This window comes from Streptomyces sp. 1-11, from assembly GCF_007176755.1.
Classification (GTDB): domain Bacteria; phylum Actinomycetota; class Actinomycetes; order Streptomycetales; family Streptomycetaceae; genus Streptomyces.
Map to the genome: position 1 here is coordinate 224,818 of NZ_BJTV01000003.1, position 54,518 is coordinate 279,335.

The following is a 54,518-nucleotide window of genomic DNA, read 5'->3' on the forward strand; positions in this document are numbered from 1 at the left end:
CGGCGGTCTTGCCGACGCCGGGCTCGCCGATGAGCACGGGGTTGTTCTTGGTACGGCGGCTCAGCACCTGCACCACCCGCCGGATCTCCTGGTCCCGCCCGATGACCGGGTCGAGCCGGCCCTCGCGGGCGGCGGCGGTGAAGTCGGTGCCGAACTTCTCCAGGGCCTTGTACTGGCCCTCGGGATCGGCGGTGGTCACGCGGCGTCCTCCCCTGGCCTTGGTGAAGGCCTCTTCGAGCTTCTTGGCGTCGGCGCCCTGCTTGCGGAGCACCTCGCCGGCCGCGCCGCCCTTCGCGGCGACGCCGATGAGCAGGTGCTCGGTGGACAGGTACTCGTCGCCGAGCGCCTTGGCCCGCTCCGAGGCGTCGGCGATGACCGCGAGCAGCTCGCGGTTGGGCTGCGGGGGCGCGACGGTGGAGCCGGTCACGCTGGGCAGTCCGGCAAGCACCCGCTCCGCGCCGGAGCGCACGGCGGCCTGGTCGGCCTCGACGGCGGCGAGCAGGTCGGTGATGTTCTCGTTGTCCTGGCCCTGGAGCAGAGCCAGCAGCAGATGAGCGGGGGTGAGGTCCGGGTGCCCCTCGGTCACCGCGCGGTTGCCGGCGGCGTTGATCGCGTCCCGGCTCCTGTTGGTCAGCTCGGCGTCCACGTGTCCGTTCTCCTCCTCGGCGTCGGCTCGACGGCCAGGTCCTTCCCAGTGCTGACTAGACCAGCGTACACAAAGTTGAGTCTATTCCGCTCAAGGCGGGGCAGCGCGCGGGATGGGGAAATCAGCGGCTAGGTTTCGGCCATGGCCAAGCACTCCGTAGACCCGGCTGCCCCGGACGAGCCCTATCTCGCCTTCTGGCGGGAACGGCATCTGTGCACCCTGACGACCCTGCGCCCGGACGGGAGCCCGCACGTGGTCCCGGTCGGGGTGACGTACGACCCCGCGGCCCGGCTGGCCCGGGTGATCACCAACGGGGGCAGCGCGAAGGCGGCCCACGTCCGCGCGGCCGGCGAGGAGGGCGCCCGGGTCGCGGTGTGCCAGGTGGACGGCCGGCGCTGGGCCACGCTGGAGGGCCGGGCCCGGGTGCGCGAGGACCGGGAGCGGGTCGCGGAGGCGGAGCGGCGGTACGCCGAGCGCTACCACCGGGTGCCTGCGGAGAACCCGCGGCGAGTGGTGATCGAGATCGAGGTCGAGCGAGCGCTCGGACACGGCTGACCCGGGCCGCCACGGACGCCGGCCATCGATTTCCGGCCAGTGTGGGAATGCGCCCATGCCCCGAAATGTCACCGCAAACTGCAGCGGCGTCACCGTGTTCAGGTCACGGTGACGCCGCTGCGGGGGGAAGCACCTGAGCGATCTTTTACGACGGGGGAATCGCGTCAGGCACTGCGGGGGGTGGCTGAGATGGTGGTGAGCTCCGGGTCGTCCGGCTCCGCCAGCCGATGGTCCCGTTGGTCCAGGTTCACAAAGATCATGCCGTAGCGGATGGCGCACCGCACCGGCTGCGGCGCCCCGCGCGGCTTGCGCAGGCACCGGTAGGCCCGTACGTCCTCGTCCTCGTCCCGGGTGACGACGACCGGCTCTCCGAAGACGGTCACCATCAACGAGTCACCACTGTGGGGGATGGCGGTGACCAGGTCGATGAAGTGCCAGCCGGAGCGGTAGGCGGTGGCCATCTCCCGCCTGAAGGACCGGTCGTCGGGTGGGGTGGTCATGCCCTCGCACCCGCCTGGACGGTGTCCCAGCCCAGATCCTGCCCGGACGCCATCGGACTGGTGCGCGGCGTGATGTCCCAGCCCAGATCCAGCCCGGACGCCATCGGACTGGTGCGCGGCGTGACGTCCCAGCCGAGGTCCAGCGCGGAGACGGCGTGACCGGCCGGCCGTACGATGTCCCAGCCGAGGTCCAGCGTGCTCACCGTGCCGAAGACCAGTCCTGTGGAGAAGGCCACGGCAAGTACTGAGCGAAGCATTCTCTTGCACATGATGGGCTTCGTCCTCACTTCCCCTGTGTCTCTCCCCCGCCTTGAAGACGATGGCTCATCAAGCCACGTCAAAGCCACAGAAGCGGTGCATCATGTTCCTGCATGTACAGGACCCTGGGGGGTGGAGATTTGCCTAATACTCACACGAACGAGACACATCATCCTCACGGGATGACGGATCTCTGTGAAGACGGCAAGCGCCTGTACGCCGACGCGCTGCGGCTGGGACGCGTCGCCCGCCCGGAGGCGGAAGCCGCCCCCTGCCTGCTGGAACTCGCGCTGCTGCACCCCGATCCGGACGATCCGAAGTGGCTGCGGCCGGTACCGCCCGCCGCCGCGCTCGCCCAGCGTCTGCACCCGATCGAACGGGAGATCCAGGAGCGCAGACACGCCGCGATCGAACTCACCGATTCCTTCGAGCCATTCATGGCCATCAGCGCCCAGAGTACGGGGGACACCAACGCGGTCACCGTGCACGAGGGCATCGAGCGGATCAACGCGGCCATCGAACGGGCCACCGCCGACTGCCGGCACGAGGTGCTCACCGTGCAGCCCGGCGGCGGACGCAGCGAGAACGTCCTCGGCATCGCGCTGAAACGGGGTCAGGCCGTCATCGAGCGCGGGATCTCCATGCGGACGCTGTACCAGCACACCGTGCGGCACAGCCAGGGGACGCTCGCGTACGCCGAGATCATGGCCAAGGGGAAGGTCGAGATACGCACGCTCGAGGAGCTGATCGAGCGTCTGATGATCTTCGACCGCACGGTCGCGTTCATCCCGGCCCGCGACGACCGCCAGGTGGCGCTGGAACTGCGGCACCCGGCCCTGGTGGCGTACCTGGTGAAGGTCTTCGAACAGCTCTGGCGGCGCGCGGTCCCGCTCCTGGAGGAGCCGGCCTACGCGCCCCCGGTCGACGGTGTCACGGGGGTGCAGCGCTCCATCGCCAAGCTGCTGGTCGAGGGACACGTGGACGAGGCGATCGCCCGCCGCCTCGGCATGAACGTACGGACCTGCCGGGCCCACATCGCCAAGCTGGCCGCCGCCCTCGGCAGCGGCAGCCGCGCCCAGCTCGGCTACCTCATCGCCCGCTCCGGGCTGCTGGACCAGGAGCCGTACCCCGAGCCCGGCCTGCCGGCCCCGGCACCGCACGGCTGACCGCCCGCCCCGGTGACGCCGCGCGGGAGCCGTGCCCGGCGCGCACGGCTCAGCGCACGCTCGGGGACTCCTGGCCGGGCGCTCCCAGCGCGGCTCGGGGGGCCGGCGGGCCGCTGTGCGCGGGCCCGTCCAGGCCCACCTGGGCGATCCGCACGCCCAGTTGCGTACGGCTGGCCGCGCCGAGCGTGTCCGAGAGCCGGGCGATGTGCGCCCGGCAGGTGCGCACGCTGATGCCGAGCCGTTCGGCGATCACCGCGTCCTGGTGCCCCTCGGCGAGCAGCGCGGCGATGGACCGCTCGCGGTGCGAGATGCCCTCGATGCCGGTGTCGGGCAGCGGGGCCGTCAGCGGCAGCGCCAGCCGCCAGAGCCGCTCGAAGACGGTCACCAGGTACTCCACCAGGGCCGGGTGCCGCAGCTCCAGGGCCATCGTGCGCTCGGCGTTGGCGGGGATGAACGCGACCGTGCGGTCGAAGAGGATCAGCCGGTCGATGACCTCGTCGAGGGTGCGGGCCTCGACCGTGCCGCCCATCAGCTCCAGGTAGTTGAGCAGCCCCTGCCCGTGCCGGGCCACGTGCGTGTACAGGTCGCGCATGCGCACGCCCCGGCCGCGCAGCGCGAGCGCCCGGTGCAGCCCCTCGGTCAGCTCGTCCTCGCGCCGGATGCCGCCGGGCTGCACGGTGAGCACCTGCGCGGTGCACGCGGCGGTCGCCTCGTCCATCGCGGCCTGGATGCGGGAGAGGCCGTCCAGCACCCGGATGGCCGTGCCCTCACCGGACGCCGTCAGCGCCTGCAGCCGGCTGCCCAGGCCCGCGTACCACTCGAAGGCGGCCACCGCCGAGCCCACCCGGCGCTGGCTCTCCCTGACCTCGTCGTGGACCCCGCGCAGCAGCCTGGTCATGACCTCCTGCGGTGAGGTCGGCACCAGCCAGTCCATGTCGTCGGGGTCGGGGTGCAGCAGGGCCAGTTCCAGCAGGCAGGGCACCGGCCCGGCGTCCGCGCGCGGCACCCGCCCCCGGCGTACGGCCCGGGAGTACACCCGGTCCCCGGCCGCGCACAGCCGGTCGGCACCGTGAGGATGCTCCTCCGTCCCGTGCCCGGCCATCGCCCATTCCACCCCCGGTTGCTGCCACTTCCGCAGCGCAACTATGCGCGGCCGGGACCGGGTCCGCAACACGGCTCCGGCCGCCCCGGGCGGGGAAACCGGCCGGTATGCGCCGTTGCGTACGGTCTTCCGCCCGCCGCGGCAGCAACAAGCTGCAAGGGTGGGACGCGGGCTACTTCAGGCCGATCGACGCGCAGGCCGCCTTGTACTTGGCCGTGCAGATGTCGCCGACCGAGTAGATGCCGTCGGCGATGACGGTGTCCTTGATCTTGGCCCGGGTCAGGGCGCTCACCTGGACGAGCCGGGACGGGATGTCCTTGTCGGTGGGGCTGTCGACGCGGTCCTGGGTCAGGGCGTCGAACTGGATGTCCTTGCCCTGCACCTTGGTGACGGCCATCTGGGCCGCGGCCTCGGCCTCGTCCGGGTAGGACTTGTAGACGCTCATGTACTGCTCGCCGGCCACGATGCGCTGCACCGCGTCCAGTTCGGCGTCCTGGCCGGTGATCGGGGGCAGCTTGGTGACACCGGCCGCCGTCAGGGCCTTGATGACACCGCCCGCCATGCCGTCGTTGGCGGAGTAGACCGCGGCGATGTTGTCCTTGCCGATACTGGCGATCGCCTTGGCCATGTTGGCCTCGGCGTTCTCCGGCTTCCAGTCCGTGGTGTCGAAGGACTGCGCGATGTCCACCTTGCCGTTCAGCTCCGACAGCGCGCCCTGCTTGAACTGCTTGGCGTTGGGGTCGGTGGGCGAGCCGTTCATCATGACGACCTTGTCGGAGGTGTCCACGCCCGAGCCCAGGGCCTCCAGCAGCGAGCGGCCCTGCACCTCGCCTACCAGCTCGTTGTCGAAGGAGATGTAGGCGTCGATCGGGCCCTCGGCGAGCCGGTCGTAGGCGATGACGGGGATGCCCGCCTCCTTGGCCTTCTTCACCTCGCCGACGATGCCGTGCGAGTCGACCGCGTCGAGCAGGATGACGTCGACCTTGTCGTCGATCATCGTCTGCATCTGGCCGGCCTGCCGGGAGGCGTCCGCGTCCGCGTTGGCGTACTGGACCGTGCCCTTCTTGTGGGTCAGTTCGGCCACCTTGGCCTTGATGATCGGGTAGTCGAACTTGTCGTAGCGCGTGTTCGCCTTCTCCGGCAGCAGCAGCCCGACGGTGACGTCGTCGCCCTTCGTCGGGCTCGCGCTCGCACCGTCCCCCGTCGCGTCCAGCACGCCGCACCCGGCGAGCGAAAGGATCATCGTGGACGCGGCCACGGATATGGCGATACGACGCATTCGAGGGCTCACTTCAGGTGCGATCCGGACGTGGGCGCTGCTTTACGACCCAGGTGTCTGAAAAGACAACGCGGCGCGCCCACCCGGCGTCAAGCGGAACTACTTAACGAGTGCGCAACAGCACGCTCCGCTGCATCTGTGAAGGAGGAGCGGAATCCCCTCCAAACACTCTTTACGGACCCTCCACGCAGAGGAAGTTCACGGAAGGGCAAAGATCCGCCCGGCCGACGGCGGCCGCGGCGCACACGAAAGGGGCCGGGGACGGTCACCCGTCCCCGGCCCCTGCCGGTGCTCGCCGCGGCCCGCGCGGGCCGCCCGCGCTCAGTCGGCCTGCTGCTGCCGCTTCGGCCGCCACACCACCAGCGCGCTGGTCTGCTGGACCTCCTGATACGGCACCAGGTCGCGCCGGTAGGAGGCGTGCACGGCCGCCTCGCGCTGCCGCATCGCGGTCGCCGCGCCCTCCAGGGCGTCCTGCAGCTCCGCGACGCGGGACTGCAACGCGGCGACCTGGTTCTCCAGTTCGATGATGCGCTTGATACCGGCCAGGTTGATGCCCTCGTCCTGCGACAACGCCTGCACCTGGCGGAGCAGTTCGATGTCACGGGCCGAATAGCGGCGGCCCCGCCCCGCCGTGCGGTCCGGGGAGACCAGACCCAGACGGTCGTACTGGCGCAACGTCTGCGGATGGAGACCGGAGAGCTGGGCCGCCACCGAGATGACGTAGACCGGGGTCTCCTCGGTCAGTTCGTACGGATTACGCCGACGGCCGGGTGTGTCCATGGGGCGCTCAATCTCCCTTCGCGGCCTCGAACAGCTCCGCCCGCGGGTCCTCGCCCGCGGTCGCCTCGCGATACGCCTCCAGCGCGTCACGAGCCTTCCCCGACAGGTCCTTCGGCACACTCACCTCGACGGTGACCAGCAGGTCGCCGCGGGTGCCGTCCTTGCGGACCGCGCCCTTGCCCCGGGCGCGCATGGTGCGCCCGTTCGGGGTGCCGGGCGGCAGCTTCAGGGTGACCGCCGGGCCGCCGAGGGTCGGGACCCTGACCTCGCCGCCGAGGGCCGCCTCGGCGAACGTGACCGGCACTGTGACGGTGAGGTTGTCGTCCCTGCGCCCGAACACCGGGTGCTCGCCGACGTGCACGACCACGTAGAGGTCGCCCGCCGGCCCGCCCCGCTCGCCGGGCGCGCCCTTGCCGCGCAGCCGGATCCGCTGCCCGTCCGTCACGCCGGCCGGGATGCGGACCTGCATGGTGCGCGAGGACTTGGCACGGCCGCTGCCCTTGCACTCCATGCAGGGGTGCTCGGCGATCAGGCCGCGGCCCTTGCAGTCGGGGCAGGGGTCGGTGAGCGAGAACCCGCCGCCCGAGCCCCGGGCCACCTGCCCGGTGCCGACGCAGGTCGGGCACACGCGCGGTGTGCCGTTCTTGTCGCCGGTGCCCGAACAGGCCTTGCAGGGCGCCTGGGAGGACATCCGCAGCGGCACCGTGGCGCCCTCGATGGCCTCCGTGAAGCTCAGCGTGACCTCGGTGTCGATGTCCTGGCCGCGCCGCGGCTGGGTGCGGGTGGTGCCCGTGCCGCCGCGGTTGAACAGGCCCCCGAAGACGTCGCCGATGCCGCCGCCGAAGCCGCCCGAGCCCTGTGCGTTGCCCCCGAAGAGGTCGCCCAGGTCGAAGTTGAAGTTGCCGCCGCCGGCGCCCGGCCCGGGGCGGAAGCCGCCGTTGCCGAACAGGGCGCGCGCCTCGTCGTACTCCTTGCGCTTCTTCGGGTCGCCGAGGACGTCGTTCGCCTCGGAGATCTCCTTGAAGCGCTCCTCGGCCCTGGCGTTGCCCTTGTTGGCGTCCGGGTGGAACTCGCGGGCGAGCTTCCGGTACGCCTTCTTGATCTCGGCCTCGGTGGCGTCCTTGGGGACGCCGAGGACCTTGTAGTAGTCCTTCTCGATGAAGTCCTTGGTGCTCATCCCCGACGTCCCTCCTTCCTCGCGGTGATTACGTCAGCCCTCCTCCGGGCCACCGTTCTCCTTGTCGTCGGCCGCCTTCGCCTCGGTGCTCTCCTCGGCGCCCTCGGCCTTGACCGTCTGCGCGCCGGGCTGCGGTTCGGCGACGGCCACCCGCGCGGGGCGGATGGTGCGCTCGCCGATGCGATACCCGGGCTGCAGGATGGCCACGCACGTCGTCTCGGTGACGTCCGGCGCGTAGCTGTGCATCAGGGCCTCGTGGATCGTCGGGTCGAAGGGCTCGCCCTCCTTGCCGAACTGCTGCAGGCCCATCTTGGCCGCGACGGTCTCCAGCGACTCGGCCACCGACTTGAAGCCGCCGACCAGTTCGCCGTGTTCCCGTGCCCGGCCGATGTCGTCGAGCACGGGCAGGAGCTCGGTCAGGAGGTTCGCGACGGCGATCTCCCGGACCGCGACCCGGTCGCGTTCGACGCGGCGGCGGTAGTTCTGGTACTCGGCCTGCAGGCGCTGGAGGTCCAGGGTGCGCTCGTTCAGCGCCGTGCGCACCTGGTCCAGCTGTGCCACCAGACCGGCGTCTGCGTTCGCGTCCCCGGCCGGGGCCGCCCCCTCCTCGGGGGCGGCCTTCGGCTCGGCGTCGTCAGGGGTGGCGCCGGAGGGGACGTCGGGCTTCTCCTCGAAGCCCGGGGTCTCCTCCGTCACGCGGCACCGTCCTTGCGCTCGTCGTCGACGATCTCGGCGTCCACGACGTCGTCGTCAGCCTTGGCCTCGCCCTCGGGCGCGCCACCGGCGGCCTGGGCGGCCTGGGCGTCGGCGTACATGGCCTGGCCCAGCTTCTGCGAGACGGCGGCGACCTTCTCGGTGGCGGTGCGGATCTCGGTGGTGTCCTCGCCCTTGAGCTTCTCCTTCAGCTCGGCGACGGCCTCCTCGACCTCGGTCTTCACCTCGCCCGGGACCTTGTCCTCGTTGTCCTTGAGGAACTTCTCGGTCTGGTAGACGAGCTGCTCGCCCTGGTTGCGGGTCTCGGCGGCCTCGCGGCGGGCGTGGTCCTCCTCCGCGTACTTCTCGGCCTCCTGGCGCATGCGGTCGACCTCGTCCTTCGGCAGCGAGGAGCCGCCGGTGACGGTCATCTTCTGCTCCTTGCCCGTGCCCAGGTCCTTCGCGGTCACGTGCATGATGCCGTTGGCGTCGATGTCGAAGGCGACCTCGATCTGCGGGACGCCACGCGGCGCCGGCGGCAGACCGGTCAGCTCGAACATGCCGAGCTTCTTGTTGTACGCCGCGATCTCGCGCTCGCCCTGGTAGACCTGGATCTGCACGGACGGCTGGTTGTCCTCGGCCGTCGTGAAGATCTCGGACCGCTTGGTCGGGATCGTGGTGTTGCGCTCGATGAGCTTGGTCATGATGCCGCCCTTGGTCTCGATGCCGAGGGACAGCGGGGTCACGTCGAGGAGCAGGACGTCCTTGACCTCACCCTTGAGGACACCGGCCTGGAGGGCGGCGCCGATGGCGACGACCTCGTCCGGGTTCACACCCTTGTTGGCCTCGTTGCCACCGGTCAGCTCCTTGACGAGCTCGGCGACGGCGGGCATGCGGGTGGAGCCGCCGACCAGGACGACGTGGTCGATCTCGTTGATCGAGATGCCGGCGTCCTTGATGACGTTGTGGAACGGCGTCTTGCAGCGCTCCAGCAGGTCCGCGGTGAGCTGCTGGAACTGGGCGCGGGTGAGCTTCTCGTCCAGGTGCAGCGGGCCCTCGGCGGACGCCGTGATGTAGGGCAGGTTGATCGAGGTCTCGGTGGACGAGGACAGCTCGATCTTCGCCTTCTCGGCGGCCTCGCGCAGACGCTGCAGGGCCATCTTGTCCTTGGCCAGGTCCACGCCGTGGCCGGACTTGAACTGCTGCACCAGGTAGTCGACGACGCGCTGGTCCCAGTCGTCGCCACCGAGGTGGTTGTCACCGTTGGTGGCCTTCACCTCGACGACGCCGTCGCCGATCTCCAGGAGGGACACGTCGAAGGTGCCGCCACCGAGGTCGAAGACGAGGATCGTCTGGTCGTCCTTGTCGAGGCCGTACGCCAGCGCCGCGGCGGTGGGCTCGTTCACGATGCGCAGGACGTTCAGACCGGCGATCTCGCCGGCCTCCTTCGTCGCCTGACGCTCGGAGTCGTTGAAGTAGGCCGGGACGGTGATGACCGCGTCCGTGACCTTCTCGCCCAGGTAGGACTCGGCGTCCCGCTTCAGCTTCTGCAGGATGAACGCGGAGATCTGCTGCGGGTTGAAGTCCTTCCCGTCGAGCTGGATCTTCCAGTCGGTGCCCATGTGGCGCTTGACGGACCGGATGGTCCGGTCCACGTTCGTGACCGCCTGGCGCTTGGCCACCTCGCCGACGAGCACCTCGCCGTTCTTCGCGAAGGCGACGACGGACGGCGTGGTCCTGGCACCCTCGGCGTTGGTGATGACGGTGGGCTCGCCGCCCTCCAGAACGCTGACGACGGAGTTAGTCGTGCCCAGGTCGATGCCGACCGCACGTGCCATGGTTGGTTCCTCCAGCTGACTTGAGTGCAACAGGCTCAAGTGTGCACGAGGAGACCCGTGCGGTCAACAGACCTGAGTCAACCGGGCTCAAGTCTTATCCGTTCCTTACACGCAACTGCCCTCTGACCTGCGTCGACACACTCCGGCGGGGCGGTTGGACAGGGATGCGAAGGAGTACGAGGACGGCCAGCACCACCCCGCCGGCCACCCACAGCACCGCCTTCTCCCCCGTCCACCCCGTGTGCACGAGCACCCCCACGAGCACCGAGGAGAAGGACCCGGCGCCCAGCAGCACCACCGCGCCCGGCGGGGTCGGCCCGAGCCGCCGCAGCCGGTGCGCCAGGTGGTCCGGGCCCCGCCTGAGCAGCGGCCGGCGGGAGGTCAGCCGGGCCAGGACGACGAGCAGGAGGTCGGCGGCGGCCACGGCGCTCAGGCTGAACACCACACCCGCCGTCCGCTCCAGCTCGTACCCCGCGCGCGTGAAGACGACGGCCGAGGAGAGCAGGAACCCGGTGAAGAGCGATCCGCAGGCCCCCAGCCCCACGCGCGCGGGATGCCAGTTGTGCATGAGGAAGCCGGTCAGCGCGGCGGCGAACACGCTGAGCAGCACGGCGAGCCCGTCCATCAGCTCCGCCGCGGCGCAGACCCCCGCCCCGAAGGCGGTGACCACCCCGACGGTCCCGGCCAGCCCGTCGGCGTGGTCGAGCCCCTTGAAGGCCAGCGTGGCGAGGACGATCCAGCCCACGGCCAGCAGCCCGCCCCAGACGCCCGTCTCGTCGAACGGCACGACGCCGGCCGCCGCGACGGCCGCGCCGGTGACCAGTACCCGCGCCCGCAGCCGCCACACGTCGGCGACCAGCCCCAGCAGGGCGATCCCGGCTGCGACGGCGAGCAGCCGGCCGACCCCGTCCCCGAACGGCGCGACCCCGGACCACTGCCCCGCCCAGGCGACCAGACAGGTGACGGCCACGACGGCCACTCCGCCGAGCACCGGGAGGGGCCGCTGCCGCCGCCGGTCCACGATTCCCGCGCGGAGCGCGGGCAGCCGGAGCAGCGCCGCGAGCACGGCGGTGAGGAGGAGGGCGGCGCAGGCCGCGGCGATCCCGTAGAGCACGGCTCTAAGTTAGGCGCGAAAGTAGCAATTCGGTACGAATAACACGATCTGATTGCCGGTCGGCCCAGGCACCCCTCAGCGACCCAGATCACCTCGCGCCTGGCTACAGTGCGAGTAAAGATGCGGGTAGTCTCGAACGGACTGCATAAGTTACCGCTTAGTAATTTCCCTCGCAGGCCCGAGGAGCCCCGAAATGCAACTCGCCGCGATCATCGTGTCGCTGGTTCTGATCGTGGTCGGCGTGGCCCTGTTCGCCCGCGCCCTCCTGCAGATCTACAACTTCATGCGGCTCGGCCAGAACGTGCCCGCGGGCACACGGACCGACGAGCCCGGCCGGCGCACCGTCACCGTGGTCAGGGAGTTCCTGGGCCACACCCGGATGAACCGCTGGGGTGTCGTCGGTGTCGCGCACTGGTTCGTGGCGGTCGGTTTCTTCTCGCTGCTGCTGACGATCGTCAACGCCATCGGCCAGCTCTTCCAGGCCGACTGGCTCCTGCCGGTCATCGGCGAGTGGGCGCCGTACAACGTCTTCGTCGAGTTCATCGGCACGATGACGGTGCTCGGCATCCTCGCCCTGATCGTCGTCCGTCAGCTCACGCACCCGCGCAAGCCGGGCCGCAAGTCCCGTTTCGCCGGCTCCAACTTCGGCCAGGCGTACTTCGTCGAGGCCGTCATCCTGATCGTCGGCGTCTGCATCTTCATGCTGCACGCGCTGGAGGGCGCCCAGCACCACGTGGACGGCTACGAGGCCTCGTTCTTCATCTCGTACCCGGTCGTCCACTGGCTCGAGGGCATGGACGTCTCCACACTCCAGAACCTCACCTACTTCTTCGCGGGCCTGAAGATCGCGACCTCCTTCATCTGGATGATCACGGTCGCCCTGAAGACCGACATGGGTGTGGCCTGGCACCGCTTCCTGGCCTTCCCGAACATCTGGTTCAAGCGCAACGCCGGCGGCGAGACCTCCCTCGGCGCCCTGCTCCCGATGACGTCCGGCGGCGAGCCGATCGACTTCGAGGACCCGGGCGACGACGACGTCTTCGGCGTCTCCCAGGTCGAGCAGTTCTCCTGGAAGGGCCTGCTGGACTTCTCCACCTGCACCGAGTGCGGCCGCTGCCAGTCGCAGTGCCCCGCCTGGAACACCGGCAAGCCGCTCTCCCCGAAGCTGCTGATCATGTCCCTGCGGGACCACGCCCACGCCAAGGCGCCGTACCTGCTGGCCGGCGGCGGCAAGACCATGGAGGGCGCGGAGAAGGCCTCCGAGGAGCAGCTCAAGGACGTGCCCGCCGCCGCCCTCGCGGAGGCCGAGCGCCCGCTGATCGGCACCGCCGAGGAGAACGGCGTCATCGACCCGGACGTCCTGTGGTCCTGCACCACCTGCGGCGCCTGCGTCGAGCAGTGCCCCGTCGACATCGAGCACGTCGACCACATCGTCGACATGCGCCGCTACCAGGTCATGATCGAGTCCGCGTTCCCGTCCGAGGCGGGCACGATGCTCAAGAACCTGGAGAAGAAGGGCAACCCCTGGGGCCTGGCGAAGAAGCAGCGCCTGGAGTGGACCAAGGAGGTCGACTTCGAGGTCCCGGTCGTCGGCAAGGACATCGAGGACCTCAGCGAGGTCGAGTACCTCTACTGGGTCGGCTGCGCCGGCGCCCTGGAGGACCGCGCCAAGAAGACCACCAAGGCCTTCGCCGAGCTGCTGCACATCGCGGGCGTGAAGTTCGCGATCATGGGCGGCGACGAGAAGTGCACCGGTGACTCCGCCCGTCGCCTGGGCAACGAGCCCCTGTTCCAGGAGCTCGGCATGGAGAACGTCATGGCCCTGAACACGGCGTTCGGCGAGGAGCTGGACGACGACGGCAAGGTCACGGCGGAGTCGAGGAAGCCGAAGTCGGCGAAGAAGATCGTCGCCACCTGCCCGCACTGCCTCAACACCCTCGGCAACGAGTACCCGCAGCTCGGCGGCGACTACGAGGTCATCCACCACACCCAGCTCCTGCAGCACCTGGTGGACGAGGGCAAGCTGATCCCGGTCACCCCGGTCGAGGGCATCATCACCTACCACGACCCGTGCTACCTGGGCCGCCACAACAAGATCTACACGCCCCCGCGCGAGATCATCGGCAAGGTCCCCGGCCTGCGCAACGAGGAGATGCACCGCCACAAGGAGCGCGGCTTCTGCTGCGGCGCCGGCGGCGCCCGGATGTGGATGGAGGAGCGGATCGGCAAGCGCATCAACAACGAGCGCGTCGACGAGGCCCTCTCCCTGAACCCGGACATCGTCTCCACCGCCTGCCCGTTCTGCCTCGTCATGCTGACCGACTCGGTCAACGGCAAGAAGAACGACGGCAAGGCCAAGGAGTCCATCCAGGTCGTGGACGTCGCCCAGCTGCTCCTCGACTCCGTCAGGACGCCGGTCGACCCGGCGGGCGAGGCGGAGACGGAGAGCGAGCCGGAGCCCGAGCCGGTGAAGTGACCACCCGCCGGACAGCCCACGGCTGAACGGCCCCACGGCGCCCCCTGAACCGCATCGCGGAGCAGGGGGCGCCGTGGCGTGAGCGGCCGGGCCGGGGCCGGCCGACGGCCATCGCGACCTCTCTGACCCCGGCGGACCCGGGTGAACCCCGGCGGACCCCGGGATGACCCGGGACCTGCCGCTGACGGTCCCTTAGGGGATGTCACAGGTCGGCCGCAAAGCCGGGCCCGGACGCCCCGGTCCGGCACGGGAGTCCCCGGGACCAGGTACGTTCGAGGGCGTGGCTGGATTCAGGAACGGACGCGGGGGCCGGGACAACCGCACCCCCCAAGGACAGCAGGCGCCGCAGGGACCGTCGTACGGACAGGGGCGGCCCGGCGGGCCGTCGCACGGACGGCAGCAGCCGCCGTACGGCCGGCCCCCGGGCCCCTCGTACGGCTACCCTTCGGCGCAGCAGCCGCCGTACCCGCAGCAGGGACAGCCGTACGGGTACCCGGGACCGGCCGACGACGGCCCGGAGTACTTCGGCGACGGCGGCCACCCGGGCGCCGGGCACGGCGGTCACGGCGGGCACGACCCGTACGCGGCCAACAACCCGGGCCACACCCAGGCGTTCTCGGTCGACGAGGCGGCCGGCTACACCCAGGGCTCGACCTACCACGCCGGCGCGGCCGCGCCGTCCGGCCCGATCGGCCCGCCCCTGCACTGGAAGGAACTGCTGAAGGGCGTCGTCCTCGCCCCGAACCAGACGTTCCTGCGGATGCGGGACTACACGATGTGGGCCCCGGCGCTCATCGTCACCTTCCTCTACGGCCTGCTCGCCGTCTTCGGCTTCGACGGGGCCCGCGCGGACGTGATCGACGCGACGCTCTCCAACGCGATCCCGATCGTCCTGGTCACCGCCGTGGCGATGGTGCTGAGCGCCTTCGTCCTGGGCGTGGTCACCCACACCCTGGCCCGCCAGCTCGGCGGCGACGGCGCCTGGCAGCCCACGGTCGGCCTGTCCATGCTGATCACCTCACTCACGGACGCCCCCCGCCTGGTCTTCGCCATGTTCTTCGGCGGCGACGCCGGCTTCGTCCAGCTCCTCGGCTGGGCCACCTGGATCGGCGCGGGCGTCCTGCTGACCCTGATGGTGTCCCGCTCGCACGACCTGCCCTGGCCGAAGGCGCTGGCCGCGTCGGCCATCCAGCTCATCGCGCTGCTGTCGATCGTGAAGCTGGGCACCTTCTAGCCCGCCCCGCACCCGACCCGCCCCACACACCGAGGCCCCCGCGCGGTCGACCGCCGGGGGCCTTCGCCACGCCCCGCGCATCGCGCCGATGAGGCTGTCCGGGGGAAAAGAAGGGCGTCGCAGCGTGCCCACTGATCATTCGCCGTCCGCCGTCGCCATTGTGTCAGCAGCAGCAGGGGGACCCGGCGGCCAAGAAGACCACCAAGGTCCTCAGGACCGTCAAGGACGCCGACGGCAACACCGTCATCAACTGCAACCAGCAGCAGGGCGGGAAGTGACGGCGGTCGCCTGATCCGACGGCCCGGCGGCCGGATGACTCACGAGCCCGGCCGCCGGGCCGTTCTAGAGAGCTGTCCCGCAGGCATCATTTGCGCAGGTCAGCGCCGGGTAGACGCACGAGAACGCGAGGCCGGCGGATGCTCGGCCTCGCGTTCTGGGTGGTGTTGGGCTACTCAGCCTGCGCTGTGACGCCCCCGTTCAGACTTCAGCTCGTCACGCCGTCGCTCCAGGTCCGGCAAGAGCTGGAGCAGGGTTGAGACGGTGATCTCCTTAGCCTTAGCGGCCTGCGTCAAGGCAGCGATATCCGCCTCAACATCAGCAAGTGCGGAAGCGTTCGGCCATGAGGCGACCACTGCATAGCGCGGCCCCGGTCAGAACAATGCCTGCGGCGGGGGATCGGCCGGCACCGGGGTGGAGGGGGCGCCGTCGCCGACTGCCAGTCCGATGTGGCGGGCGCGGGAGCTGGGGAGAGTGGTGGCGGAGGTGGTCGGGAAGCGGCGGACTGGCTAGATGATCTGCGAACCGGGTTGACCTTCCAGCAGGGTCTCCACCGTCAGGGTGCCCGCCGATGTAGCGACCAGCCATTCCCCGAGGGTGATGCCCGTGGGCCAGAGCTCTCCTTCGTGGTTGCACCACATGGCACCCGCAGGATCACGGAAGTCGACCAGCGACCAGATGGTGCAGCCCCAGTCGTAGATCAGCACCAAACCGGCAGGGACCCGGCCGGACGGATCCGGGCCGTCCTGGTACAGCTCGGCGATGTCACAGAAGTTGCCCTGGGGGCGCCCGCCGCTCACGCCCAGGACCCCCTCACCGGGGCCGAATCCTCCGTTGGCGACTTCGGTGTACAGACGCCGCAGGAGCGGAGGCACCGGGAAACCGATGACTCGTTCCGCCTCGGCAACAGCCTTGGGTGATGCAGGCGTGGGCAAGGGACGCGCCTGAGCCACGGTACACAGCGCCTCCAGAATCTCATCATCAGTCACCGGCTCAGCCTCCCAATTCGGAGCCTTGGAGGCCATGCCCTCCAAGACCGGAGTCGAATCACTGGGAGAGGGTCCGACCGTGCCCCCTGCGTGCCCCGATCGGGCCGACGAGCTTGACCGGGGCGTCAAGACTCCACTGCCCGCGCGGTACAGTGCCGCCCCCCATAGACGGAGAGGGCGAGCATGGAGAACCCGTTCAGGGATGGCGGACCGGCGGAAAAGGCGATGCCCTGTCTGAGCCTCGTCGTCTCCGCGATCCTTTTGGCAGCGGGCGTGAAGATGCACCGTGAGGGAGCATCTCTGTTGAGGCTTACGATCAGGCCACCAGTGCGAAGAGGGCAGGCGATGAACAGCCGAGCATTGAAGTGGGCGTTGATTTCGGCCCCGCTGGTTCTGTCGGTCTCCGCGTGCATGGGATGGGGCGGCTATCCGGTTGCGAAGAACGTCCATGAGTCCCAGCTCATAGGCACCTGGCGCGCCGAAGACTGCGACACCACGTTGACCTTGAATCGGGATGGATCGGCGTCCGTCACCGGCATGCCTACCGAGATGAACCTCGACGGCAAGGTCACGCAGAGGGTCAGCGGGGATGGCACCTGGGAAATCGACAAGGCCGGCGCTGAACAGGAACTCGATTTGAACATAAAGGACGAATGGACCTCCTTCGACCTTTACCGGGACAAGGGACGCTTGCTGGTGGGTCTGACCGTAGGGGATCCCGACAATATGAACTGGTGCGCCCTGACCGGGGATTCGTAAACGGCAGCCGATGCCCGAGCGCTGGGCCACGATCAGGTACAGCAACCAGCGCGACCTTGGTGACCGTCGCTATGAACGCAAGGCGGAGCACTTCGTGGCCTTCGCCGACATCGCTGCCTGCCGGTGCCAGCGTCTATATGAGGCTGCCGAGCAGGTAGACGAGCAAGCCCAAGAAGACCACCGCCATCGCCCCCGCCACGAACCTGAAGCGATCCGGAGTCATCATCGGCATGGCAGTAACAGGATTCCTTCGATCCAAGTAGTCGTAGACCCACAGACCAAAATTGCGATAGTCGACAGCAACGAGGAAACAGAGGCCTCCGAGCAGGGCGACCCAGCTCAACATGAAGAGATCCTCTATCCAATTGACGGGCGTAACCACCGGCCGGCCCGCAAGGACGAGAGGCCCGCACATGGTGCTTTCCACTCCCCACTGCTCCTTCGGTTCCCAGCGATGCACAGCATAGACATCGAGGGAACGGGAAGGTGCGGGGTGTGGAACGCGCAACTCAGAGCGCTTCCCTGTTCCCCTTAGGCGCCTCGCCCGACCTATGTACTGGAGGCAAAACGCTCCACGGGAAGTTGATCCAGTCTTCGGTGCGCTTCCAGACGTACTCGCACTTCACCAGGGAGTGGGACTTCTCATAGATCACCGCGGAGCGGACCTCGGCGACCGTGTCGAGGCAGAAGTCGCGGACCAGCTTGAGCGTCTTGCCGGTGTCCGCGACGTCGTCGGTGATCAGCACCTTCTTGTCGGAGAAGTCGATCACGTTCGGCACGGGCGCGAGCATGACGGGCATCTCGAGGGTGGTGCCCACGCCGGTGTAGAACTCGACGTTCACCAGGTGGATGTTCTTGCAGTCCAGGGCGTAGGCCAGCCCGCCCGCCACGAACACCCCGCCCCGCGCGATGCTCAGCACTATGTCGGGCTCGTAGCCGTCGTCGGCGATGGTCTGCGCCAGCTCGCGGACGGCGGTGCCGAACCGCTCGTAGGTCAGGTTCTCGCGTACTTCGCTCATGTCGTCGACGTCCTCACACCTGGGTCCGATGGAAGTTCAGATAGGACCGCGAGGCGGTCGGCCCGCGCTGCCCCTGGTACCGGGAGCCGTAGCGCTCGCTGCCGTACGGGTGCTCCGCGGGCGAGGTCAGCCGGAACATGCAGAGCTGGCCGATCTTCATGCCGGGCCACAGCTTGATCGGCAGGGTGGCGAGGTTGGACAGCTCCAGGGTCACGTGACCGCTGAACCCCGGGTCGATGAACCCGGCGGTGGAGTGCGTGACGAGCCCGAGCCGGCCGAGGGAGCTCTTGCCCTCAAGGCGCGAGGCGAGATCGTCGGGAAGCGTGATCACCTCGTACGTCGACGCCAGCACGAACTCGCCGGGGTGCAGGATGAACGGCTCGTCGCCCTCCGGCTCGACCAGCCGGGTCAGATCGGCCTGCTCGATCGAGGGGTCGATGTGCGGGTACCGGTGGTTCTCGAACACCCGGAAGTAACGGTCCAGCCGCACGTCGATGCTCGACGGCTGCACCATGGTTTCGTCATAGGGATCGATCCGTACCCGCCCGGCGTCGATCTCGGCCCGGATGTCCTTGTCTGAGAGAAGCACGCCCCGAGGATACGCAAGGCGCGCGGAGCCCCGACAATCGTGACGACTCCGCGCGCCTCGGTCCGTGTGCGCCGCCTACGGCTACCGCTTCTCCAGGGCGACCGGCACCACACTGCGGAGCCGGGCACACCGTGGACACCTCATGAGTCGGCCGGGGCCCAGCCGCTCGGCCTTCTGCATCGGGAACGTAGTGGCGCTGAAGACGTGCCCGTCCGCGCAACGAACGACGGTGCGTTCCATCAAATCCCTCAAGTCCCTTCCCCAAGAGCCGCGTCGGCCTGCTGCACTGCCGACGAAAGCCACATTACGGGATCAAAGAGACGACTCTCCAGGCGGCACTCCGGCCCCGCCCGGCCCCTCTCGCCACCCCGCCACGCTACGCCCCAACTCCGTTCCCCCGCAGGCGGATCCCATGCCTCGAACACACGTGGACCCCCGGTCCGGGCACCGGGGGTCCACGATGGGGTACAGTGAGCGAGCGTTCGGGCATCGACTCCGCGGAGCCGCCCGAGGTTACGCGGGTGTAGTTTAATGGTAGAACATCAGCTTCCCAAGCTGAGAGCGCGAGTTCGATTCTCGTCACCCGCTCCACACAACCCCCAGGTCGGAGACCCGGGGGTTTTTTGTTGCCCGGGCGCCCGCACCGCGGGCCGGCCGTAGGCGCGCGGCAGGAAGCCCGCGTCCACGGAGCGAAAAATCTACGTCCGTGAAATGAGAAATAGGTGCGGGGTATGGCGAGTATTCCTCGACCGCCCGGCGGAGCGGAATTGCCGACCGCACAAAACCGATCGCACCGTGCTACCGTCGACATCAGTTGCAGGTGTGGTTGCCAGAAGGTTTTTTCCGACGGCTGATCATCACGGCGACACGGAATGCGCACAGGGTGCATTCCTGGCACCGCCTCCGAAGGAGAAAAAACATGGCTACTGGCACCGTGAAGTGGTTCAACGCGGAAAAGGGCTTCGGCTTCATCGAGCAGGACGGCGGCGGCGCCGACGTCTTCGCCCACTACTCGAACATCGCCGCCCAGGGCTTCCGCGAGCTGCTGGAGGGCCAGAAGGTGTCGTTCGACATCGCGCAGGGCCAGAAGGGCCCGACGGCCGAGAACATCGTTCCCGCCTGACACGCCGGCACTGCCGCACACGTCGCAGCTGGGGCCCGCACCTTGGGGTGCGGGCCCCAGCTCGCTTCATTCCCAGGGTGATTCGCCCCTGTCATTTTTCGGCCCGGTCTCGCGATTCTCTGCGCCGCTCATTCTGCTGCGGAAATTCCTTGATACGTGCCCGCATCGAGGAAGGTTCCGCATGAACCGCACACGTACCACTCGCGCACGCGGCAATCGCGCCTACGACCGCTCCGGAGGAAGCGCCGCCGCAGGTCGCTCCGGTGTTTCGCGCCGCTTCGCCGGTTACGGCAACCGGCAGTCCGCGGGGGGCGAGTTCGCGCCGCCGAAGACGGTCACACCCGCGTTGCCCGCCGTCGAGGCGTTCGCCGGTCTCGCCATGCCGGCGCCGTTGCTGACCACGCTCGGCCACGAAGGCGTGACCGGGCCGTTCCCGATCCAGGCGGCCACCCTGCCGAACTCGCTGGCCGGCCGCGACGTGCTCGGCCGCGGCCGCACCGGGTCGGGCAAGACCCTCGCCTTCGGCCTCGCGGCACTGGCCCGTACCGCGGGCCGGCGCGCCGAGCCGCGCCGCCCGCTGGCGCTGATCCTCGTCCCCACCCGTGAGCTGGCCCAGCAGGTCACCGACGCGCTCGCTCCCTACGCCCGCTCGGTGAGCCTGCGGCTCGCCACCGTCGTCGGCGGCATGTCCATCGGCAGGCAGGCCGGTGCGCTGCGCGCCGGTGCGGAGGTGGTCGTAGCGACGCCCGGCCGGCTCAAGGACCTCATCGACCGGGGCGACTGCCGGCTCGACGACGTCGGCATCACGGTGCTCGACGAGGCCGACCAGATGACCGACATGGGCTTCATGCCCCAGGTCACCGCCCTGCTCGACCAGGTGCGACCCGGGGGCCAGCGGATGCTGTTCTCGGCCACCCTGGACCGCAACGTCGACCTGCTGGTCCGCCGCTACCTGACCGACCCGGTGGTGCACTCCGTCGACCCGTCGGCCGGTGCCGTCACCACGATGGAGCACCACGTACTCCACGTGCATGAGGCGGACAAGCACCGCACGACCACCGAGATCGCGGCCCGGGACGGCCGGGTCATCATGTTCCTGGACACCAAGCACGCCGTGGACCGGCTGACCGAGCACCTGCTGCACAGCGGTGTCCGCGCCGCGGCCCTGCACGGCGGCCGGTCCCAGCAGCAGCGCACCCGGACCCTGGCGCATTTCAAGAACGGTCACGTCACCGTCCTGGTGGCCACCAACGTCGCGGCCCGCGGCATCCACGTCGACAACCTCGACCTGGTCGTGAACGTGGATCCGCCCAGCGACCACAAGGACTACCTGCACCGTGGCGGCCGTACGGCCCGCGCCGGGGAGTCCGGCAGCGTCGTCACCCTGGTGACCCCCGGTCAGCGCCGCGGCATGACCCGTCTGATGGCGTCGGCCGGCATCACCGCGCGCGTCACCCCCGTCCGCTCGGGCGAGGCGGAACTGAGCCGGATCACCGGCGCCCGGGAGCCCTCCGGGGTCCCCGTGGTCATCACCGCGCCCGTCGTGGAACGCACCCGCCGCGCCTCCGCGGCGTCCCGGGCTCGCCGGGGCCGCACCGCCCAGGGCGGACCCGACGGCGCCGGGGCGCGCCGCCGGGGACAGCGGCTGCCCGGGCGGAACCCGGCCGCTTAGGCCGGCCCGGTCCCCGGCGCGCCCCGGCCTTGCCGAGGGCCGCCGTGATCTCCCGGGGCCGCAAGGGCCGCCACGCAGACCATCCCCTACCGAAGGAGACACCCTTGAGGCCATCGCGGACGCAGCACCGTGTGCCGGACCCCGCTCCCGTGACCGCGGTCGAGGACATCGAAGGCCACGGCCCCCGGGTATGCGACGACATGACGGTCGAGGTGGCTCTGGCCGTCATGGCGGGTGCCCGGGTCGAGTACCTGACCGTGTGCGACGGGGACGACGAGAGCACCGGCTTGGTCACCCGGGTCGGACTCGCCGTCGTCCGCGACAGCTCCGCGTACACCGACCGGATCCGTCTGCGGGACGTCCGCGACGAAGCACTGCCCTCGCCCGCCGGCGGCGAGTACGGCCGGGTACCTGGCGCACCCGCCCTCGCGTACTGAACCGGTCTCGCCCCGGGCGGCCTGTTCTCCTTCTTCCCGCGACTTCTCCCCCTGTGAGGCATCATGCGCTGTGTCATCGCCCGGTACCCGTTCGACCTGACCAGGACAGGGGTGCTGGCCTCCATGAAGGGCATCAGGCCCGGGCTGGTCACGGGTGCGTCCGTGACCATCGGCCGCCGCCGCTACCCGGTCAAGCAGGTGGGCCAGGTCGTCACACGACAGGACCCCCGCGACTTCACCGCCGTTGAAGTCGTGCGGGCCATGACGCGTCTCGGCTTCACCTGCCACGACCGCCCCGACGGCGCGCCCGTGGGCCCGGGGGGACCCACCGTCCTGCGAACCGCGTCCGCACTGCTCGGCGGCACCGGCCCCGTGACCGTGTGAGGACGGGCGGGAGACCGCCCTCAGGATCCCGGTGGGGGCCCTGCCGACGCGCGTCGGCAGGGCCCCCACCGTCGTGTCACCGTCCGCTCGGCACCCGCTTGCCGGCCAACGGGCCGGACCCGCGTCTCACCGGTCGAAGTGGACGAGGTCTCCCACGCTCCACGCGCTGACGTCCTTGATCGCGACGCGGTACATACCGCCCGTCTCCGGGATCCCGAGGCTGCCCTGCAGGATCCGGGCGAGATGGAAGTGCAGATGCGTGGGCGCCTCGCCGCGGCCGGGGCGGTTCCCTCGCGGAGCGCGGGCGAAGACGTCCGAGAACGGGCCGAGGCGGTCCGAGTCCTTCAGCACCTCCGCCACCCGCTCCCTCCATACGGCCTCAGGAGCCAGCCGGCCGGTGATGACGGCGCCACCGACGACCACGGTCAGCGACATCTGATTGCTTCGCTCGGACTCCACCGCGGCGGAGATGGCGACGAGCAGCTCATCAGGGTTCGACATGACAGCAGAGCTTACGCGGTCCGGCTGTGCCCGAACTGCCCGCGGACCTGGAGAGGTTGCGGGCGGCAGGAGGTGGTCCCGCCAACCGGTGCGAGCCGGTCGCGGCAGGATGCCTCTTCCTGCGGCGAAGTGAAACCTCCTATGACTGAAGTAGATTTCCGCAGCCGACACGGGTACGCTTCTTCTCGTAGACACGGTCGAACGAGACCCGTCAGACACGAACTGTCGGGTGCCTGAACAGGAAGTTCGCAGGTCAGCACGGCTCTCGATCGAGAGACGCGCTGGGCGGCTCGCACGTCGAGGAGCAGCCGAGGAGCAGTACGGATGTGCTCAGCGGTCGGATCGAGAGGAACGGAGGAGCAGACGCCATCAGGATCGCCCGGTCCGAGCAGCACTCGGCCCGGGTACCGCAAGACCCCGGAATGGATGGTGGTCCCCGGTCAAGCAGCTGCGATCCCCCCGCACCCCCCTCTGCCGGGCCGGGTAGCGGAAAACAGAAGGTCGGCACAGCAGTAGGGCCGACAGATGGTGTTCAATTTCCTTCGGGGCCCTGGTGCCGTACGGCACCAGGGCCCCTCGACGCGTTGCACAGCGAGGTGACATGACATCGGACAACCCCCTGAATGATCGTCTGGACGACGACGACTACCCCGCGTACACCATGGGCCGGGCGGCCGAGATGCTCGGCGCCACCCCGGCCTTCCTGCGGGCCATCGGTGAGGCCCGTCTGATCACTCCGCTCCGCTCGGAGGGAGGACATCGCCGGTACTCCCGCTACCAACTGCGGATCGCCGCGCGCGCCCGCGAGCTCGTCGACAAGGGGACTCCGATCGAAGCGGCGTGCCGCATCGTCATCCTCGAGGACCAGCTCGAGGAAGCGCAGCGCATCAACGCCGAGTACCGCCGTGCCGCCGGCGACTCGGCGGCCAGTGCCGGCTCCGGCTGAACACGTGGGCTCGGGCCGCGATCTGAACACCGCCTCGCGGCCGAAGGAGAGCACGCCCCGGAAAGCGGCCGGTCCGCTGCGGCCGTTCTGCCGTCGAGATCATTCCCTGGACCCCCGACAGCGCGGCCGAGCGCGATGCCGTTCGTGCGCGTGGTCCGTCCGGCCGTCGTCGTGACCCGCGCCACCCCAGGCCGCCGACCCGGAGATCGCCGGCCGTCCGGTCCGTTCCGGCGCCACGGCCGGTGCGACCGCGGGCGGGAATCTGTCACGGCGGAACCACATTCGCGTACCCGTCGGCGTTAGTGTGTCGCACGAGGCAGACGAGCGCCGGCCCTGCGCGGCGCGGGTGCGAGGCCCGCCCTGATTCCCGCCGTGCCCCCGGAACGAAGGTGCCATGCCCGTCGACAGCTCGCCCGCCGCCGGAAACCTCGACGACGACGACTATCCCGCCTACACGATGGGCCGGGCCGCCGACGTGCTCGGGACCACCGCCGCCTTCCTGCGGGCCGTCGGCGAGGCCGGGCTCATCACGCCCCTGCGTTCGGGAGGCGGCCACCGCCGGTACTCCCGCCGCCAGTTGCGCGTGGCCGCGCGGGCCCGTGAGCTGGTCGACCAGGGCACTCCGATGGAGGCCGCGTGCCGCATCGTCTCCCTGGAGAACCAGCTCGACCACGCCCTGCGGCTGAACCGGGAAATGAGCCGGAAGCTGGACGGGCACGGCGCGGATATCTAGTTCCGCCAGTACAGGATTACGGGCCGCGGGGGGCGAGAACTGCCGGACGCTCCGGAAATTGCGCCGTTGCCGTGACCGGTACCTGTGTTAGCGTGATAGCGGTTGCAGTTTTGGTTGCCGGAGATTTTTCTTTGCACTGCTTTCCGGATCCTTCCGGAGGGGTGATCATCGCGGCGACTCGGTTCCGTAAAGTGCGGGCCCGAACACTGCCCCTCTAGGGAGACTTAATATGGCATCTGGCACCGTGAAGTGGTTCAACGCGGAAAAGGGCTTCGGCTTCATCGAGCAGGACGGCGGCGGCGCCGACGTGTTCGCCCACTACTCGAACATCGCCACCACCGGCTTCCGCGAGCTTCAGGAAGGCCAGAAGGTGACCTTCGACGTCACGCAGGGCCAGAAGGGCCCGCAGGCCGAGAACATCGTTCCCGCCTGACGCGTACGCGCATCGCCGCGAGCCGATGGCTCGCGCGGCATGTGGCCGAGGCCCGCACCCTTGAGGTGCGGGCCTCGGCTCGTTCGCGTGTCCTTTTCCGTGTCACCGGTCCAGGGCGTCGGCCATGGTCGACTGCCAGTACGTCACCTGGACCGAGTCGTCCACGTACACGCCCTTCGCCGGGAGCGACGGATGGGCGGCGGCGGTGGCACCCGTGTCGAAGTAGACCTCGAGGGACTTGGCCGTGTAGCCGTGCGAGCCGCTGCCGTCCCCGGCCGACAGGAGGACGCCGGCGTAGCCCGACTCGCCGGGGGCCAGCGTGACCACCGCCTGCGGCTTGGAGTCCTCGAAGACCGGCGGGACGGACTGGGCCTCACCGAACCGGACCGCCGGGTAGTAGAGGAGGTCGCAGTTCTTCGAGCCGGTGTTGGTGACGGTGAGCAGAAGGTGGTTCAGCGGGCGGGAGACCTGGGTGGCCGTCGTCCGGGTGGAGGTGACGGAGCAGCGGGCTGGGGTGGACCCCGAGCCCGTGGAACCCGACGAGCCCTTGGCGCCCGCCGAGCCCTTGGTCCCGCCGGCGCCCGTCGATCCGGCGGAGCCGGCCGACCCGGAGGACCCCTTGGAGCCCGACGAGCCGCCGGAGCCCGTGGCGCCGCTCGAGTCGGCCGCCCCGCCGGCCGATCCGTCGGCGGTTCCGTCGGTGGTTCCCTCGCTCGCCCCGGACGACGACGTGGCCGCGGCCGTGGGCGTCGCCGTGGACGCGGTCCGCGAGGAGGCGCCCTCGTCGCGGACGTCCTGTCCGTCGTCGCACGCCGTGAGGCTCAGCGTCACGGCGGCGAGTGCGGAAGCGAACATCAGGCGGCTGCGGCGGGTGCGAGCGGACATGTGATCCCCCTTGTGCGGAACGGGTGTTGGCGCGGCCCGCTCGACCGGATGCCGGGAGCGGCGTGCTTGGATGGCCCCAGCCTGTGCGGTGGTCCGTCCCGGCCGCCAGGACTGCCGGCGCATCCGGGACGCTGGAACGCCCGCGACGACTCTGACCTGGGGAGATGACCTTCCCCTGGAACGGGGGTCCGGGACGCGTGGAGAGGACGGGACGGTGACGGGGGACGATTTCCCTGAGCTGCTGGGCCGGTTGAAGGAACGGTCCGGACTTAGTTACGGGGTGCTCGGGAAGCGGCTGCACACGAGTGCGTCCACGCTTCACCGGTACGTCAACGGGGACGCCGTGCCCACGGACTACGCGCCCGTGGAACGGTTCGCGCGCGTGTGCAGGGCGACACCCGAGGAGCTGGTGGAACTGCACCGGCGGTGGATCCTCGCGGACGCCCGGCGCAGGCAGCGGGCGAGCGGGACCGCGGCGGGGGCGGGGACAGGAGCAGCGGTGGAGGACGGGACCGCAACGGCGGGAGATGGGGCGGCGTCCGGGACACCCATCGGGGCCGGGGCGGAGGAACCCGCCTCACCCACCCTGGCCGACGCAACGGCGTCCCCCTCACCCACGGCCGAAGCAGCGTCCGGGGCGCCCAGCGGGACCCGGGCGGGACTCCCCTCGCCCGACCAGGCCGAAGCGGTGGCCCCCGTGTCGCCCGCAGGGGCAGGCGGACCGCCGGTGGCAGGAGCGGCGGTGGCCGGGGCCGGGGCCGGCGGTGGTCCGCGGAGTTCGGGGCAACGCCCCGCCCCGGCCGCGCGGCGGCGCGCCGTCGTTCTCGCCGGGGTCGGCGTGGCCGCCGCCCTGGTGTCGGCCGCGCTCGCGGCGAACCTCCTGTCCGGTCGGGACCACGGTCTCCCGGCCGGCGCCCCGTCCACCGGAGCGGTGGATCACCGCCCCGCCGAAACGAGCCCCAGCGCCTCTAAGACGGCCGATGCGAAGGGCGGTTCGGCCTCGCCGTCCGCCTCGCGCGGCGGGAGCCCCTCGGCCTCGGCGCCCGCGTCCGGCTCCGCCGCCCGTGGCGGCGACGCCGGCCCGGCGCGGGGCGGCGGCTCCGAGGACGGGGCCGGTGCGCCCGCCGTCGCCGTCAATCCGTACAAGTGGGAGGACCCGTGCAGCCAGCACTACCTGGTCGACCAGCAGCCCGAACAGGTGCCCCCGCCGCCCGGTGAGCCGGACGCGCGCGGGTGGGTGACCGCGCTGGGCGGGGTGGCCGGCGGGGAGCAGATGCTCGCCCTGACGGTGCAGGGGACCGGGCGGGCCACCGTGGTCCTGGAGGACCTGCACGTGCGGGTGGTGGAGAAGAGCGCGCCGCTCGCCTGGAACGACTTCGCGATGGGCGTCGGATGCGGCGGTGGCGTCGGGACCGCGGCGTTCGGGGTGGACCTGGACGCCGGGCGGCCCGCGCTCTCCCCGAAGGCCGGTCAGCGCGACTTCCCGTACAAGGTGAGCGAGTCCGACCCCGAGGTCTTCTACGTCTTCGCGGACGCGCGGGCGCACAACGTGAGCTGGTACCTGGAGCTGGACTGGTCCAGCGGCGACCGCCACGGCACCGTGCGGATCGACGACGAAGGCAGACCCTTCCGGACCAGCGGGAACCTCGGCCGCCCCGCCTACAGCCATCCCCTCGGCTCGTCCGAGTGGGGGCCCGCCCAGCCGGGGTGACGGCGGGCCCCTGCGAGGTGCCGGACGGCCCTTGCGGGGTATGCGCTCTTCTTCGCCGCCGGGACCAATCCGCCGCCTCTCCGGGACCGGATTACGTCCGGAGATGTCGCAACCGCGGAGGCCCTTGGTGAGAGAAGCCGTGTACATCGGCGCTAACCGCTCGTCGGAACCCGATCTGGAGGAGCTGGTGGGCCGCGTCGCCCTGGGCGACGAGGACGCGTTCGCCTCCGTCTACGACGCCGTGGCCGGCCCCGTCCTCGGGGTCGTGCAGGCCGTGCTGCGCGATCCGGCCCAGTCGGAGGAAGTTGCGCAGGAGGTGCTGGTGGAGGTGTGGCGGACCGCGCCCCGCTACCGGCCCGAGATCGGGACGGCCCGCAACTGGGTCCTCACGCTCGCACACCGCCGGGCGGTGGACCGGGTGCGCTCGGTGGAGGCCGCGGCGGTCCGGGACCACAAGGCCGCCCTGCTGGCGCGGACGCCCGAGTTCGACGAGGTAACCGAACAGGTCGAGGCCCGGCTGGAGCGGGAGCAGGTGCGCCGGTGCCTGCGCACGCTGACCGAGATCCAGCGGCAGGCCGTCACGCTCGCCTACTACCGGGGCCTGACCTACCGTCAGGTCGCGGAGGCGCTCACCCTTCCTCTCGGCACGGCCAAGACCCGGCTGCGGGACGGTCTGATCCGGCTGCGCGACTGCCTGGGGGTGACCGCGTGAACTCGCCCGCCGACCTGCACCGAATGACCGGTGCCTACGCGCTGCACGCCCTGTCCGACGAGGAGAGCTCCGCGTTCGAACGACACCTGGCGGGCTGCGAGTCGTGTGCGCAGGAGACGGCCGAGCTGTCCGCCACGGCGGCCCGACTGGGCCTCGCCGCCACCGTGACGCCGTCCCCGGCCCTGCGGGGGCAGGTCCTGCGCCGGATCTCCTCGGTCCGGCAGGTGCCGCCCGGCACGGTCGGCGTCCGTGCGGGCCGGGCCGGAAAGCGGGCGCGGCCGCTGCCCCGGTGGGCCCTCGCCGCATGTCTCGCGGCGGCCGCCGGCCTCGGCGGTACGACGGTGTGGCAGCACCAGCGGGCCGAGGACGCCGTGCGCCAGGCGCGTGCCACCCGGCAGGGCAGCGCCGAGATCGCCGCCGTGCTGGCGGCGCCCGACGCGCGGGTCCGGGCTGCCGCCCTGGGCGACGGCGCGACCGGCAGCGTCGTCGTGTCCAGGGAACGCAACAGGGCGGTCTTCGTCGTCTCCAGGATGGCCCGGCCCGCGGGAGGCAAGGTCTACCAGCTCTGGTTCGACGACGCCGGGACGATGCGGTCGGCCGGCCTCATGGATCCCGGCCGCACCGACCAGGCCGTGCTGCTGCGCGGCGGTGTGGACGGCGCCTCGGGCATGGGGGTCACCGTGGAGCCGGCGGGCGGCTCCGCCAGGCCGACCTCCACACCGGTCGCACTGCTGGGGCTCCCTGCCTGAACGCCGGTCGGGGGCGGTGCCCGGGCGAGCGCCCGGAAAACGGTGTGCCTGGGAGGCGCCCGGGCGGGTGACCGGGAAGCGGTACGTCGGGGCGGTGCCCGGGCGAGCGCCCGGAAAACGGTGTGCCGCCCCCGGTCAGATCAGGCCCGTCACCGTCACGGTCACGGTCACCCGGTCGGCGGGGCGGCCCGGGGACAGTGCGGCCAGGTGCGTCTGGACGGCGGTGCGGACGGCGCGGGCCACGTCCACCGTCCGGTCCCGGCGCGAGGCCACCAGCTGGACGTCGACGTGCCAGCCGCCGGGGCCGGGCGTCAGACGGACCCCGGCGGCCGGCCGGCGGCCGGTGCCCGGGCCGGACCACGCCGAGCGGAGCCGGGCGGCGAGACCCGGCTTGAGGAAGGCCACGCCGGGCACGCCCGCCACGACCCTGGCGACGTCCTCGCCGAGCATGTCGTGCGCGGTGTGCGCGATGTGCGCGGTCATGGGGTTCGCCCTTCCTGAGCGTCCGGCGCGGTGTCGACAAGGTCGGTGACGCGGATGTCCACGGCCGCCATGACCATCCCCAGGTCCCGGCCGGCGGTGTCCCGCACCCGTCGGCGTACCCGCTCCGCGAGCTCGGGCAGGCCGGCGCCGGCCGGGGCGTGGATGTCGAGGCGGATCTCGACGGCGCCGGTGTCCGGGCCGGCGGCGGGCGCGAGGCGGCAGGAGCCCGCGCGTACGCCCTCGACCGTCTCGGCCGCCTCGCGCAGCGCGCAGGCCGCGACGGCCTCCGTGATCCACAGGTCCTCGTCCGGTTCGCCCAGGGGAAGGGGCCGGCCCGGCCGCAGCTCCAGGCGGACGAGGTCCATGACGCGCCGGGTCAGCGGCCCGGCGTCGTACCCGGAGGTGTCCGGGGTCTCCTCCCGCAGCCCGCGTACGGCCGTCTCCAGCTCGTCGAGTTCCCGTACGGCCCGGCGGCAGTGCGGGCAGCCGGTCCGGTGGGGGTCGTCCGTCCGCCGTTCCCAGTCGTCCCAGACCCGGGACAGCCGCCGTCCGCACGGCAGGAGTTCGTCGTCGCCGTCGGCTTGCGCGCCGTCGGGCGGGTCGGTGCGGGTGGTCATCGCCAGGCCCCCAGTGCTCGTGTAAGGCAGCGTCGCGCGCGGAAGACGCGGGCCCGGACGGCCTCCTGGCTGAGGCCGACCGCCTCCGCGATGAACGCGTAGGACCGGCCGTCCAGTTCCCTCAGCACCCAGCAGGTGCGCTGTTCCGCGGAGAGGAGGTCGAGCGCCTCCCGCAGTTCGCGGACGGCGTCGCGGGACTCCGCGAGGCGCTCGGGGGAGGTGGTGTGCTCGGCCGCCGGCACCTCCCCGGCCGCCTCCAGCGGCGCCACCGGCCGGCGGGACCGCAGCACGTTCAGGCAGCGGTTGGTGACGATGCGGTACATCCACGTCCCGAAGGCCGCGCGGCCCTGGAACTCCGGCAACCGGCGCCAGGCGCTCAGGAAGGCGTCCTGCACCGCGTCCTCCGCCTCCGCCGGTGTGCCCAGCAGCCGTGTGGCCAGCCGGATCAGGGCGGGTGCGTGACGCTGCACGAGCACCGCGAAGGCGTCCTCGTCGCCCTCCGCGGCCCGGACGGTCAGCAGGACGTCGTCCGAGGCGCCCCCGACGTCGGGCGGCACGGTCGGTGTGCGGGCCCCCGCCACTGGGCGGCTCCTCTCGTCCGGTCTCTGCGGGTTGGACACCTGTACGCCGTGCCCGTTACGCACGACTTCTTCGGCGGCGGGGCGCAGGCGGATGCACCGGCGGCGGGACGCGGGGGAGCTCGGGGCAGTCCATTTCTTTTTCATCCGTAGCGGCGCGGCACGCGGATTGGTGCGGAAAAAAGATTCATCCGATCGGGAGAACGGCCAATCCGGGGACCCGCCGGGACCGGATTCCCCACGTGACCGAGGACGAGAAGAAAAGGCGCGGGCTTCCGGGGCCGCTTCGGGTCGCGGCGGGCGCGCTCGCCGGGGCCGTGGCGGGCTTCGCCTCGCTCGCGCTGGCCGAGCTGGTGTCGGCGGCGGTCCGTCCGCAGGCGGGGCCGGTCGTCGCGGTGGGCGGGGCGGCGATCGACCGCGCCCCCGCCGCCGTGAAGGACTGGGCCGTCCGGAATTTCGGGACCGACGACAAACTGGTTCTGGAAATCGGAATTCTGGCGGTGCTGACGATTTCCGCGTCGGCCCTCGGAATCGCCGCGCTGCGCTTCCGGCGGACCGGCGCGGCGGGGGTCGTGCTGTTCGGCGTGGCCGGTGCGCTGGCCGCGACCGGCCGGCCCGACTCGCGCGGCCTTGCCGACGCCCTGCCGTCGCTCGTGGGCGCGGGCGCCGGAGCGGCGGTGCTCCTCGTCCTCGCGGGCCGGCTCGCGTGGCGGGAACCCGTGCCCGCCGGTGACCCGGATCCGGGCGGAGGGTCCGGTGCGGGTTCCGGCCGGGACTGGGACCGGCGCGGGTTCGTGGTCACCGCCGCGGCCGCCGCGGTGGCCTCCGCCGGGACCGGAGCGCTCGGCCGGTCGCTGAACGGTGCGAGCGGCGGTGACGCGGTCGCCTCCCGCGACCGGCTGGTACTGCCGGCGCCCGGCTCGCCGGCGGACGCCGTTCCCCGGGGCGCCGGTCTGCGGATCCCCGGTGTGAGCCCCTTCATCACGCCCAACGGCTCCTTCTACCGGGTCGACACCGCGCTGGTGGTCCCGAAGGTGGACGCGGCGAGCTGGCGGCTGCGGGTGCACGGCAGGGGCGTGTCCCGGCCGGCCGTCCTCTCCTTCGACGATCTCCTCCGCCGCGGCCTGGTCGAACGCGACATCACCCTCACCTGTGTGTCCAACGAGGTCGGTGGTCCCTACGTGGGCACCGCCCGCTGGACCGGCGTCCGGCTGGCCGGCGTCCTGGCCGAGTGCGGGGTGCGGCCGCCGTCACGCGGCGGACCGGCGGACCAGCTGGTGGCCCGCTCGGTGGACGGCATGACCCTCGGCAGCCCGGTCGAGGACGTCATGGACGGACGGGACGCGCTGCTCGCCGTCGGCATGAACGGGGAGCCGCTGCCGTTCGAACACGGCTTCCCGGTCCGGATGGTGGTGCCGGGGCTCTACGGGTTCGTCTCCGCCTGCAAGTGGGTCACGGAGCTGGAGCTGACCACCTTCGACTCCTACGACCCCTACTGGGTGAAGCGCGGCTGGGCCCGCGAGGCACCCGTCAAGACCCAGTCCCGGATCGACACCCCCAGGCCCTTCGCACGGCCCGCGGCCGGCCCCGTCATGGTCGCGGGGGTCGCCTGGGCCCAGCACCGCGGCATCGGCGGGGTCGAGGTCCGGGTCGACGACGGCCCCTGGCAGGAGGCCCGGCTCGCCGCCGAGGACAGCCGTGACACCTGGCGGCAGTGGTCCTTCCCCTGGCAGGCCACCAAAGGCGGTCACACGCTCACCGTGCGCGCCGCCGACCGCTCCGGCCGGGTGCAGAGCGCACGACGCACCCGGACCGTCCCCGACGGCGCCAGTGGATGGCACTCCGTCGTGGTCACCGTCGAGTGACCTCCCCGACCACCTTTTCCCCCTCAGACAGGCAGCTCGGGCTGCCACCACCGACAGGAGAGATCCGATGAACACCCGTATCCGCCGTACCGCCGTGACCCTGGCCGCCGCGGCCGTCCTGCCGCTCGCGCTCAGCGCCTGTTCCGACGGCGGCAGCGACTCCGGCAAGTCGGGCTCCGCGCCGAAGACGTCGATGCCGGCGTCGGCGTCGGCCGGCGCCGCGGGCGGCTCCGCCTCGGCCATGGACGAGCCGTTCGGACCCGCCTGCTCCTCGGTGCCCAAGGAGGGCGCCGGCTCCTTCGACGGCATGGCCAAGGACCCGGTGGCCACCGCCGCCTCCAACAACCCGGCGCTGTCCACGCTGGTCTCCGCCGTGAAGAAGGCCGGTCTGGTCGACACGCTCAACAACGCGCGGGACATCACCGTGTTCGCGCCGACCGACGACGCCTTCAAGAAGCTCCCCAAGGCCACCCTGGACAAGGTCCTGGCCGACAAGGCCCAGCTGACGAAGATCCTCACCTACCACGTCGTCGGCCGCAGGCTCGCGCCCAAGGACCTGGAGAACGGCTCCTTCCCCACCCTGGAGAAGTCGAAGCTGGTCACGTCCGGCTCAGGTGAGTCCTACACCGTCAACGACTCCTCGAAGGTCGTCTGCGGCGGCGTCAGGACCGCCAACGCCAACGTGTACATCGTCGACACCGTGTTGATGCCGTCCTCCTGACGGTGCGTCGGACGGGGGCCGGGACCGCGTGGTCCCGGCCCCCGTCCGCGTTCCGCCGGATCCCGCCGGGAAATCCGCGTCACAAAGACGGCCGGGGCGGGTCCCAAGAGACACAGGCACCACGAGAACGAGCCGGGGCAGGAAGGACAGCACCATGACCACGCAGAGCACGGCCGCCGTCAGGGACACCCTCACGACCGGGGCCGGCGTGAGGACCGAGGGCACCACGGCCCTCGCCGGCGGCGCCACCGGCGCGGACCAGCCGCCCGCGCACCGCGGCCGGACGTCGATCGCCGACCTCGTCGTCGTGAAGGTGGCGGGCATCGCCGCCCGGGAGATCCCGGGCGTCCACGACATGGGCGGCGGGCTGTCGCGCACCATCGGCGCCGTCCGCGACCGGGTCCCCGGCGGCCGGCCCAACGTGGGCCGCGGCGTCAAGGTCGAAGTGGGTGAACGGCAGACGGCCGTGGACCTGGACCTGGTCGTCGAGTACGGCTTCCCCATCACCGACGTGGCCCGGGACGTGCGCGAGAACGTGATCGCGGCGGTGGAACGCATCACCGGCCTCGAGGTCGTCGAGGTGAACATCACCGTCAACGACGTCCGGCTGCCCGACGACGAGGAGCCCTCCGCGGGCGCCGAGGCCCGCGTGGAATAGCGGTCACGGGGCATGCGCAGGCGGCAGCGGATCCGGTCGGGAGGTGGACGGGCGTGAACGCACCGTTCGTAGGGATGATGGCGGGGATGGCACTGGCGTTCGCCGGGTACTTCGGCGGGTTCGCCGCGTTCCTGCTGGTGGCCGCGCTCGGCGGGGCCGGCTGGGCGGCGGGCCGCTGGGTCGCGGGCGGCGGGGGCGTCCAGGAGCTGCGGGACGTGTTCGATCGGAGCCGCCGATGACCGCCGCCGCCCGGCGGGGCACCACGACGGTCGCCGACCGGGCCGTGCGCAGGATCGCCGAGCGGGCGGCCGGCGAGGCGCTCCGGGGCAGGCCCGGCGCGCGGACCAGGAAGAGCGCGGCGTCCGTGCGAGGGCGCCGGGCCCGGGTGGCCCTCGGTGTGGCGCTCCCCTATCCCGCGCCCCTGACGGAGACGGTCCGCGGTGTCCAGGAGCATGTGGCTTCCCGTACAAGGGAGTTGACCGGGCTCGACGTGCCCACGGCACGGGTCGAGGTCACCGCGCTCGGCCCCGCGACGGCCGGCGCGGACCCGGTGGCCGCGGACGGCGGGAGCGCACCGCAGGCCGCTCCCCCGGACCGCACGCCCCGGCGGCTGTGGTCCGGGCGCAGGCTGCCGGCGGCCGGGGCGGCCGCCGCGGCGGCCCTGGTCTGCGGCGCCCTGACCGCCGACCTGGTGCGGGTGCGCGGCACGCACCGGCCGGCCTCCGCCTGGCGGGTCGCCGCGGTGCACTGGCTGTCGGGGCACGGGCCGGGCGACACGTCCGTGGTGGCCGCGGGCGCGCTCACGGCCCTGCTCGGAGCGTGGCTGACCGTCCTCGCCGTCACGCCCGGGCTGCGCCGCCGGGCGACCGTGCGCACCCCGGCGCCGCGGGTCGTGGCGGCGGTGGACCGCTCGGCCGTCGAGTCCCTGGTCCATGACGCGGTGACCGCGGTGGCCGGCGTCGGCCGGGCACGGGTCCGGGTGCGCCGCCGCCGGGTGACCGTGCGGGCCGGGCTGCTGTCCGGGGAGCTCGCCGGTGCGCGGGCCGCCGTCACGGCCGCGGCCGGCGGGGCCCTGACGTCCTGCGGGTTGCGCCGTGTGCCGCGGTTGCGGGTGAGGGTCGCTCAGGAGGCCGCTCCGGGTGTCGTCCCGCCGCCCCCGGCGCCGGACCCGGAGGAGGCCGGAGCCGGTGCCGCCGCCCTGGGCGGCGTCGTGGAGGGGAAGGTGTGATGCGCCGGACCCGCACCCTCGTCAACCGGTCGGCCCTCGGTGTCGCCGGCCTCGTGCTTCTGCCGGTGGGCGCCTGGCTCTCGGTGACCGGCACGTCCGTCGCGCGGTGGCTGCCGTCGTGGTGGCCCGTGCCGTCCGGCGGCGTCCTGCTGGACCCGGACCGGCTGGACCGGCTGCGCGGCGAGGACTGGTGGCCGTTCTCCGTCCTCGGCGCCGCGGCGGTCCTGACCGCCGTCCTCGCCTGGTGGTTCCTCGCCCAGCTCCGCTCGGGCCCGGCCGGAGCGCTGCCGCTGGGCGTGCCGGGCGGCTCGGTGCGTGCCGGAGCCCTCGCGGAGGCGCTGGCGCTGCGCGCGGCCGGGGTCCCCGGGGTCGCCCGCGGCCGCGCCCGCGTGGTGTGCCGGCCGCGGCGCCGCCTGGACGTGAGGCTGCGCGTCTGGCTGGGCCCGGGCACCGCACCGGCCGACGTGCTCGCGGCGCTGTGCGCCGTGACGGCGGAGGCGGAGCGGTCGGCCGCGCCGTACACCGCGCACACCCGCCTGCGCATCAGCGCCGTCCCGCACCGGACGCCCCGTGTCCGCTGACCCGTTGCCCGGCGGGGCGGACCGCCGTGCCGTGTGCGCCCGCCCGGCCGCCGCGTGGTGGCCGGCGCTGCGGCGCACGCCGGTGTCCCTGTGGAACGACGACATCTCGGACTACGCGGCCGCGCTGACGTACTACGCGATCCTGGCGCTGTTGCCCGCCATGCTCGTCACCGTGCCGGCGTTCGCCCTCTTCAGCCCGGACACCGCGCGGTCCTTCGTCACGCACGTCACCGCGTACGCGCCCGCCGAGTCCGCCGCGCCCCTGCACGCCGCCCTCTCCCGCATGCTGGGCGCCGACGGCGGCGCATGGCCGCTGATGGCGGCCGGTACCGCGAGCGCGCTGTGGTCCGCCTCCAGCTACCTCGCCGTCTTCCGCCGCGCCCTGCACCTCATGCACCGGGTGGAGGACCGGCGCTCGCCCTGGCGCAGGGCGCACCGCATCGTCCTCACCGCCCTCGCGCTGCTCGCCCTGCTGCTGGCCGGCTCCCTCGCGCTGCTGCTCACCGGCCCGCTGGCCGAGGCCGCCGGGCGGGTGCTGGGCCTGGGCACCGGCGTGGCCTGGGCGTGGAGCGTGCTGCGCGGGCCGCTGCTGCTGTGCCTGGTGGCGCTGCTCGTCGTGGTCGTCTTCCACACCGGCCCGGCCGAGGTCCGCCGGCGCGGGCACAGTGTGCCCGGCGGCGTCCTGGCGGCCGTCCTGTGGCTCGTCGCCTCGGCGGGGTTCGCCTTCTACGCCTCCACCCTGGGCACGTACAGCAGGCTCTACGGCTCGCTCGCCGGTGTCGTGGTCTTCCTCGTCTGGCTGTGGCTGTCCAACCTGGCCCTGCTCACCGGCGCGCAGTTCACCGCGGAACTCGGCAAGGAACCCATCGCCCGCCGCGGCGGCGGCAGGCCTCCGGAGACCCCGCACTGAGCCGGAGACGGGCCGGCGGGGCCGGCGGGACCGGGCGGACGTGCGGCGCCGGGTCCGGAGGGGCCTAGGCCCGGGCGGTGAACCGCCGGCGCACCAGGACGAGGGCGGTCCAGCCGGCCAGCGTCACCGCGCCGCCCAGTGCGGGCCACCGGCCGCCGGCCGGGATGCCGAAGGCCGCCAGGGCGGCGCCGGACATGGCGACGGCCGCCGCCGCGGACTCGGCGCGCAGCCGGCGGGCCGGGCGGGTGCCCGCCGAGGGCCCGATGAGCCGCCGGCCCAGGAGCGCCTGCGTGGCGTTGAGCACGGCCAGCAGGGCCGCCAGGGCGCCGAGGGACACGAACAGCATGGACACGCCATGAAGCTACACCGGCCGCCCGGCCCGTCCGGCCCGCGCCCCGGCGCGCCACCCGCCGGGCCGGTCAGCCACCGGACGGAGAGGGCCCGGAGGGCGTGTCGCGGGTGTCGGCGGACGTCGCAGAGCGGCGGCGGTCCCGGCGGATCAGCACGGCGGTGGAGAAGGCCACGAGCAGCGCCGCGGTGGCCGGCGGTATCAGGAATGACGTGATCATCGAGCCTCCCGGGTGCGGCGTTCGCGGCCTTCTGCCCGGCCCAGCGGCGCGGCCTGCACGGGCGGCACGTCCGACGGCGTCCGTCTCCGGCCCGGTGCCGGACACCTGCCGGTGTCCGGCACCGGAGCCGTCCGTGGTGCTCCCCGCGCCCCATGCTGCCCTGTCCGCACCGTCCGGCGCATTGCCGGTTCCCGGCAAAGTTCACTAGGGTCTGCATGCCGGTGGGCCGCTGAGGGACCGTCACCGGGGCGTGGGAGTGCGGGGGGACGGCGTGGCGGAGCGGGAGATCCCGGAGCGGTACCTGGAGGGCTACGCACCGATCCTGGCCGAGGTGGCGGCCACCGGGCGGCGCCTCACCCGCCCCGAGCTGGAGTCCCGGCGCGCTCTGGGGGAACAGGCCGCCGAGGCCGGGTACGGCCTGCGCGCCCTGGTCGGCGCCCACCTCGCCGCCGCCCGGGCCGCCTGGCCGCGCTCGCCCGGCTCCGCCGACAGCGCCCTGGCCGCCGTGCAGCAGGCGGTGGACGCCTTCGCCGAGGGGTACGAACGCGCCCAGCGGCTCGCCGTGCGCCAGGAGGAGGCGGCGCGGCGGGAGTTCATCGACGACCTGCTCTTCGGCCGCAGCGATCTGGGCAGGCTCGCCGAACGCGCGGAACGCTTCGGCCTGCGGCTGTCCCACGCCCACGCCGTGGCCGTCGCCCAGGGCCCCGTCGGCTACGACGAGGGCGACGCGGTGCCCCGGCAGGTGGAGCGTGCGCTGCTGGCCCGCTTCGGCCACCGTGACGTCCTGCTGACCACGAAGGACGGCCGGCTGCTGTGCATCGCCCCCGGCCACGAGGACGAGATCCTGCCCTGTTTCGCCGAGCAGGCGCACACCGCGACCGGCGGCGGGCGGGTCGCCGTCGGCCGCCCGCAGCCCGGCCCCGGCGGGGTGGTCCAGTCGTACGAAGAGGCCCTGAAAGCGCTGGAGATGGCCGAGCGCCTCGGTCTCGACGCCCCCGTGCTGTACGCGGCCGACCTGCTCGTCTATCCGGTTCTCGCCCGTGACCGGCAGGCCCTGGCCGACCTGGTGCTAGGCGCTCTCGGCCCGCTCACGGCCGCCCGCGGCGGTGCGCGGCCGCTGCTGGACACCCTCACCGCGTACTTCGACTCCGGCTGTGTCGCCGCCGAGGCGGCCCGCCGGCTGTCGCTGAGCGTGCGGGCCACGACCTACCGCCTCGACCGCATCCGCCGGCTCACCGGCGCCGATCTCGCGGACCCGGCCCACCGCTACATGCTGCAGACCGCCACGATCGGCGCCCGGCTGCTGGACTGGCCCGCGACCGAGCTGTGACGAGCGGCGGCCGGCGGCCGGCCCGAGTCAACGGCCGGCGGCCGGTGCGGGCGCCCGGGCCGCCGGGGCGCCCGTCCCGTGGTGCGGTCAGACGGCCGCCTCGACCGCCGGGTCCCGCCGGGCCGGCTGCGGCACGACGCGGCGGCGCCGGCCCGGGACGCCGAGGGTCGGATGGGTGACGGACCAGGCCGCGCCCTTGCAGACCAGCTCCTTGTAGACGGCGGCGAACCGGCCGGTCAGGGCCGCCCGGACGGACCGGTCGTCGGCCGTGACGTACTGGATCAGGCCCTCCCGGCGGCCCAGCGAGACGCACTGGTTGAAGTAGCGCAGCGGCACGTCGGGAAGTCCGCCGCCGGTCAGCCGGGCCACGACGGCGTCGGCGGCCTGCCAGGCGGAAGGCACGCCGGAGGCGCACGACATGCGCAGCGGCTTGCCGCCGGGGCCCATCGCCAGAGCGGCGTCGCCGATGGCGTACACGTCCGGGTGGGAGACCGAGCGCATGGTGCCGTCGACCACGATCCGGCCGGTGTCGGTGACCTCCAGGGTGGTGGCCTTCGCGATCGGGTGGACGGCGAAGCCGGTGGTCCACACGGTGACCGCCGCCGGGATGGCCCCGCCGTCGGCCGTCAGCACCCGGTCGGCCTCGACGGCGGTGACGGCGGCGTTCTCGTGCGCCGTGATGCCGAGCCGGCCGAAGACCTCGCGCAGGTGGCGGCGGCCCTTGGGGGAGAGCCAGTCGCCGAGCCCGCCGCGGGCGGCGAGGGCGACGTCGAGGTCCGGGCGGGCCTCGGCGATCTCGGTCGCGGCCTCCAGGCCGGTGAGGCCGCCGCCGACCACGACCACGGGCTGCCCGGCGCCCAGGCCGGCCAGCCGCTCGCGCAGCCGGAGCGCGCCGGGCCGGCCGGCGATCTCGTGCGCGTGCTCGGCGGTGCCGGGGACGCCCTGGTCGTTCCAGCCGCTGCCGAGGGCGTACACGAGGGTGTCGTAGGCCAGTTCCCCGGCGCCGTCCGCGCTCTCGACGGCCACCGTCCGGCGGTCGGCGTCGACGCCGGTGACCCGGGCGGTCCGCAACTCCACGCCCGTGCCCGCGAAGATCTCGCCGAGGGGCCGGGGCCGCAGGTCCTGGCCGGCCGCGAGCTGGTGCATCCGGATGCGCTCGACGAAGTCGGGCTCGGCGTTGACGAGGGTGACGGCGACCTCCTCGCGGCGCAGCCGCCTGGCGAGGCGTCCGGCGGCGATGGCCCCGGCGTATCCGGCTCCGAGGACGACGATGCGGTGCTGCATGTCCTGCTCCTGTCTTCAGCGGATTCGCCCCTTGAACCGGGCGGCCCGCCGTTTCCTGACAGATACGCGACGTGAAGCAGGTCACACCCGGCTCAGAAGGGCCTGAGCCGGGGTTCTGGGTGGTCGGTGGCCGCCCAGCGCCTGGTCGCGCGTTCCAGCTTGTCGGGGTTGACCTGGCTGCGGAGCGCGGCGATGCCGTCGGCGGTGATCTCCATGCACAGCACGCCGATGACCCGGCCGTCCACGACGACCAGGACGGCCGGGCCGCCGTTGGCCGTCGTGACGTGGATCTCGGGCGAGCCGCCGACCAGCTTGCGCTGGGCCGTGCCGGGCTTGAACAGGCCGCGCATGAACTTCGCGACCGCGAGCGCGCCCTCGAACGCCTTGGCGCGGGCCGGCACCTTCCCGCCGCCGTCGCCGATCGCGAAGGCGTCCTCCGTGAGCAGCCGCACGAGCGGCTCGGTCCGGCCGCTGGTGGCGGCCGCGAGGAACTCCTCCACCACCCGCCGGGCGGCCGCCCCGTCGATCTCCGCCCGGGCCCTGCCCGCGGCGAGGTGCTTCCTGGCCCGGTGCAGGATCTGCTGGCTCGCGGCCTCGGTGAGGTCGAGGATCTCGGCGATCTCCCGGTGCGCGTAGTCGAACGCCTCGCGCAGCACGTACACGGCCCGCTCGTTGGGGGACAGCCGTTCCAGCAGGGTGAGGACGGCGTACGAGAGCGACTCGCGCTGCTCGGCGGTGTCGGCGGGGCCGAGCATCGGGTCTCCGGCGAGCAGCGGCTCGGGGAGCCACTGGCCCACGTACGTCTCGCGGCGCGCGCGGGCCGAGGTGAGCTGGGTGAGGCACAGGTTGGTGAGCACCTTCGTCAGCCAGGCCTCGGGGACCTGGATGCGGCCGACGTCGGCGGCCTGCCAGCGCAGGAACGTCTCCTGCACGGCGTCCTCCGCCTCGCTCGCCGAGCCGAGCAGGCGGTAGGCGATGGCCTCCAGGCGGGGCCTGGACGACTCGAACCGGTCCACGTCGTGCACGGTCAGCGCCATGGACCCGGATCCTAGCCCGTGCCGTCGCGGGGGCGCCCGGGTAATCACGGCTCCGCGGCGCCGGTGACCGGCGGCGGGGGGCCGGACCGGCCCCCCGCCGGGGATCGGGGGCGGGGGCCGGACCGGCCCCCGCCCTCCTCAGGCCGCGCGCTTCCCGCGCCCGCCGGTCCGGTCCTGGAGTTCGATGGCCACCGGCGCGGCCACGAAGACCGAGGACCAGGTGCCCACGACGAGGCCGATGAGCAGGGCGAGGGCGAAGTCGGTGAGGGAGTCCCCGCCGAGCACGGCCAGGGCGGTGAGGATGAGGGCGGCTCCCATGCCGGTGTTGACCGTACGGGGCACCGTCTGCAGGATCGCCTGGTTCGTGATCCGGGGCAGCGGGGCGGTGCGATGGCGCCGGCGCAGTTCCCGGATGCGGTCGAAGACGACGACGGAGTCGTTCACCGAGTAGCCGATGACGGTGAGCAGGGCGGCGAGGAACACGCCGTCCACCGGCTTGCCGAGCCAGGCGAACACGCCCAGCAGGACCAGCACGTCGTGGGCGAGGGCGCTGACCGCCGCGGTGCCGAGCACCCAGCGGAAGCGGGCCGCCAGGTACAGCAGCTGCGCGCCCAGGGCGAGCGCCAGGGCGATCAGGGCGTTGCGGCGCAGCTCCTCGCCGAGGCTGGGGCCGATCAGCTCGTCGCGGACCCGGTCCGCCCCGCCCGCGACGGCGTCGACCGTGCGGGTGACCTCCGCCGCCTGGGCGTCGGAGAGCGCTCCGGTGCGGACGGTCAGCCGGTCGTCCCCGGAGGACTGCACGACCGCCCGGGGGAAGCCCGCGTCGGCGAGCGCGGCGCGGGCCTTGTCCGGGTCGACCGGGGCACTGGTGGTGTACTCGGCCAGCCGTCCGCCGGTGAACTCGACGCCGAGGTCCAGGCCGCGCAGCGCGATGCCGGCCCCGGCGAGCACCAGGAGCACGGCGGACCCGGCCAGCCAGCGGCGGGGGCGGCGCATCAGCTGCGGGTCGCGGCGCAGCAGGCGGTCGCGGACCGGGCCGGTGGTGGCGATGCCGCTGAGGTGCGGGCGGTTGCGCAGCCACGGCCGGGACGCGGCGTGGTCGGCGAGCACCCGGGTGATGAGCAGGGCGCTGACCATGGAGGCGAGGACGCCGATGCCGAGGGTGACACCGAAACCGCGGACGGGTCCCGAGGCGAGGAAGAAGAGCAGCGCCGCCGCGATCAGGGTGGTGATGTTGGAGTCGGCGATCGCGCTGAAGGCGTTGCGGAAGCCGGCGGTCAGCGACGAGCGCGGGGTGGGGCGCTGACGGGCGGCGTGTTCCTCCCGGGCGCGCTCGAACACCAGCACGTTGGCGTCCACCGCCATGCCGATCGCCAGGACGAACCCGGCGAGGCCCGGCAGGGTGAGGGTGGCGCCGAGGGCGGCCAGGGCGGCGTAGGAGATGAGGCCGTAGCAGAGCAGGGCGAGGGCCGCGAGCATGCCCATCACCCGGTAGACGGCGATCACGAACAGCGAGGTCAGGACGGTGCCGATGACGGCCGCCCAGGTGCTGGCCGCGATGGCCTCGGCGCCCAGGGTGGGGCCGACGGTGCGCTGCTCCACCGTCTCCACGGCCACCGGCAGGGCGCCGCCCTTGATGAGCAGGGCCAGTTCGCGGGCCTCGGTGTCGTCGAACGAACCGGTGATCTGCGTGGAGCCGGCAGTGATGCCCGTGCCGCACGCGATCGAGGGGGCGACCTCGGGCGACGAGATGATTTTGTCGTCGAGGACGATCGCGACACGGCGGCCGGGGTCGCCCACCGGCTTGCAGGCGGCCTCCCCGGTCAGCCGGGCCCATTCGGCGCGGCCGGCGCCGCCGAAGTCGACGGTGATGTGCCATCCGGCGCCGGACTCCTGGTCGAAGCGGGCGGCGGCGTCCTTGACCTGCTGCCCGGTCAGGGCGGCGGCCCGCAGGCGCAGTCGCTCGCCCGACGCGTCGGACAGGACCCGCTCCCCGGCCCGCTCCGTGCCGTCGGTGGCGGTGCCGGCGACCGGGTGGATGGTGAGCTGCGCGGTGCGGCCGAGCACCTCGGCCGCCTGCTTCGGGTCCCGCACGCCGGGGAGTTCGACGATGATCCGGTCCTCACCGGAGCGGACGAGGGTGGGTTCGGCGACGCCGAGCGCGTCCACGCGGCCGCGCAGCACCTCCAGGGTGCGGTCGGTGGCCTCGCGGTCGGCGGTGGCGGTCGGGGTGGAACGCGTCTGGAGCACGATCTGGGTCCCGCCGCGCAGATCGAGTCCGAGACGGATCGGCACGGTGAGGGCGATGTACAACGACACGGCGATCACGGTGAGGGCGAGCAGTGCCCTCACCCGGGCGGAGCGGATCAACACGGGCCTCCGGCGGGCATGCCAGGGCTGCGGCCGTGCGGCCGCGGCGGATGGCACGGACGAATGGATGAATGTGGGGGGACGGGCTGGACGGTGGATCGGGCTGGACGGGTGAGTGACCGACGGACGGCGCCCCGGGGCGCGGGGCCCGGGGCGCCGGCACGCGCGGGTACGAGACGCGGGCCGCCGCGGCCGGCGCCGATGTGAGGCGCGGGCCGCCACGGACGCCGCTCGCCGGCCTGAGACGCGGGGCGCGGTGGACGCCGGTGTCAGGCGGGGCTCGTGGCGGGCGCCGCTGTCAGACGCGAGCCGTGACAGGCCCGCCGTCAGCGCGAGCCGTGACAGAAGTCGCTGCCGCCAGACGCGAGCCGTGACAGGCCCCGCTCTCAGCGCGAGCCGTGACAGAAACCGCTGCCGGACGCGAGCCGTGGCGGGCGTCGCTTTCTGTCATGGGCCGCGGCGGGCGCGGGCCAAGGCAGGCGGCGGTCTCAGGCGCGGGCCGTGGCGGGCGGTGCCCGGCCGTGATCAGTCGCCGCCTGGTCCGACCAGGAGGAGCTGTCCCGCTCGGGGCCTTCGGCCCGTCCGCCGCCGGGCTGGAGCGGTGCCGTAACGGGCACGGCACCGGTGAGCGGTCCGGGCGGTGCCGGACGCTCCCCGTGGCCCTCGTGCCCGACAGCCGCCCGGGCGGGCCGGACACCGGCCCACGGCTCATCGGCGAGCGGAACGGCACGACTGTCGTCGGCGGGGTGTGAGCCGGGGGCGGCCTCACCGCCTTCGCGGGCCTCAAGAGGTGCGGTAAGGGAGGCGCTGGAAGCGAGGTCGGGGACGGGGGCGCGATGCTCACCGGCCGTCCGCGGGCCCGGGGCGGGCGTGACGCCCGGCTGGGCATCGAGGCGAACGGTCGGAGCGGGAGTGGGGACGGGGGCGCGATGGTCTCCGGCCGTCCGCGGGCCCGGGGCGGGCGTGACGCCTGGCTGGGCATCGAGGCGAACGGTCGGAGCGGAGGTGGGGACGGGGGCGCGATGGTGACCAGTCGCCTGCGGGCCGGACGTGGGCACGACGGCGGGGAAGGCGTCGGCTGCGGGAGTGGCCGGTGGGGCGGGGCGGACCGGGGACAGGGGGCCGGCGAGCAGGGTCAGGATCGTGAGGGCGAGCAGGGCCGGGATCGTGAGGGCGAGCAGGGCCGGGATCGTCAGGAGGCGGGCCGACGCGCGCAGGGCCGGGACCGGGATCGTCAGGAGGCGGGCCGGCGCGCGCAGGGGAGTACGTGGTGCTGGGCGCATGCGCCGGCCTCCTTTCATGGCGGTCACGGTGGTGGGGGCCCGGGCCCCGGCCGGGGAGTGGCGGCCGGGACTCCGGGCGGTCGGTGAGCCGGGGTCAGGGTTCGACCAGGCCGGCGCGGATGGCGTAACGGGTGAGTTCGAGGCGGTCGTGCAGGCCGAGCTTCTGCAGCAGGTTGGCGCGGTGGCGCTGCACGGTCTTGACGCTGATGAAGAGGATCTCGGCGATCTCCTTGGAGGAGTGCCCCTCCGCGACCAGCTTGAGGACCTCCTCCTCGCGCGGGGTGAGGATCTGGTCCGGCGTCTCCTCGCCGTGCCGCACCCGGTCGAGGTAGTTGCGGATGAGGGCGGTGACCGCGCCGGGGTACAGGAAGGGCTCGTCGCGCATCGCGGCCCGGCAGGCGGCGACCAGGTCCCGGTCGGCGACGGACTTCAGCACGTACCCCGAGGCTCCGGCCTTCAGGGCCTGGAAGAAGTACTGCTCGTTGTCGTGCATCGTGAGCATCAGCACGCGCAGCCCCGGTTTCAGCGCGATCAGCTCGCGGGTGGCCTGCAGTCCGGTCAGCCGGGGCATGGCGATGTCCAGCACGGCGAGGTCGACGTCGTGGGTGCGGGCCATCGCGATGGCCTCCGCGCCGTCGCCCGCCTCGGCGACCACCTCCAGGTCGGGCTCCTGGTCGAGGATGAGCCGCACCCCACGCCGGACCAGCGCGTGGTCGTCGGCGAGGAGGATGCGGATCGGGGTGGCTGCGGACATGGTCACGGCTGCTTCCTGGGAACGGGTGCGGTGAGCCGCACCTGGGTGCCCGCACCGGGCGCGGAGGTGATGTCGAGACGGGCCCCGATGAGCAGCGCCCGCTCGCGCATGCCGCGGATGCCGGCGCCCTCGCGGGCGGCCTCGATGCCGCAGCCGTCGTCGGTGACGGCCAGCTCCACCGTGTCCCCGGCGTGGTGCAGGGCCACGACGACGCGTTCGGCCTCCGCGTGCCGGGCGGCGTTGGTCAGGCCCTCCTGGGCGACCCGGTAGAAGACCAGCTCGGTCTCCGGCTCCAGGGCGGGCAGGTCGGCGTCGAACCGGCGCTGCACCTGCAGCCCGGTGTGCGCGGCGAAGTCCTCGGTGAGCGAGGTCAGCGCGCTGACCAGGCCGAGGTCGTCCAGCACCCCGGGCCGCAGCCGGCGCACCAGGCGGCGCACCTCGTCCAGGCTCTCGCGGGTGATCTCCTGCATCTGGTGGAGTTCTCCGCGCAGCGGCTCACCGGCCTGGTCGGCGGCCCGTTTCAGGGAGAGCAGGATCGCGGTCATGCTCTGCCCCACCTCATCGTGCAGTTCCTGCGCGATACGGCGGCGTTCGGCCTCCTGCGCGAACAGGGCGCGGGCGCTGCTGGTGGCGCGTTCCTGCTCCAGCCGCTCCAGCATCGCGTTGAACGCGCGGATCAGCTCGGCGACCTCGCCGCCGCCGTGGGCGGGCAGCCGCTGGCCGGGGCGGAGCAGGTCCACGGTGGTCATCAGCTTCGTCAGCCGGTCGAGCGGGGCCAGACCCCAGCGCAGCAGGCCCGCGTTGGCGACCAGCATCACCACCAGGCCGCCCAGCAGGATCACGGCCTCGGTCAGCACGACCGGGACGGAGACGGTCACCGGAGCCCACAGCAGCAGGGCCGTGGCCGAACCGAGCACCACGGCGTTGAGTCCGAAGATCCGCCAGAACAGGGTCACCGGGACGTACGCCTCCTTCCGAGATGCGGCCTTCCTCCACTGTCGGGCATCGAGCCCCCGGGGCGGGCCGCTGCCCTGGCCGCCCCCAGCCTGCCCGTCGCCCGCGCGCCGGATCGATGGGGCGCGCGGCCCATTTTCTCCGCCGCCGTCCACCCATCCACCACCCGGGTAGAGCCCGTGACGCTCGGTAAATGGGGTCTGCGCCCGATGGGCAGGGGCGGCCGGGACGGCGAGGGTCGAGTCAGTGACCCGGACCGGCCCGTCCGGGGCCGGGAACCGCCCGGCACCGACGACCGACCGAGACCGAGAGAGGGACGCACCATGTCGATCGACACCACTCCCGCCGATGGCCACCTGCGGAGCCTCACCGCCCACGAGGCCCGCCAGCGCCTGGAACACGCGCGCAGCGCCCGGCTGGTGCAGCTCGAGGCGGTGAACGAGAACGGGCAGCCGGCGGACGACCAGCTCATGTCCGCGCAGCGGACCGCCATCGAGCGGGTGCTTAAGGAGATCGACGACGCCTTCGCCCGGGTCGCGGCGGGCACCTACGGGACCTGCGAGAACTGCGGCAAGCCGGTGCCCGTGGAACGGCTGGAGATCCTTCCCTACACCCGCTACTGCGTCGGCTGCCGGCGCGTGGCCCCCTGACCGACGCTCCGCTCCCGACTTTCGCATTCCGCTCTGCCCGAGGGGTGAAGTGGTGACCCACCAGACCATCGGCGACCCGGGGACGCACGGCACCGATCCGCGCGTTCCGGCGAGGCACGCCCCGTACCGACACCTGTCGCCCGAGGATCTCGCCGCGCTGCGCGAGATCCTCCTCGAGCAGCGGCTGTTCCGCCAGGAGCAGCTCGTGCAGATCGCGTCCGCCGTCCCGTCGCGCGCCGACGACCTGCTGCGGCAGGGCGCCGCCGGGCAGGTCGAGGTGCACGTCAAGCTCGCCGCCTCCGCCCGCATGGTCCTCACCGACGTGATCGCCGCGCTCGAGCGCATGGACCAGGGGCGCTACGGCGCCTGCCACCTGTGCCGGCGCCCCATCGACCGCGAGCGGCTGCTGATAGTGCCGCAGGCCCGCTACTGCGCGCGCTGCCAGCAGGTACGGGAGGCCGGCCGATGACCGTCGTCCCGCGCCTCGGCGTCACCGGGCACCGGCCCTGGCCCCGGTGCCGGAAGTGCTGCGGCGTCGCCCTGGACCTGGGCAGCGCCCGCACCCGCGCCTGGATCGCCGGCCGTGGGCTCGTCCTCGACGTGCCCACGGTCACCTTCCCGGGCGCGGGCGCGCTCCACCCCGTCCAGCGGGGCACCATCGTCGACACCCCCGGCTGCGCGAGGATGCTGGAACGCCTGCTCGGCAACCGGCTGCCGCGCCTCACCCGGCCCCTGGTCATCGTCACCGCGCCGGTCCTGGACGGCGTCGCCTACCGGGACGCGGCCCGCACCGCCGTGAGCGTGCTGCGCCCGCACGGCGTGCTGACCGTACCCAGCGCCCGGGCCGTCGCGCTGGCCGCCGGCGCCGACCAGAGCCGTCCCGTGCTCGTGGTGGACATCGGCGCCCACCTCACCGAGGTGGTGCTGCTGAGCGACGGCGCGGTCGTGGACGCCCGCCGCACCGCGCTGGGCACCGGCGACCTCGACACCGTGCCGCCCGCGGACCTCGGCGACGCGGTGACCGGCATGGTGACCGCGATGCTGCGGCAGGACCGCACCTCCACCACCCTCGACGCCCTGCGCCGCGGCCCCCTGCTGGCGGGCGGCGGCGCCCTGCGGCCCGAGATCACCCACCGGCTCACCGGACGGCTGGACGTGCCGCTGCGCGTCGTGCCGGCGCCGCACACCGCGGCGGTGCGCGGCGCCGCCCGGCTCCTCGAAGCGGCCCACCGCCACCCCGCCGCGATCGGGGCCGGCGCGCTGCTGCCGCCCGGCCCGCACCCCCGCTAGCCCGCCCTCCCGTGCGCCGTCCCAGCCGCCGTGAGGAGGTCACCTTGGCCGGCCGCGTATCCCCGCCCGCACCCCAGCCTCCCGAGGACCTGCCCCGGTTCACGCTGTGGCGGCTGCGCAGCAACCCCCTGCGCCGCCGCTCCGACCTGCTCCTCGGGTGGCTCGGCATCGGTCTGCTGACGGCCGTGCTCGCGGCCGCCCCCGCCGTCGCCCTGCTGACCGCCGACGCCGCCCGCCGGCACTACGCCCGTACCGCGCAGCACCAGGCGGAGACACGGCGGCCCACCACCGCGGTGCTGCTCCGGGACGCGCCGCGCCACCCCGAGCCGGGCTCGGCGGAGGCCGCCGCGACGCGCTACCCGGCGCGGGTCCTGATCGACGGCCCCGACGGCCGTACCCGGACGGTGCGGACCGAGGTCGAGCCCGGGCTGCCCGCGGGCAGCACCGTGCGCGTCTGGGCCGACCGGGACGGGGAGATCACCGGGCCGCCGCTGACCGCGCGGGAGATCCGCTCGCGCAGCATGGGCTGGGCGGTCTGCGCGGTCCTGGCCACCGCCGGCGCCGGCGCGGCCGTCCACGCCGCCGCGGCCCTGGCCGTGCGGCGGCGCAACGTCGCCGCGTGGGAGGCGGCCTGGGCCCGGACGGCGCCCCGCTGGACGCTCTCCCCCTGACCGCCCGGCGTGACGGCGGCGGCCGGTCAGGACGCCCGGCGTGACGGCGGCAGGCGGTCAGGACGCCCGGCGTGACGGCGGCGGGCGGTCAGGGCGGCCGGCGTGACGGCGGCGGGCGCGATCACCGGGCCCGCGGCGGCGGGTCCGGGCGGCGGCCCAAAGGGTGATTCCGGGCGCATGGCGGAAGGCGGGCGGGGCCGCGGCGGGAAACCCCCTTGTGCGTACCGGATCACCGACCGGCAGGGAGCGTCATGCCGAAGTTCCTCATCCAGGCCAGCTACACCGCCGAGGGCACCAAGGGCCTGCTCGGCGAGGGCGGCAGCGGCCGCCGGGCCGCAGTCGACCAGGTCGTCACCGGCCTGGGCGGAAGCGTCGAGGCCATGTACTTCGCCTTCGGGGCCGACGACGTCGTGCTCGTCGTCGACTTCCCCGACGCGGCGGCCATGGCCGCCGTCGCCCTCCACGTCAAGGCCAGCGGCGCCCTGCTCACCCGGGCCACCCCGCTGCTCACCCTGGAGGAGGTGGACGAGGCCGCCCGCCGGCAGGTGGCCTTCCGCACTCCCGGCGGGTGAGCCGGGCCGGTGCCCCGGCTCCTCAGGCCGCCGGCGTGATCTCCTGCAGCTTCTGTGCGGCGATCAGGTCCGGGACGGCCGAGCTCGTCACGTACTGCCGGCCCAGTCCCGGCTGCCCGAACCACGGCCTGATCGGGCCGGCCTGCACCGTGAAGTCCGCGACGACGCGGTACAGGTGGTAGTTGAACGGCGGGGCGGCCGGGTCGTACTCGTCCAGGTTGGTCGGCGGGATGGCCCGCTTGGCGTACGGCGTGCCGGCCGGTGCGAGGAAGTTGCCGCGTCCGCTGCCGAAGAGGTCGACGAGCTGCCCCTTGTGGAGCGTCTGCGTCTCCTGCACGGGGCGGCCGTCGCGCAGCACGAACCCGTTGTTGTCCGGGTACCACCAGCCGGACACGTTCTGCTGGCTGGTCTGCCAGTAGCACCCGAGGAACCAGTACGGCGAGGTGCTGTCCTGCGGTTTCCAGCCCTTGAGCATCCGCGCGACGGGGCCCGAGGTGGGCAGGTGGCTGGGGCCCAGCCGCCAGTCGTCGCGGTAGTAGTTCTCCAGTCCGGTGGGCGGCGCCTTGGTCTGGCCCGCCGTCCGGTGGACGACCGGGCAGGCGCGGCCGTCGTGGCGGAGGTGCGCTCCGGCGGCCTGGGCGGGGGCCGGCGAGGCCCAGAGCAGCAGGAGCGCCGAGGCGAGCGCGCTCCACAGGAAACGGCGCAGTTCGCGCATCCGAGTCCCTTCTCCTGCGGTGCCGGCAGGGCACCGAGTACGCGGGCAGGTTGGTGGACGCGCGAAGGGACGGACACCCAGCGGGCGGCCCTCGCGCGGCAGGTGCATTCAATGCGCGGCGCGGGGCCGGAGCGCCGAACTGCGGCGGGAGGGGCACCGGAACGGCGTAACAGAACACCCCGGGCGGCCGAGGGCGCCGCCGCCCGGGCGGCGGATTCCCTCAGCCCTGGCGCGGGTTCGGCCGCAGGAGGGCGAACACCGACTGGTCGGGGGCGCTGAGCCAGGCGATGGTGCCGACGTCGGGGACGTCCACCGCGGGCATGAGCACGGTCGCGCCGTTGTCCCGCGCGGTGGCGACGACGGCCGCCGGGTCGGCCACGGCGAAGTACGGCACCCAGCGCGCGTCCCCCTGGCCGCCCTGCAGCGGGGCCACCCCGCCGAAGGCGCCCTCCTGCTGGTCCCCGTCCGCGATGCTGAGCACCTGGTACGTCATGTCGGGGGCCGTCATCTCCGCCGAGCGCCAGCCGAACACACCGGTGTAGAACCGGATCGCCGACTCCGGGTCGGTGGTGTGCAGTTCGACCCACACCAGCGCGTCGTCCTCGGAGGTGCGCTCCAGCCCCATCGGGGAGCGCAGCACCGCGAACCCGGCGCCCTGGGGGTCGGTGAACTGGGCCATCGACCCCTCGCCGATGCTCATCGGCTCCACCCGCACCGTTCCGCCGCCCTCGGCCACGTGCCGGGCGGTGGCCGCGAGGTCGTCGCTGTGGAAGTACGTCGTCCAGGCCGGGGCGGCGCCCTCCTCGGTGAGGCGACCGAGGGCGGCGACGGTCCTGCCGTCCTTCAGGAAGAAGCCGTAGCCGCCCGCTTCCGGCCCGGCGGAGGCGAACTGCCAGCCGAAGACGGCGCCGTAGAAGGCCGCGGTCGCGTCGGTGTCCGGGCTTCCGAGGTCGAGCCAGACGGGCGATCCGGTGCGGAAGTCGGTGCCGAGCATGCGTGTTTCCTCCTGGGCCGGGGCGAAGACGCCCGCCACTATGCCGTAAACAGCACGAAGAGGTGACAGTATGTGACAGAGAGACATGAAAGTGGTGATAGGAAAATAAGCGGTGATACATCGCTTTGCTGACATAGTGCGGGCCATGACATCCACGAGGCCCGGCTGCCGTGCCCCCACCGCGCGCCAGCGCGGCCGCCGCACGGCCCTCGTGCTCGCCTGCACCGCCCTCCTGGCCGGCGCGCTCTCCTGCCAGGGCGGCCACCCGGCGCCCCGCCCGGCCCACCACGCCCCCGGTTCCGGGGCCGGCGCCTTCGGTGCCGCACCCTCACCCGGCGCCCGGGGCATCGGCGACCCGCTGCTGCCGCTCGACGGCAACGGCGGCTACACGGTGCGCCGTTACGACCTCTCCTTCGACTGGCGGGCGCCGGCCACGCCGTTCGAGGCCGCCGTGACCGTCACCGCCACCGCCACCCAGGCCCTGTCCCGCTTCGACCTGGACTTCGCGGGCAACACGCTGCACGCGGTCACCGTCGACGGCCGCCCGGCGCGGACGCGGCGCGACGGCGACGAACTCGTCGTCACGCCGGCGCGGCCGCTGCCCAGGGGCGCCGTGTTCACCGTGCGGGTCGCCTACACCGCCGACCCCGCCCAGCGCCGCCACCGGCGCGACGCGATCGGCGAGTACGGCTGGGTGCCCACCCCCGACGGCACCGTGCTCTACCCCCAGCCCGACGGCGCCAAGATGATCTTCCCGGCCGACGACCACCCCAGCCTGCGGGCGCCGTTCACCTTCCGCATCACCACCCCGGCGGACCTGTCGGCGGTGGCCAACGGCCGGCTCGTCGAGCGGGCGCGGCAGCCGGGCGGACGCGTGCGCTGGACCTACGACTCCGAGGAGCCGATCGCGGCCCAGCTCGTCCAGGTGGCGATCGGAAGGTTCACGTTCGCCGACGGCACCGGGCCGCACGGGCTGCCGGTGCGGGACGTGGTCCCGGAGGGCCTCGTGGACGCCACCCGGGAGCACCGCTCCCGCACCCCGGACCACCTGGCCTGGCTCGAACAGCGGCTCGGCCCCTACCCGTTCCGCCGGTACGGCGTGCTGGTCGCCGACACCGACCTGCCGGTCGCGCTGGAGACCCAGTCGCTGTCCGTCCTGCCGAGGGACAGCCTGCTGGCCGACCGGGTGCACGCAGAGCGCGACCTGGTGCACGAGCTGGCCCACCAGTGGACGGGCGACAGCGTGGCCGTGCGGCGCTGGTCGGACCTGTGGCTGAGCGAGGGTCACGCGCGTTTCTACGAACGCCTGTACTCCGCCTCGCACGGCGGGGTGCCCCTGGAGGACGCGATGCGGGACGCGTACGAACAGCTCGACCAGTGGCGCCACGACGACGGGGCGCCCGCCGAACCCACCGAAGCGACCCTCTTCCGCAACGTCCGCTACGACGGCTCCGCGCTGGTGCTCTACGCGCTGCGGGAGGAGGTCGGCGAGGCCGTCTTCGAGCGGATCGAACGCACCTGGGTGACCCGGTACCGGGGCCGGGCCGCCGGCACCGCGGACTTCGTCGCGCTCGCCTCCGAGGTCGCGGGCCGGGACCTGAGACCGTTCCTGACGCCGTGGCTGTACGGGCCGCGCACCCCGCCGATGCCCGGCCACCCGGACTGGCGGGCGGCCCCCGTCGAGAGCTGAGCGGTCCACGCCGCCGACCGGGTGGCCTGACCGGGGTCACTGGTCCACGCCGGTGACCCTTGGCGCGACGCGGCGCGAAGGGCGCGGCAGCGTACTAGGGGTGGCGGTGGAGCACTCGCTCCCCTGGGCAGTACGAGCGCGGTCGGAGGCCCTTGCATATGTGGAGTCGTGTCCTGTCCCGTGTCCCCGGCGCCGTACGCGGGCGCAACGGGCTGATCTGCGCCACCGCCTCGGCGGCCCTCCTGCTGCCGCTGCTGGTCTGGCCGTCGTCCGACGACGGCGCGACCGACGACCGGCGCCTGCAGGGCGACTTCGCGACCGCCGCGCGGGACTACCACGTACCGGTGAGCGTCCTCATGGGCGTGTCCTACCTGCAGTCGCGCTGGGACTCCCATCCGGGCGTGCCGAGCACCGGCGGCGGCTACGGGCCGATGCACCTGGTGGACGCCGGCGCCGTGGGAGCGGCCGGCCCCTCGCCCCGGCCCGCCGCGCAGCCCGCCCGCGGCCGCCCCGAACAGCGGGCGACGGACCTGCGCCGGGCCGCCCGGCTGACCGGCGAGGCGGCGGACCGGCTCCGGCTGGACGCGTCCGCCAACGTGCGCGGCGGCGCGGCCCTGCTGGCGGCGACCCAGAAGGCGCTCGGCAAGCCTCTGAGCGGCAACCCGGCGGACTGGTGGGACACGGTGTCCCGCTTCTCCGGCTCCAGCGACAAGGCGGAGGCGGCGACGTACGCGCACGACGTCTTCGACGTGATCCGGAAGGGCGCGCACCGCACCACCGACGTGGGCCAGCGGGTCAGCCTGACCGCCCGTCCCGAGGTCCGCTGGAACCCGGCCGGCCGGTCGGGGCCGCAGCGGCCGGAGGACCCCGAGTGCCCGCCGGAGCTGTCCTGCTCCTGGCTGAGCGCGTCCTACGGCACGATCGACGACGAGGGCGACTACGGCAACCACGACCTGGCCGACCGGCCCCGGGACCAGAAGATCGAGTACATCGTCATCCACGACACCGAGGCGTTCCTGCCGATCATGTTCAAGACCGTGCAGGACCCGACGGAGGCGTCCTGGCACTACTCGATCAGCTCCCGTGACGGGCACGTCACCCAGCACATCAAGACCAAGGACGAGGCGTGGCACTCGGGCAACCAGTTCGTCAACGCCCGCTCGATCGGCATCGAGCACGAGGGCTTCCTCACCCAGCCCGACGCCTGGTTCTCCGAGCAGATGTACCGGACCTCGGCCCGTCTGGTGCGTTTCCTCGCCAGGAAGTACGGCATCCCGCTGGACCGGCAGCACATCTTCGGCCACGACAACGTGCCCGCCCCGACCGCCGGCTCCATCCCCGACATGCACGACGACCCCGGCCCGTTCTGGGACTGGCGGCACTACTTCGACCTGCTCGGCGCCCCGCTGAAGGCGACGGCCGGGCCGGACAGCCCCATGGTGACCGTGCTGCCCGGCTACGCCACCCACAAGCCGCGGTTCACCGGGTGCACGGCCAACAAGGGCGACCCGTGCCCGCCGCACGGCTCGAGCGCCGTCCGCCTGTACACCGAGCCGTCCGACGACGCGCCGCTCATCCAGGACATGGGGCGGCACCCGGACGGCGCCGACTCCACCGAGGACGTCAACGACCTGGGCTCGCGGGTCTCGGCCGGCCAGACGTTCGCCGTCGCCGGGCGCAGCGGCGAATGGACGGCGATCTGGTTCCAGGGCGACAAGGCGTGGTTCAAGAACCCGAAGGAGCACCCGACGGCGGTCGGCGCGGCCGGCCGGATGGTGACGCCCAAGGCGGGCCTGAACGAGATCCCGGTGTACGGGCGCGCCCTGCCGGACGAGGGCTCCTACCCGGAGGGCGTGACGTCGCAGCCCCAGTCGCCGCTGCCGTACACCCTGCGCGCCGGCCAGCGGTACGTGACCCGGTCCAGCGTCCTCGGCACCTGGGCCGGCAAGTCCTTCGGCAACCTGCCCAGCCCGGTGGT

59 protein-coding genes and 1 tRNA gene (2 of these 60 only partly in view) are annotated in these 54,518 nt (G+C 72.9%); 31 read left to right on the forward strand and 29 right to left on the reverse strand.

Going from position 1 to position 54,518, the window contains the following annotated elements:
• On the reverse strand, positions 1-646 hold the beginning of the coding sequence (clpB, locus tag TNCT1_RS08030; RefSeq protein WP_143629890.1) for an ATP-dependent chaperone ClpB. It extends 1,952 nt beyond the left edge of the window; 646 of the gene's 2,598 nt are visible here — the first part of the coding sequence; its start codon is at positions 644-646; its stop codon lies off the left edge, out of view.
• A 141-nt stretch (positions 647-787) separates the two neighbouring features.
• Between clpB and TNCT1_RS08035 the strand changes: the two genes are divergently transcribed.
• Positions 788-1,201 carry a pyridoxamine 5'-phosphate oxidase family protein gene (locus TNCT1_RS08035; RefSeq protein ID WP_143629892.1) on the forward strand — a complete coding sequence of 138 codons (414 nt, stop codon included), beginning with the start codon at positions 788-790 and terminating at the stop codon, positions 1,199-1,201.
• A 164-nt stretch (positions 1,202-1,365) separates the two neighbouring features.
• On the opposite strand, the gene TNCT1_RS08040 is transcribed toward TNCT1_RS08035, so the two are convergent.
• Together TNCT1_RS08040 and TNCT1_RS08045 are read right to left on the reverse strand one after the other, a co-directional pair.
• Complete coding sequence (locus TNCT1_RS08040; protein WP_143629895.1) at positions 1,366-1,701, reverse strand: hypothetical protein; 336 nt, start codon at positions 1,699-1,701, stop codon at positions 1,366-1,368.
• The gene (locus TNCT1_RS08045) at positions 1,698-1,958 is read right to left on the reverse strand and encodes a hypothetical protein (protein WP_143629897.1); all 261 of its coding nucleotides are present in this window, start codon (positions 1,956-1,958) and stop codon (positions 1,698-1,700) included. Before TNCT1_RS08045 ends, TNCT1_RS08040 begins: the two co-directional genes overlap by 4 nt.
• Positions 1,959-2,072: 114 nt before the next feature.
• Between TNCT1_RS08045 and TNCT1_RS08050 the strand changes: the two genes are divergently transcribed.
• Positions 2,073-3,125 (forward strand): helix-turn-helix transcriptional regulator, encoded by a 1,053-nt coding sequence (locus TNCT1_RS08050; RefSeq protein WP_174266191.1) that lies wholly within the window; start codon positions 2,073-2,075, stop codon positions 3,123-3,125.
• A 49-nt stretch (positions 3,126-3,174) separates the two neighbouring features.
• On the opposite strand, the gene TNCT1_RS08055 is transcribed toward TNCT1_RS08050, so the two are convergent.
• The 7 genes from TNCT1_RS08055 to TNCT1_RS08085 all read right to left on the reverse strand — a co-directional run bounded on the left by TNCT1_RS08055 (position 3,175) and on the right by TNCT1_RS08085 (position 11,108).
• The gene (locus tag TNCT1_RS08055; RefSeq protein ID WP_143629900.1) at positions 3,175-4,227 is read right to left on the reverse strand and encodes a helix-turn-helix transcriptional regulator; all 1,053 of its coding nucleotides are present in this window, start codon (positions 4,225-4,227) and stop codon (positions 3,175-3,177) included.
• Between the two features lie 172 nt (positions 4,228-4,399).
• Complete coding sequence (locus TNCT1_RS08060) at positions 4,400-5,506, reverse strand: sugar ABC transporter substrate-binding protein (RefSeq protein ID WP_143629903.1); 1,107 nt, start codon at positions 5,504-5,506, stop codon at positions 4,400-4,402.
• Positions 5,507-5,827: 321 nt separating this feature from the next.
• Positions 5,828-6,286 (reverse strand): heat shock protein transcriptional repressor HspR, encoded by a 459-nt coding sequence (locus TNCT1_RS08065; RefSeq protein ID WP_143629905.1) that lies wholly within the window; start codon positions 6,284-6,286, stop codon positions 5,828-5,830.
• Positions 6,287-6,293: 7 nt separating this feature from the next.
• A complete protein-coding gene (gene dnaJ, locus TNCT1_RS08070) occupies positions 6,294-7,463 on the reverse strand; it encodes a molecular chaperone DnaJ (RefSeq protein WP_143629907.1) in 1,170 nt (389 codons plus the stop codon).
• A 33-nt stretch (positions 7,464-7,496) separates the two neighbouring features.
• Entirely contained in the window at positions 7,497-8,159 is a 663-nt protein-coding gene (gene grpE / locus TNCT1_RS08075; RefSeq protein ID WP_143629910.1) for a nucleotide exchange factor GrpE, read from the reverse strand.
• Complete coding sequence (dnaK, locus tag TNCT1_RS08080; RefSeq protein ID WP_143629912.1) at positions 8,156-9,994, reverse strand: molecular chaperone DnaK; 1,839 nt, start codon at positions 9,992-9,994, stop codon at positions 8,156-8,158. The genes grpE and dnaK overlap by 4 nt, the downstream gene beginning before the upstream one ends.
• A 94-nt stretch (positions 9,995-10,088) precedes the next feature.
• Positions 10,089-11,108, reverse strand: a complete 1,020-nt coding sequence (locus tag TNCT1_RS08085; RefSeq protein ID WP_143629914.1) for an MraY family glycosyltransferase — start codon at positions 11,106-11,108, stop codon at positions 10,089-10,091.
• Between the two features lie 193 nt (positions 11,109-11,301).
• On the opposite strand from TNCT1_RS08085, the gene TNCT1_RS08090 reads away from it, so the two are divergent.
• Both TNCT1_RS08090 and TNCT1_RS08095 read left to right on the forward strand, forming a co-directional pair.
• Positions 11,302-13,584, forward strand: a complete 2,283-nt coding sequence (locus TNCT1_RS08090; RefSeq protein ID WP_143629916.1) for a (Fe-S)-binding protein — start codon at positions 11,302-11,304, stop codon at positions 13,582-13,584.
• Positions 13,585-13,783: 199 nt separating this feature from the next.
• Positions 13,784-14,818: a Yip1 family protein gene (locus TNCT1_RS08095; protein ID WP_143629918.1), complete on the forward strand. Its 1,035-nt coding sequence runs from the start codon at positions 13,784-13,786 to the stop codon at positions 14,816-14,818.
• A 785-nt stretch (positions 14,819-15,603) separates the two neighbouring features.
• Here the strand turns inward: TNCT1_RS08095 and TNCT1_RS08100 are convergent.
• Positions 15,604-16,083, reverse strand: a complete 480-nt coding sequence (locus TNCT1_RS08100) for an SMI1/KNR4 family protein (RefSeq protein ID WP_143629920.1) — start codon at positions 16,081-16,083, stop codon at positions 15,604-15,606.
• 183 nt (positions 16,084-16,266) lie between these two features.
• Here TNCT1_RS08100 and TNCT1_RS08105 point away from each other — a divergent pair, with 183 nt between their 5' ends.
• Complete coding sequence (locus TNCT1_RS08105) at positions 16,267-16,842, forward strand: hypothetical protein (protein WP_143629922.1); 576 nt, start codon at positions 16,267-16,269, stop codon at positions 16,840-16,842.
• 133 nt (positions 16,843-16,975) lie between these two features.
• Here the strand turns inward: TNCT1_RS08105 and TNCT1_RS08110 are convergent, their stop codons facing one another.
• The 3 genes from TNCT1_RS08110 to dcd form a co-directional block, all read right to left on the reverse strand.
• Positions 16,976-17,269: a hypothetical protein gene (locus tag TNCT1_RS08110; protein ID WP_143629924.1), complete on the reverse strand. Its 294-nt coding sequence runs from the start codon at positions 17,267-17,269 to the stop codon at positions 16,976-16,978.
• A gap of 82 nt (positions 17,270-17,351) precedes the next feature.
• Positions 17,352-17,861: a phosphoribosyltransferase gene (locus TNCT1_RS08115; protein WP_143629926.1), complete on the reverse strand. Its 510-nt coding sequence runs from the start codon at positions 17,859-17,861 to the stop codon at positions 17,352-17,354.
• A gap of 13 nt (positions 17,862-17,874) precedes the next feature.
• Positions 17,875-18,450: a dCTP deaminase gene (dcd, locus tag TNCT1_RS08120; protein ID WP_143629928.1), complete on the reverse strand. Its 576-nt coding sequence runs from the start codon at positions 18,448-18,450 to the stop codon at positions 17,875-17,877.
• Positions 18,451-18,967: 517 nt separating this feature from the next.
• Between dcd and TNCT1_RS08125 the strand changes: the two genes are divergently transcribed.
• The 5 genes from TNCT1_RS08125 (at position 18,968) to TNCT1_RS08145 (ending at position 22,066) form a co-directional block, all read left to right on the forward strand.
• A tRNA-Gly gene (locus tag TNCT1_RS08125) sits at positions 18,968-19,041 on the forward strand.
• A gap of 328 nt (positions 19,042-19,369) precedes the next feature.
• A complete protein-coding gene (locus TNCT1_RS08130; protein ID WP_004986771.1) occupies positions 19,370-19,573 on the forward strand; it encodes a cold-shock protein in 204 nt (67 codons plus the stop codon).
• 181 nt (positions 19,574-19,754) lie between these two features.
• Complete coding sequence (locus TNCT1_RS08135; protein WP_174266192.1) at positions 19,755-21,245, forward strand: DEAD/DEAH box helicase; 1,491 nt, start codon at positions 19,755-19,757, stop codon at positions 21,243-21,245.
• Between the two features lie 131 nt (positions 21,246-21,376).
• On the forward strand, positions 21,377-21,682 hold the full coding sequence (locus TNCT1_RS08140; protein WP_143630435.1) for a CBS domain-containing protein: 306 nt from the start codon (positions 21,377-21,379) through the stop codon (positions 21,680-21,682).
• 63 nt (positions 21,683-21,745) lie between these two features.
• Entirely contained in the window at positions 21,746-22,066 is a 321-nt protein-coding gene (locus TNCT1_RS08145) for an SCO5918 family protein (protein ID WP_143629929.1), read from the forward strand.
• 126 nt (positions 22,067-22,192) lie between these two features.
• Here the strand turns inward: TNCT1_RS08145 and TNCT1_RS08150 are convergent, their stop codons facing one another.
• Positions 22,193-22,567 carry a hypothetical protein gene (locus tag TNCT1_RS08150; RefSeq protein WP_143629931.1) on the reverse strand — a complete coding sequence of 125 codons (375 nt, stop codon included), beginning with the start codon at positions 22,565-22,567 and terminating at the stop codon, positions 22,193-22,195.
• A 601-nt stretch (positions 22,568-23,168) separates the two neighbouring features.
• On the opposite strand from TNCT1_RS08150, the gene TNCT1_RS08155 reads away from it, so the two are divergent.
• The 3 genes from TNCT1_RS08155 (at position 23,169) to TNCT1_RS08165 (ending at position 24,679) form a co-directional block, all read left to right on the forward strand.
• Positions 23,169-23,513 (forward strand): MerR family transcriptional regulator, encoded by a 345-nt coding sequence (locus TNCT1_RS08155; RefSeq protein WP_143629933.1) that lies wholly within the window; start codon positions 23,169-23,171, stop codon positions 23,511-23,513.
• A 394-nt stretch (positions 23,514-23,907) separates the two neighbouring features.
• The gene (locus tag TNCT1_RS08160; protein ID WP_143629935.1) at positions 23,908-24,246 is read left to right on the forward strand and encodes a helix-turn-helix domain-containing protein; all 339 of its coding nucleotides are present in this window, start codon (positions 23,908-23,910) and stop codon (positions 24,244-24,246) included.
• Between the two features lie 229 nt (positions 24,247-24,475).
• Positions 24,476-24,679 carry a cold-shock protein gene (locus TNCT1_RS08165; RefSeq protein WP_030736617.1) on the forward strand — a complete coding sequence of 68 codons (204 nt, stop codon included), beginning with the start codon at positions 24,476-24,478 and terminating at the stop codon, positions 24,677-24,679.
• A 102-nt stretch (positions 24,680-24,781) separates the two neighbouring features.
• Here the strand turns inward: TNCT1_RS08165 and TNCT1_RS08170 are convergent, their stop codons facing one another.
• A complete protein-coding gene (locus tag TNCT1_RS08170) occupies positions 24,782-25,564 on the reverse strand; it encodes a DUF4232 domain-containing protein (protein WP_143629938.1) in 783 nt (260 codons plus the stop codon).
• 214 nt (positions 25,565-25,778) lie between these two features.
• Here TNCT1_RS08170 and TNCT1_RS36895 point away from each other — a divergent pair, with 214 nt between their 5' ends.
• The 3 genes from TNCT1_RS36895 (at position 25,779) to TNCT1_RS08185 (ending at position 28,736) form a co-directional block, all read left to right on the forward strand.
• Positions 25,779-27,275, forward strand: coding sequence for a helix-turn-helix transcriptional regulator (locus TNCT1_RS36895; RefSeq protein WP_235902420.1), 1,497 nt, complete (start codon positions 25,779-25,781; stop codon positions 27,273-27,275).
• 127 nt (positions 27,276-27,402) lie between these two features.
• The gene (locus TNCT1_RS08180) at positions 27,403-27,987 is read left to right on the forward strand and encodes a sigma-70 family RNA polymerase sigma factor (RefSeq protein WP_143629942.1); all 585 of its coding nucleotides are present in this window, start codon (positions 27,403-27,405) and stop codon (positions 27,985-27,987) included.
• Between the two features lie 23 nt (positions 27,988-28,010).
• Positions 28,011-28,736: an anti-sigma factor domain-containing protein gene (locus tag TNCT1_RS08185; protein ID WP_143630436.1), complete on the forward strand. Its 726-nt coding sequence runs from the start codon at positions 28,011-28,013 to the stop codon at positions 28,734-28,736.
• A gap of 135 nt (positions 28,737-28,871) precedes the next feature.
• On the opposite strand, the gene TNCT1_RS08190 is transcribed toward TNCT1_RS08185, so the two are convergent.
• The 3 genes from TNCT1_RS08190 to TNCT1_RS08200 are packed head-to-tail and all read right to left on the reverse strand — an operon-like array spanning position 28,872 to position 30,417.
• Entirely contained in the window at positions 28,872-29,219 is a 348-nt protein-coding gene (locus TNCT1_RS08190; protein ID WP_235902421.1) for a hypothetical protein, read from the reverse strand.
• Positions 29,216-29,836, reverse strand: coding sequence for an Asp23/Gls24 family envelope stress response protein (locus tag TNCT1_RS08195; RefSeq protein ID WP_143629944.1), 621 nt, complete (start codon positions 29,834-29,836; stop codon positions 29,216-29,218). Before TNCT1_RS08195 ends, TNCT1_RS08190 begins: the two co-directional genes overlap by 4 nt.
• Positions 29,833-30,417, reverse strand: coding sequence for an RNA polymerase sigma factor (locus TNCT1_RS08200; protein ID WP_143629946.1), 585 nt, complete (start codon positions 30,415-30,417; stop codon positions 29,833-29,835). The genes TNCT1_RS08195 and TNCT1_RS08200 overlap by 4 nt, the downstream gene beginning before the upstream one ends.
• A gap of 239 nt (positions 30,418-30,656) precedes the next feature.
• On the opposite strand from TNCT1_RS08200, the gene TNCT1_RS08205 reads away from it, so the two are divergent.
• The 7 genes from TNCT1_RS08205 to TNCT1_RS08235 all read left to right on the forward strand — a co-directional run bounded on the left by TNCT1_RS08205 (position 30,657) and on the right by TNCT1_RS08235 (position 36,377).
• Positions 30,657-32,279, forward strand: coding sequence for a molybdopterin-dependent oxidoreductase (locus TNCT1_RS08205; protein ID WP_143629947.1), 1,623 nt, complete (start codon positions 30,657-30,659; stop codon positions 32,277-32,279).
• A gap of 67 nt (positions 32,280-32,346) precedes the next feature.
• Positions 32,347-33,000, forward strand: a complete 654-nt coding sequence (locus TNCT1_RS08210) for a fasciclin domain-containing protein (RefSeq protein WP_143629949.1) — start codon at positions 32,347-32,349, stop codon at positions 32,998-33,000.
• Between the two features lie 154 nt (positions 33,001-33,154).
• Positions 33,155-33,658, forward strand: a complete 504-nt coding sequence (locus tag TNCT1_RS08215; RefSeq protein ID WP_143629952.1) for an Asp23/Gls24 family envelope stress response protein — start codon at positions 33,155-33,157, stop codon at positions 33,656-33,658.
• Between the two features lie 53 nt (positions 33,659-33,711).
• On the forward strand, positions 33,712-33,897 hold the full coding sequence (locus TNCT1_RS08220; protein WP_143629954.1) for a hypothetical protein: 186 nt from the start codon (positions 33,712-33,714) through the stop codon (positions 33,895-33,897).
• Positions 33,894-34,886: a DUF6286 domain-containing protein gene (locus tag TNCT1_RS08225; protein ID WP_143629956.1), complete on the forward strand. Its 993-nt coding sequence runs from the start codon at positions 33,894-33,896 to the stop codon at positions 34,884-34,886. The genes TNCT1_RS08220 and TNCT1_RS08225 overlap by 4 nt, the downstream gene beginning before the upstream one ends.
• Positions 34,886-35,467, forward strand: coding sequence for a hypothetical protein (locus tag TNCT1_RS08230; protein WP_143629958.1), 582 nt, complete (start codon positions 34,886-34,888; stop codon positions 35,465-35,467). The genes TNCT1_RS08225 and TNCT1_RS08230 overlap by 1 nt, the downstream gene beginning before the upstream one ends.
• A complete protein-coding gene (locus tag TNCT1_RS08235) occupies positions 35,457-36,377 on the forward strand; it encodes a YihY/virulence factor BrkB family protein (protein ID WP_143629960.1) in 921 nt (306 codons plus the stop codon). The genes TNCT1_RS08230 and TNCT1_RS08235 overlap by 11 nt, the downstream gene beginning before the upstream one ends.
• 64 nt (positions 36,378-36,441) lie before the next feature.
• Here TNCT1_RS08235 and TNCT1_RS08240 read toward each other — a convergent pair whose 3' ends face one another.
• Together TNCT1_RS08240 and TNCT1_RS35495 are read right to left on the reverse strand one after the other, a co-directional pair.
• Positions 36,442-36,729 carry a hypothetical protein gene (locus TNCT1_RS08240; protein WP_143629963.1) on the reverse strand — a complete coding sequence of 96 codons (288 nt, stop codon included), beginning with the start codon at positions 36,727-36,729 and terminating at the stop codon, positions 36,442-36,444.
• Between the two features lie 67 nt (positions 36,730-36,796).
• Entirely contained in the window at positions 36,797-36,946 is a 150-nt protein-coding gene (locus tag TNCT1_RS35495) for a hypothetical protein (RefSeq protein ID WP_160160380.1), read from the reverse strand.
• Between the two features lie 271 nt (positions 36,947-37,217).
• Between TNCT1_RS35495 and TNCT1_RS08245 the strand changes: the two genes are divergently transcribed.
• Positions 37,218-38,276, forward strand: a complete 1,059-nt coding sequence (locus TNCT1_RS08245; protein ID WP_143630438.1) for a CdaR family transcriptional regulator — start codon at positions 37,218-37,220, stop codon at positions 38,274-38,276.
• An 87-nt stretch (positions 38,277-38,363) separates the two neighbouring features.
• Here TNCT1_RS08245 and TNCT1_RS08250 read toward each other — a convergent pair whose 3' ends face one another.
• From TNCT1_RS08250 to TNCT1_RS08275, 6 genes are all read right to left on the reverse strand, one after another.
• Positions 38,364-39,560 carry an NAD(P)/FAD-dependent oxidoreductase gene (locus TNCT1_RS08250; protein WP_143629964.1) on the reverse strand — a complete coding sequence of 399 codons (1,197 nt, stop codon included), beginning with the start codon at positions 39,558-39,560 and terminating at the stop codon, positions 38,364-38,366.
• Between the two features lie 92 nt (positions 39,561-39,652).
• Positions 39,653-40,597 carry an RNA polymerase sigma-70 factor gene (locus TNCT1_RS08255; RefSeq protein WP_143629966.1) on the reverse strand — a complete coding sequence of 315 codons (945 nt, stop codon included), beginning with the start codon at positions 40,595-40,597 and terminating at the stop codon, positions 39,653-39,655.
• A gap of 138 nt (positions 40,598-40,735) precedes the next feature.
• A complete protein-coding gene (gene secD, locus TNCT1_RS08260; RefSeq protein ID WP_143629968.1) occupies positions 40,736-42,967 on the reverse strand; it encodes a protein translocase subunit SecD in 2,232 nt (743 codons plus the stop codon).
• Positions 42,968-43,455: 488 nt separating this feature from the next.
• Positions 43,456-44,250 carry a hypothetical protein gene (locus tag TNCT1_RS08265; protein WP_143629970.1) on the reverse strand — a complete coding sequence of 265 codons (795 nt, stop codon included), beginning with the start codon at positions 44,248-44,250 and terminating at the stop codon, positions 43,456-43,458.
• 94 nt (positions 44,251-44,344) lie between these two features.
• Entirely contained in the window at positions 44,345-45,004 is a 660-nt protein-coding gene (locus tag TNCT1_RS08270; protein ID WP_143630439.1) for a response regulator transcription factor, read from the reverse strand.
• Between the two features lie 2 nt (positions 45,005-45,006).
• Positions 45,007-45,960, reverse strand: coding sequence for a sensor histidine kinase (locus TNCT1_RS08275; RefSeq protein ID WP_143629972.1), 954 nt, complete (start codon positions 45,958-45,960; stop codon positions 45,007-45,009).
• A 321-nt stretch (positions 45,961-46,281) separates the two neighbouring features.
• Between TNCT1_RS08275 and TNCT1_RS08280 the strand changes: the two genes are divergently transcribed.
• The 5 genes from TNCT1_RS08280 (at position 46,282) to TNCT1_RS08305 (ending at position 49,141) form a co-directional block, all read left to right on the forward strand.
• A complete protein-coding gene (locus TNCT1_RS08280; protein ID WP_143629974.1) occupies positions 46,282-46,608 on the forward strand; it encodes a TraR/DksA C4-type zinc finger protein in 327 nt (108 codons plus the stop codon).
• A gap of 49 nt (positions 46,609-46,657) precedes the next feature.
• A complete protein-coding gene (locus TNCT1_RS08285; RefSeq protein ID WP_373920462.1) occupies positions 46,658-47,077 on the forward strand; it encodes a TraR/DksA family transcriptional regulator in 420 nt (139 codons plus the stop codon).
• Positions 47,074-47,898, forward strand: a complete 825-nt coding sequence (locus TNCT1_RS08290) for a rod shape-determining protein (protein WP_143629976.1) — start codon at positions 47,074-47,076, stop codon at positions 47,896-47,898. Before TNCT1_RS08285 ends, TNCT1_RS08290 begins: the two co-directional genes overlap by 4 nt.
• A 44-nt stretch (positions 47,899-47,942) precedes the next feature.
• On the forward strand, positions 47,943-48,569 hold the full coding sequence (locus tag TNCT1_RS08295) for a hypothetical protein (RefSeq protein WP_143629978.1): 627 nt from the start codon (positions 47,943-47,945) through the stop codon (positions 48,567-48,569).
• A 251-nt stretch (positions 48,570-48,820) separates the two neighbouring features.
• Positions 48,821-49,141: a GYD domain-containing protein gene (locus tag TNCT1_RS08305; RefSeq protein WP_143629980.1), complete on the forward strand. Its 321-nt coding sequence runs from the start codon at positions 48,821-48,823 to the stop codon at positions 49,139-49,141.
• Positions 49,142-49,163: 22 nt separating this feature from the next.
• Here TNCT1_RS08305 and TNCT1_RS08310 read toward each other — a convergent pair whose 3' ends face one another.
• A complete protein-coding gene (locus tag TNCT1_RS08310) occupies positions 49,164-49,856 on the reverse strand; it encodes a TNT domain-containing protein (protein ID WP_143629982.1) in 693 nt (230 codons plus the stop codon).
• A 220-nt stretch (positions 49,857-50,076) separates the two neighbouring features.
• Positions 50,077-50,850 carry a VOC family protein gene (locus tag TNCT1_RS08315; protein ID WP_143629984.1) on the reverse strand — a complete coding sequence of 258 codons (774 nt, stop codon included), beginning with the start codon at positions 50,848-50,850 and terminating at the stop codon, positions 50,077-50,079.
• Between the two features lie 145 nt (positions 50,851-50,995).
• On the opposite strand from TNCT1_RS08315, the gene TNCT1_RS08320 reads away from it, so the two are divergent.
• Together TNCT1_RS08320 and TNCT1_RS08325 are read left to right on the forward strand one after the other, a co-directional pair.
• A complete protein-coding gene (locus TNCT1_RS08320) occupies positions 50,996-52,540 on the forward strand; it encodes a M1 family metallopeptidase (RefSeq protein WP_174266193.1) in 1,545 nt (514 codons plus the stop codon).
• Positions 52,541-52,698: 158 nt separating this feature from the next.
• A protein-coding gene (locus TNCT1_RS08325) for an N-acetylmuramoyl-L-alanine amidase (protein WP_143629987.1) crosses the window boundary here: on the forward strand, positions 52,699-54,518 show its 5' portion. 136 nt of this gene lie beyond the right edge of the window; the window shows 1,820 of its 1,956 coding nt (coding positions 1-1,820); the start codon lies at positions 52,699-52,701; the stop codon falls past the right edge of the window.

Bases quoted from the DNA above. Each gene is read 5' to 3' on its own strand.
- TNCT1_RS08035 (WP_143629892.1), top strand. From the start codon at position 788: ATGGCCAAGCACTCCGTAGACCCGGCTGCCCCGGACGAGCCCTATCTC.
- TNCT1_RS08040 (WP_143629895.1), bottom strand. From the start codon at position 1,701: ATGACCACCCCACCCGACGACCGGTCCTTCAGGCGGGAGATGGCCACC.
- TNCT1_RS08045 (WP_143629897.1), bottom strand. From the start codon at position 1,958: ATGCTTCGCTCAGTACTTGCCGTGGCCTTCTCCACAGGACTGGTCTTC.
- TNCT1_RS08050 (WP_174266191.1), top strand. From the start codon at position 2,073: ATGTACAGGACCCTGGGGGGTGGAGATTTGCCTAATACTCACACGAAC.
- TNCT1_RS08055 (WP_143629900.1), bottom strand. From the start codon at position 4,227: ATGGCCGGGCACGGGACGGAGGAGCATCCTCACGGTGCCGACCGGCTG.
- TNCT1_RS08060 (WP_143629903.1), bottom strand. From the start codon at position 5,506: ATGCGTCGTATCGCCATATCCGTGGCCGCGTCCACGATGATCCTTTCG.
- TNCT1_RS08065 (WP_143629905.1), bottom strand. From the start codon at position 6,286: ATGGACACACCCGGCCGTCGGCGTAATCCGTACGAACTGACCGAGGAG.
- dnaJ (WP_143629907.1), bottom strand. From the start codon at position 7,463: ATGAGCACCAAGGACTTCATCGAGAAGGACTACTACAAGGTCCTCGGC.
- dnaK (WP_143629912.1), bottom strand. From the start codon at position 9,994: ATGGCACGTGCGGTCGGCATCGACCTGGGCACGACTAACTCCGTCGTC.
- TNCT1_RS08090 (WP_143629916.1), top strand. From the start codon at position 11,302: ATGCAACTCGCCGCGATCATCGTGTCGCTGGTTCTGATCGTGGTCGGC.
- TNCT1_RS08095 (WP_143629918.1), top strand. From the start codon at position 13,784: ATGTCACAGGTCGGCCGCAAAGCCGGGCCCGGACGCCCCGGTCCGGCA.
- TNCT1_RS08105 (WP_143629922.1), top strand. From the start codon at position 16,267: ATGGAGAACCCGTTCAGGGATGGCGGACCGGCGGAAAAGGCGATGCCC.
- TNCT1_RS08115 (WP_143629926.1), bottom strand. From the start codon at position 17,861: ATGAGCGAAGTACGCGAGAACCTGACCTACGAGCGGTTCGGCACCGCC.
- TNCT1_RS08130 (WP_004986771.1), top strand. From the start codon at position 19,370: ATGGCTACTGGCACCGTGAAGTGGTTCAACGCGGAAAAGGGCTTCGGC.
- TNCT1_RS08135 (WP_174266192.1), top strand. From the start codon at position 19,755: ATGAACCGCACACGTACCACTCGCGCACGCGGCAATCGCGCCTACGAC.
- TNCT1_RS08145 (WP_143629929.1), top strand. From the start codon at position 21,746: ATGCGCTGTGTCATCGCCCGGTACCCGTTCGACCTGACCAGGACAGGG.
- TNCT1_RS08150 (WP_143629931.1), bottom strand. From the start codon at position 22,567: ATGTCGAACCCTGATGAGCTGCTCGTCGCCATCTCCGCCGCGGTGGAG.
- TNCT1_RS08155 (WP_143629933.1), top strand. From the start codon at position 23,169: ATGACATCGGACAACCCCCTGAATGATCGTCTGGACGACGACGACTAC.
- TNCT1_RS08160 (WP_143629935.1), top strand. From the start codon at position 23,908: ATGCCCGTCGACAGCTCGCCCGCCGCCGGAAACCTCGACGACGACGAC.
- TNCT1_RS08165 (WP_030736617.1), top strand. From the start codon at position 24,476: ATGGCATCTGGCACCGTGAAGTGGTTCAACGCGGAAAAGGGCTTCGGC.
- TNCT1_RS08170 (WP_143629938.1), bottom strand. From the start codon at position 25,564: ATGTCCGCTCGCACCCGCCGCAGCCGCCTGATGTTCGCTTCCGCACTC.
- TNCT1_RS08185 (WP_143630436.1), top strand. From the start codon at position 28,011: ATGACCGGTGCCTACGCGCTGCACGCCCTGTCCGACGAGGAGAGCTCC.
- TNCT1_RS08190 (WP_235902421.1), bottom strand. From the start codon at position 29,219: ATGACCGCGCACATCGCGCACACCGCGCACGACATGCTCGGCGAGGAC.
- TNCT1_RS08195 (WP_143629944.1), bottom strand. From the start codon at position 29,836: ATGACCACCCGCACCGACCCGCCCGACGGCGCGCAAGCCGACGGCGAC.
- TNCT1_RS08210 (WP_143629949.1), top strand. From the start codon at position 32,347: ATGAACACCCGTATCCGCCGTACCGCCGTGACCCTGGCCGCCGCGGCC.
- TNCT1_RS08215 (WP_143629952.1), top strand. From the start codon at position 33,155: ATGACCACGCAGAGCACGGCCGCCGTCAGGGACACCCTCACGACCGGG.
- TNCT1_RS08225 (WP_143629956.1), top strand. From the start codon at position 33,894: ATGACCGCCGCCGCCCGGCGGGGCACCACGACGGTCGCCGACCGGGCC.
- TNCT1_RS08230 (WP_143629958.1), top strand. From the start codon at position 34,886: ATGCGCCGGACCCGCACCCTCGTCAACCGGTCGGCCCTCGGTGTCGCC.
- TNCT1_RS35495 (WP_160160380.1), bottom strand. From the start codon at position 36,946: ATGATCACGTCATTCCTGATACCGCCGGCCACCGCGGCGCTGCTCGTG.
- TNCT1_RS08250 (WP_143629964.1), bottom strand. From the start codon at position 39,560: ATGCAGCACCGCATCGTCGTCCTCGGAGCCGGATACGCCGGGGCCATC.
- TNCT1_RS08255 (WP_143629966.1), bottom strand. From the start codon at position 40,597: ATGGCGCTGACCGTGCACGACGTGGACCGGTTCGAGTCGTCCAGGCCC.
- TNCT1_RS08265 (WP_143629970.1), bottom strand. From the start codon at position 44,250: ATGCGCCCAGCACCACGTACTCCCCTGCGCGCGCCGGCCCGCCTCCTG.
- TNCT1_RS08270 (WP_143630439.1), bottom strand. From the start codon at position 45,004: ATGTCCGCAGCCACCCCGATCCGCATCCTCCTCGCCGACGACCACGCG.
- TNCT1_RS08280 (WP_143629974.1), top strand. From the start codon at position 46,282: ATGTCGATCGACACCACTCCCGCCGATGGCCACCTGCGGAGCCTCACC.
- TNCT1_RS08290 (WP_143629976.1), top strand. From the start codon at position 47,074: ATGACCGTCGTCCCGCGCCTCGGCGTCACCGGGCACCGGCCCTGGCCC.
- TNCT1_RS08305 (WP_143629980.1), top strand. From the start codon at position 48,821: ATGCCGAAGTTCCTCATCCAGGCCAGCTACACCGCCGAGGGCACCAAG.
- TNCT1_RS08310 (WP_143629982.1), bottom strand. From the start codon at position 49,856: ATGCGCGAACTGCGCCGTTTCCTGTGGAGCGCGCTCGCCTCGGCGCTC.
- TNCT1_RS08315 (WP_143629984.1), bottom strand. From the start codon at position 50,850: ATGCTCGGCACCGACTTCCGCACCGGATCGCCCGTCTGGCTCGACCTC.
- TNCT1_RS08320 (WP_174266193.1), top strand. From the start codon at position 50,996: ATGACATCCACGAGGCCCGGCTGCCGTGCCCCCACCGCGCGCCAGCGC.